Below are 57671 nucleotides of genomic sequence, written 5' to 3'. Positions count from 1 at the left end.
GTTCCATTGGCTGCAACTTTACGTGTCTTTTTCTTTCTGGTCATAATTGGTTATCCAAAATTCTCGCGTTAACTACGCTTGGTGAGAATGATGACATCATTCCCAATAAATTCTAATTCACAATCCTGCTGCGCGGCAAAATACGCAAAGCTTTCCCGGCTAAAAAATGAAATATGCGTTAGGTCATTTTTATAGTGCCAACTCGCAAAGCGTGATTTATCAATGACGAGCTTGGTCATCAATGCCAGCGGCTTTCCCACTTTTAAGCATGCTAACAATTGCGTTAGTACTTTTGCAGGTTCTGCTAAATGTTCCACCACTTCTGTGCTGACGATAAAGTCGTACTGACGAGTCAGTACACTGGCATCATTAGCATAGTACAGGTCAAACAAAGCCACCTGATGCCCTGCTTCCTCAAGCATTTTCGCAAGCAGCGGGCCAGGCCCACAGCCAAAATCTAAGCCATGGCTTGGTGTCGCCAAACGTGCCAACAGTGGAGCCGCCACTCGTGCTAGAAAGCGACGATAGCCTTCATCGGCCAGATCGTTTTCATGGCTATCATAAATGGCCTTTTCTTGAGCTGGTGTTAATCTCGACTTGGGATCAACCATCACCAACTGGCAGGTTTGACATTGCCAGTACAGTCGATACTTGTCTTGATGGTAGGCTTCAAGCTGATTACCTTGGCACAGGCCACAACTGAATAGAGTTGAATCTTGCAATGGTCAACAGTGATTGCTTAATAAGGCGGCTATTGTATCAGGTATAATAGAGGCAACCAAATAAAAAGGCGGCAGAGATCACTCTCTACCGCCTACTAATCTGAGCGTCACAACTGGACACTTCTCCCTTCGACTTTTAAGTCTTATTATTATTCTTTTTATTTTATTGTCGTCCGTATTGTTTTTATTTTAGACTTCCGTGACACTTTCCATATTGTTTTTATTATGAGACTTCCGTGATTTTCTTATTCTCGGTCTTCCTGACGCTTTCTTGATAGTCCTTCGTATCCAACTAGATACATAACTTTGCCACCTACGCTTCCGTATCGAATTGTCCCTTTTTTTGTATTGCTTGGCGACAACGAATAATCTACGCTCCTGAGTTTGAGTTACAACTGTTTAATAACAAATTTCTTACCTTAATTTTTTTAATTAAACAGAAAAAAGATGAATTACATAAACTTACACTGAACAATAGCTTAAAAATAAGCTAAAACTCACATGCTGCACAAGCAAATATCTTACATTAAAAGTAAGATATATCTCACAATTTCAACAACAAAAAAAGGCAGCCTATGCTGCCCTTTTTTCAATAGTAAGAGTTTACACTGAGAGAGGTAAACTCACTATACGACTTTAGTGTAGACCACCTAAGTACTTAGATAATACTTCGATGTCTTTGTCTGTAAGCTTCTGCGCGATATCACGCATCATACCATTCATGTCGTTGTTACGAGTGCCATCACGGAACTTCTCAAGCTGTGATTTGATGTACTCAGGGTGCTGGAATGACACTTTAGGGAACTTAGCTAAAGAAGTACCGTTACCACGAGGACCGTGACACGCAGCGCAAGCTGGAATACCACGCTCAGCATCACCGGCTTTATATAGCTTCTGACCTACAGCAACAACATCTTCCGGCGTTGAACCAGCAGACATAGATAAAGAAGAGAAATAGGCGGCTAAATCTTTCATATCTTGATCTGACAGCGGCATAGCCATACCACTCATCACAGGATCCATACGCCCTTCTTTACCACCAGACGTCATACCTAGCTTGAACTCTTGTAGTTGCTTATAGATATAATCTGCATGCTGACCTGCGATTTTAGGATACATAGTCACAGGGGCATTGCCATCTGGACCGTGACATGCTGCACACGTTGCAGACTTTGCTTTACCTGCTTCCGCGTCACCATCGAATGCCGATGCGTTGCTTGCTGACAACGTACCAAGCAACATTGTTAAAGTTAATGCTATTTTTTTCATGGTAAATTCTCTGTTTCCGACCCTGTAATTTGTACCCTAGCAAATAAAGTCGCTCTCTTTATTGCTCGGGCAAATAATACCAATCAGTACTAATTAGGTTGTTATGTTAATCAGATGAATCATACATGCAAACTTAGCAAATATAACGCCAAACAGCACCGATCCATCTAAATACGCCTTGCTCAGTAGTGACTACTGATAGGTATACACTTTAGATTGACATTGCAATTTCTACATTCTACACGATATTACTTTCTCTGGCACGTTTTCTGCCCATATTAAGCTTATAATTTATAGGGACTTGACCTAGATTAATTAATATTGGGACGACGCTTCGGCCAATTAGCAACAAAAGCGGCATTTAGAACAAACCTCACAATGCTTTTGGTTTCCGTCATACTGTTATAAAATACGCAATTCCATCCGCGAAAGTTTAATCAGTTAGGAGTCAGCGTGCTAAAATCTCGCGTTAAATACAATCAGGCACAATTTATCACAAGTGCCCCAGATATCAGTAAACTGCCACCAGACACTGGAATTGAAGTTGCTTTTGCGGGTCGTTCTAACGCTGGTAAGTCGAGCGCGCTCAATACGCTTACAGACCAAAAGCTGGCACGCACCAGTAAAACACCTGGCCGGACTCAGCTTATTAATACTTTTTCTCTAGGCGAAGATCAGCGTTTGATTGATTTACCTGGCTATGGCTTTGCAAAAGTCCCATTAGAGATGAAAAAGAAATGGCAAAAGGCATTAGGTGAATATTTACAACGCCGCAAATGTCTTAAAGGGATTGTGGTATTAATGGATATTCGTCACCCTCTTAAAGATCTCGATATGGATCTCATCAACTGGGCGACTGGCAGCAATATACCGGTATTGGCGTTGTTGACCAAAGCCGATAAGCTAAAACAAGGTAAGCGCAAAGCGGAAGTACTACAAGTACGTCGTGCGCTATCTGAAATAGACGGTGATATCACAGTTCACGCGTTTTCTTCTTTGAAAGGCATTGGATTAAACGAATTAGCGTGGAAACTGGATGATTGGTACTTAGGTCCGTTTGTCAAAGAAGCTCAAGAGGAAGCAAGCGAGTAATACCAATTCGCTAACGTAGGGCGCGCTTAGCTAAGATAAAAGCGCGTCTTTGCCGACATCAGATAAAAGCCTTTTTCATCTTCCTCGAGCAATTCAGCCCACTGATAATAGACATTTCGTGAAATTCTAGCGGTTAAACCATAATTGAGTGTGAGAAATGGAATATCTCCCCCATTAACATGCTCAAGCGCTAATGGAAACACACCACAAATGGGCCATTCACGGCCTAAATTATCTATCGCGATAATACACGGTGATAACTCCAAAGCTGATGCTTCATCACAATAGCGCCATTGCTCGATGATAAAAGGATGAGCAAGCACCTCTATCTCACAACTTTCTGCAGGTGTTTTTAACCAATACTGTTGACCATCAAAGGTTAAAACACTAGCAAACAAGGCAACTAGCGATTGCCGTTTAATTTCACGCCCTTGATGAAACCAACGACCATCCGCTGCAATTTTGATGTCAGAAAAACCGCACGACGGCGCCGACCAATTTTCGGTCGGCGCATGAGTCGTAACATACTGTTTGATTAACGCATCAATTTTGTTCATCAAAAACCAAGTTGAAGCTAACAGGCACGCTAGTCGCAATAGTCTTCAGACCCGCGATTTCTCGTAGCGCTTCAATCCCTTTATCTAACCCAAACTGCTTAGAATCGAGAATAAATGCATTTACCGGTGTAACCACCAAGCCATTAGCACTTTTCGTTATTAATAAGTCTAGGCTGATCTTTTGGATCTGACCATGCAGTGTCAATGTTGCTGTTACATCATTGATTTTTTGTGTACCAGCTTTAAGTTTAGCAAGCACTTCAGAAACATCAGCGTTAACTTTCGCCTTTGGGTGTTGCGCGACATTGAACAGCATCTTTTGCATGCGTTCATTACGGATCGGGATCATCGTTTCAACGCTTGCCAGGTCAATATTAACCTCAAGCTCACCTTTAGCAGATAATGTACCATCTATCGTTTTAAAATGATGTACTTCTGCAACGCTAGTCTGTTTCACAGACACAAAACTAACATCGCTTTGTTGTTGATTAAATTGCCAAGCTGCGAACGCCTGAGAAGAAATAAGTGCACTACCTAAAAGAAGGTACTTTAGCATGACGACTTCCTTATGAAATGAGAGTGAATTGCATTTGAGCGCTCAGTGTAAAGCGCAGTGCAAATTAAATAAACCTTTAATCATAAACTTGTCGTTATGTTGGAATACTTTTACGCCCATGGTATTCATTTTACAGTGGAAAAATAGCTTTAGTAGCCAAGCAAAAATTTTGTGTTCTAGTTATCCTAGACGAAAAATTTTTAACGAAGCGAATAGTGGTTTCACCTGTACATTGATTGGGGAGTTACCTCAATTGGTATCATCTTTGAGGAAAGAGAAAAAGACGGCCCGTAAAAGTTACGAGCCGCTATAGCAATCTGGGGAGAAGCTATCAATACACTGTATCCTCTTTCGAGAGATACATCATCAACAGGATGTCCTACAGGATGAGGACGGCGCGAACTCTAACAAATAGACGTCCAGAAATAAACACCAAAAAGCAAAACTTGAGCCAATTTGATAAACTTTCAACGTTAATTTGTTTTTTGTTACTAGGGATTAACAGGAGCTACAAAATTAAGACGCTATGCTGCTAGTGTATACTTGCAAACAAACATGAATGAAGTTGCACTAGTCTAATCGAATAGTGCAACTCGGGTAGATTTTAATATCGACTAGTGTGCTTGTTCCCAGTTGTCACCACTGTCGGCTTCAACTAGTAACGGTACATCAAGTGCTGCCGCAGCGCTCATCAACTCACAGATCTTTTCACTGTATTCAGCAACTTTATCGCTGTGTACTTCAAACACCAATTCATCGTGCACTTGCATGAGCAACTGGATATCATTGCTATCACAGTTTTTTAGCCATTCATCCACTTTAATCATCGCTTTTTTGATGATGTCCGCCGCAGTGCCTTGCATCGGTGCGTTGATGGCTGCACGTTCTGCTGCTTTTCTGCGAGCGCCATTACGCGCATTGATATCCGGTAGATACAAGCGGCGACCGAATAAGGTTTCTACATACCCTTTATCAGCAGCCTCTTCACGCGTGCGCTCCATATACTCTAATACACCAGGGAAGCGTTCAAAGTACATATCCATATAATGTTGCGCTTCATTTCTTGGAATATCTAACTGACGTGACAGACCAAACGCACTCATGCCATAGATCAGACCAAAGTTAACTGCTTTGGCTTTTCGGCGCATATCAGAAGTCACTTCCTCAAGCGGCACGGAAAACACTTCAGACGCTGTTGCACTGTGTACATCTTTACCTTCAGCAAAGGCACTCAACAACCCTTTGTCTTGTGACAAATGTGCCATGATCCTAAGCTCGATTTGGCTGTAATCCGCCGCGACGATTTGTTTATTATTGTCGGCAACAAATGCCTGACGAATACGACGTCCCGCTTCGTTACGGATTGGAATATTTTGCAAGTTAGGATCGCTTGAGCTTAGGCGGCCCGTTGCGGTAACGGCTTGATGGTAAGAAGTGTGCACGCGACCGGTATCCGCATTAACCAATTTTGGTAATTTGTCGGTATAGGTTGATTTCAGCTTAGCTAAGCCACGGTGCTCAATAATAAGTTTTGGCAGTGGATAATCATGCGCCAACTCTTGTAGCACTTCTTCGGCTGTTGAAGGCGCGCCTTTTGGCGTTTTCTTAATCACTGGTAGCTCAAGTTTGTCGAACAATATCGCTTGTAGTTGCTTTGTTGAACTCAGGTTGAACTCCTCACCTGCAATTTCAAAAGCTTGTTGTTCAAGCTCACCTAAGCGCTTTTCAATCTCGATACTTTGCTTCGCTAGCATATCGCCATCGATGTGCACACCAGTACGTTCAATGCGAGAAAGTACGCTCAGCAGCGGTAATTCAATCTCTGTAAATACCTGCTTAAGGCGATTTTCTTTTTCTATTAACGGCCAGAGGTGTTGATGCAATCTCAGTGTAATATCAGCGTCTTCCGCTGCATAAGGTGCCGCCTTTTCTAGCTCGATTTGGTTAAAGGTCAGTTGATTCTTACCTTTGCCAGCGATATCTTCAAAGCTAATGGTTTTATGGCCTAAATATTTTAGCGCCAAGGAGTCCATATCGTGGCGAGTTCCTACGCTGTTAAATACGTATGACTCCAACATGGTATCAAAAGCGATCCCCTGCAGTTCAAGCCCTGCACGAGCAAGCACACTTTGATCATATTTTAAATTTTGACCCACTTTTTTGATCTGAGGATCTGCAAGTAGTGGTGCCATGATCTCGAACACTATGTCTTGAGAAAGCTGCTCGGGCGCTCCCACATAATCGTGATTGATTGGTAAGTAAGCCGCTTCGCCCGGTGCAACCGCAAAGCTCATTCCAACTAGATCCGCCTGCATATAGTTAACGCTGGTGGTTTCAGTATCAAAAGCGATGAGCTGGGCTGCTTTTAACTTAGTTACCCAGTCATCAAGCTGTGCTTTTGTCAGAATAGTCTCGTATTGGGTGTCGACCTGCGCAGCTGCAGGCGCCGACCCTTCAGCCTCCACATCAACGATATCAGCTTGTGACTGACCATCCAGCAATTCAGCTAACCAACGCTTAAACTCACACTGACCATATAGCTCGATTAAGCGATCTTTATCCATCTCAGCTATCTTAAATTGCTCTAAGTCTTGCTCTACTTCACAATCCAGCTTAATAGTGGCTAATTCATACGACAACTTTAGCTGCGCTTGGTGTTCCTCTAGTTTTTTCGCCATGGTTTTTGAGCCACGAAAACCTAAATCAGCAATTTTGTCTAAGTTTTCGTAGAGCGAATCGATAGAGCCTAACCCCTGAAGCATCGCCAATGCAGTTTTTTCACCAACGCCTGGTACGCCCGGAATATTATCGACTTTATCTCCCATTAACGCGAGATAGTCGATGATCAAGTCAGGACCAATACCAAACTTATCCACTACCCCTTCAGGGTCTAAGATCGTATTTGTCATTGTGTTGATCAACGTGACATGTTCATTGACCAATTGCGCCATATCCTTATCACCAGTGCTGATTAGCACATGGCGACTTTGCTCTGACGCTATTTTAGAGAATGTACCGATCACGTCATCGGCCTCGACACCACTAATACTTACCAGTGGCAGGCCCATTGCTTTAATTATTTCGTGGATCGGCTCAATTTGCGTTCTCAGATCATCCGGCATAGGCGGGCGATGCGCTTTATACTCGCTATACATTTCGTTGCGGAAAGTTGGCCCTTTAGCATCAAAGACTACTACCATATGACTTGGTTGATATTGCTTAAGCAAACTCTTAAGCATATTGATCACACCGTAGATCGCACCAGTTGCTTCACCTTTTGAATTTGTTAAATGTGGTGGCGCATGATAAGCACGAAATAAATAGGAAGAACCATCAACCAAGATCAACGGATTTTGAGGGATCTGAGACATAAATATTGGATCCTAAATTAGTCTTTTGTGGAGTAGAATGTAAGGATGCCACAAGGCACAAGATAAAACGAGTTTCGCGTTATCTCATCATTTAGATAAATCGTGCTACACCTGTGGATAACTTTGTAGACAAACACGGAAAATCGCTCCGAAACTTTGTTTTAAAAGTCAGAGTGTAAATTAAAACTTTGATTTACTTGCGCTTTTTGTGCCTTTTTTATTGTTATTATCTTTACCGCTTTGTGGATAAAGAATTTTTTTAGTCACGCTTAACAATCTGGGTGAGTAAAAAATAGCCTGATTTTCTCAAGCGGAGGAGTATACTAACACAATTGATCAAAGATCATAGAAGATCCTTTATAATTTTTTAATTCGTGCATAATTCTTTTTATGCATATAGCGCGCATGATGTGACATTGAAGGGAGAAATGAATGAAAAAAGTAGCGGTAATTTTAAGTGGCTGTGGAGTATTCGACGGTGCCGAGATCCACGAGTCAGTATTAACACTACTCAATCTTGAAAAAGCAGGGGCAAGCTATCAGTGCTTTGCACCTAATATTGATCAATTCCATGTGATCAATCACATCACCGGTGAAGAACAAGATGAACGTCGTAATGTTCTTGTTGAAGCCGCCCGCATTGCACGCGGAGAAATTGCAGATCTGGAAACATTAAGTGCTGACGAATTCGATGCTTTGGTATTACCAGGAGGTTTTGGTGTAGCAAAGAATCTTTCTGATTTTGCTTTTAAAGGCGCAGATTCTACGATTCTTGAAAGCGTAAAGCGCGTATGTCGTGAGTTCAATCACCAGCAAAAGCCTATCGCTTATTTGTGCATTGCGCCAGCACTCATCGCCCATATCCACACACCGGGTACACTCGCGACCATAGGCAATGATGTTGATACCGCAGCGGCAGTTAATACGCTTGGTGCAAAGCACGTGGATTGTGAAGTGACCGAGATCGTCGTTGATGACAATGAAAAAGTGATTAGTACACCGGCATATATGCTGGCGTCATCCATCCTTGAAGCCGCGACTGGCATCGAAAAGGCGGTGACGAAGTTAATCGAAATGGCATAGAGGCGATCACCTCCCCCACCCATTCGTATTAGTAAAGGAAAACGCCAAGGCCGAACAACTCGCTTTTCGGCCTTGAGCGATTGCAAATTTAGGCAGAAAAGCTTGCCCTAACGCAATAAATTAATGGTTTTAACCATTTATACTCAAGTTTACGTTTTATAAATGAACAGGTGACGTTATAATCCCAATAATTCCGTCATCCATTATCGTGATTGAACACGTTCAAACGAAGTGAGCAAGGTAAATGAAGAAACTTTCAGCAGCACTTTTATTGCTATCAACAGCCGCAGTTGCGCAACCATACGACAATTCTTTAACTGAAGAAGCGATTAAGAAACGTCTTCAGCCTATCGGCTCAGTATATTTAGCTGGTGCTGAAAGTGCTGCAGAAGCCGAGCCATCAGGACCTCGTTCAGGTGAGCAGGTTTATCAAGCAGCATGTTTTGCTTGTCACGGCACTGGCGCATTAGGCGCACCAAAAACAGCTGACGATTGGGCACCGCGCCTAGCGAAAGGTAAAGACGTATTACTAGACCATGCGATCAATGGCTTCAATGCAATGCCTCCTCGTGGTACTTGTATGAACTGCTCGGATGATGAGATTGCAGCAGCAATCGATTTCATGACAAGCAAATAAGTATTTCAACTTCTCTATTTAGGGTAGAAAGACTTATTGGACAGTGCAGCGTTTATCGCTGCATTTTCGTCTCAATATAGTGCCATAAAAGCCGTGATTAACGCTGGCTTGATATCACTTTATAAAGCGAGCAGGAATGAGAAATTTACACTTGACCGCCTCGGCTAAAAGTGAAACTATTAAGCTCAATAATTAAACAACAATAAGAACTGGTTTCGTCATTGGAAGAGCCACAGCAACAGGTTAGGAGACTATCTCGGCGAACCGCCAGATTAGAGTCTTTACTCAAAAAGTATAAAAGAAAGTCTCAACTTCAATACACATTAATTCAGTTATCAGAACAGGCTAGTACTGTTGCTGAGCTTACCCTGTTGTATCCCGCAATCCACAATATTCTATCTCAATATTTACCTAGCAAAAGCTTTTACGTTGTCCTGCAAAATCGCTTTACTCAAGCGCTTGAGCTATCGTATTTTGTTGATGAGAAAGACGGTATTTCTGTCCCACTTCATGAAGCACATCACTTTAAAGATGGTGTGACTGGTTTTGTATTTAAAACTGGCGAAACCGTTTATCTCACCAAAGATGACATGCTATCGCGAGCCAATGCTGGCGAGTTTAAGATAATGGGCAGTCAAGCGGAGCATTGGGTGGGCGTACCTATCTACCGCGACGGCGCAATTATTGGCGTTATGGTATCGCAAAGCTACGAAGCCGAGCAATCCTACAGCGATCATCAAGTTGAATTGCTTGAAGTAATGTCACTGTATCTGGCCACAGCGATTGAACGCGTTAAAAAGCGTGAGTTACTAGAGTCTGAAGTGAAAATTCGCACGCGGGCACTAATGCAAAGTAATGAAGCACTTAATAAAGAGATAGAAAACCGCAAGCGTGCGCTAGAAAGACAGCAAATCTTATTCAAGATTTCTGAATTAGCAACCCAGTTCTCCGATATTGACGATGTTTACCAACAAGTTCACGACATTATTCGTTCTATTACTTTTGCCGACAACCTCTACATAGCGCTTTACGATAAAGAGACGAATTGGCTTACCTTCCCGTATAGCGTTGATGAAAAAACCAGTTATAACCCTCGCCCATTTGCAAAAGGGTATAGTGAGCTGGTCATTCGTACTGAGCAAAGCCAGTTAATAGACAGTACCCGTGCCAAAGCCTTAGCACTCGAAGGCACAGTAGAGCGCCCCGCAGGCTATAATCACAAGCTTGCTGCAACGAGTTGGCTTGGTGCACCATTAAAAACCGCTACTGGCGTCATCGGCCTGATCGCATGTCAGGCTTATGAGCACAAACACGAATTTAATTATGATGATGTTGAGCTGATCTCTTTTGTATCTAATCAGATTGCCTCTGTACTACAAACGCACCTAGCGAACCAAGCGCTTAAGATCAGTCACCAACAGTTAGAACATCGAGTTGCGGAAAAAACTAAAGAGCTACAGCAGGCCAATTTACACCTGCAAATGCAGATGGAAGAGCGCAAAAAGATTGAGCAACAGCTTTATCATGATGCTCATCATGATTCACTCACGGGTCTTCCAAACCGTAGTTTGTTTTTAACTCAGCTTGAAAAGACGCTGAAGAAACATCATCGTTATCCCGAAGATAACTTTGCCGTTCTTTTTATTGATTTAGATAAATTTAAAGACATTAATGATGAATTAGGTCACCAAGCTGGCGATCAATTTTTGGTGTGGGTGGCGCAGTCATTCTTAGAGTGTATTCGTGAACACGATTTATTAGCTCGACTTGCTGGTGATGAATTCGTGATCTTACTTGATCACCTAACCGATCGTCAGCAAGCGGAAGATGTCGCCAAACGTATTATCAAAGTCATGCAGCAACCTTTCTGTTTGAAGGGGGTATGCATGCAAAGCGGTGCCAGCATAGGGATCACCTACAGTAATAAGCTATACCGTAACACCGATGAAATCATCAGAGATGCCGATGCGGCAATGTACTATGCTAAAAACGCTGGCCGTGGTCGCTATGAATTTTATCATCCATTGCTAACCGCAAGCTCAAATGCTCAAAAGCAGCAAGAGCAACATCACTTAGATAAGCTGCCTACCCACTTCCGCTGTACGGAAATCGTGAACTGGTCAGATAACGCCCAACCAATTGGCTTTTTGGAAGCCTTTGGCGAGCATCCAGTGTTAGGCAGCACCAGTTTTGATATTCTAAAAAAGTTTGCCGCAGAAAAATCTCAACTGCTTGAAATTGAATTGCACCTACTTAACAAAGCGCAAGAAATTGCCCTTAGCCGCGATGAAGATATGCTATTTGGTTGCTCTGCAATGTTACTAGAAAGCGCACATTTTGACGCGCTAAAGCAGCAGCTTAAGCGGCAAGACAAAACACTTTGTTTGCTCTTCGAAGAAAGCGAAATTCGCTTTGCTTCTAGTCAGCAAGTATTAAATCTCAGAGCCTTGGCCGATATGGGGATCCCAATTGGCTTGAATAATTTTGGTAAAGATCGCTGCGATCTAACCCTAATTAGCCAAGTTGACTTTACCTATGTCTTATTAAGCTCGACGTTTAGTAAACGCGTCTTACAGCAAACGAGTTATGAGGTTCAGTTACAAGGTATTTTAGCCGTTACTAAGGTGAAAAATATTAAGGTCATCGCCCGAGGTCCTGCGATTTTAAACTTTAGAAGCTTGCTGGAAAGGCATGGCTTGCAGCTGTTTTTTGGCAAACAGCAAATGCTGGATAAGGGCAACGAACGTGTAGCCTTTATCCAGAGTTTTGATAACGAATCAGTCCCGTCTTAGCATTGCCCGTAAATTCGCAACGTTAGACTTACCTTTTTCCATTCGTTCTGCCTGTGTCGCAACAGGCTTTTTCCCTTCAATTTGTAAATCATCTTGCGGCAATTCTTGTACAAAGCGACTCAGCTCTGGGGTGATCTGCTCGCCAAATTGACGACGACTCTTGGTATAAGTCAATGTTAAGGTTTGCTGAGCACGAGTGATGCCAACGTAGGCTAAACGCCTTTCCTCTTCGACATTATCTTCATCAATACTCGTTTGGTGGGGTAGCAAGCCTTCTTCCATCCCCACCATAAATACGTGTGGATATTCAAGACCTTTGGACGCATGCAGCGTTAATAACTGCACTGCATCTGAGTCATCTTCTTCTTCATTGCGCTCAAGCATATCTCTTAATGTGAGTTTGCTTACCACTTCTGGCAGTGTCATCGCGGGGTTATCAGCATCTCCCGTAAGCATATCACTTATCCAACGGTATAGTTCTGATACGTTTTTCATCCGCATTTCCGCCGCTTTAGCGCTGGGAGATGACTCGTAAAGATACGCTTCGTAATTAATTTCACGGATCATATCTTTTACCGCTTCCAAGGTATCTCCACGGGTTGCTCGGTCGGAAAGCTCAACCACCCAGCGCGCAAATCCCATCAATGCATTTAAGCCACGACCCGCCAAGCGACCCGCGAGCTCTGACTCAAAACACGCAGCAAATAGACTAATATGGCGCTCGTTGGCAAAGCTACCTAGCTTTTCTAATGTCACCGGGCCAATCTCGCGTCGAGGGGTATTGACGATACGTAAAAATGCGTTGTCATCATCTTGGTTCACTAGGAATCGTAAATAAGCCATAATGTCTTTGATTTCACTGCGTGCAAAGAACGACATACCGCCACTAATTTTGTATGGAATACGGTTGGTCATGAGTGCCTTTTCAAACACTCGAGCTTGGTGATTACCACGATAAAGCAATGCATAGTCGCGATAGCTGGTACGTTTCATAAACTTGTGTGAAATGATCTCCGCAACCACACGCTCCGCTTCATGTTCTTCGTCACGAGTCGCTATCACACGGATCGGGTCGCCGTACCCCAGTTCACTAAACAGTTGTTTATCAAATTCATGGGGATTGTTAGCGATTAGGATATTCGCGGCCTTTAGGATCCGCCCTGCACTACGGTAGTTTTGCTCCAACTTGATAAGTCTTAGGCCCGGAAAATCTTTGCTCAACAGCACCAAGTTTTGCGGTTTAGCGCCACGCCATGAATAAATAGACTGATCATCGTCACCAACCACAGTAAAACGTGCGCGCTCACCAACGAGCAGTTTCACTAACTGATACTGGCTGGTATTGGTATCTTGATACTCATCCACCAGCAAATAGCGGAATCGCTGCTGCCAGCGCTCTCTCACATCAACCGACTGATTCAAGAGCAAAGTTGGGATCATAATAAGATCATCAAAGTCTAACGCATTGTAAGCACGCAGCTGTGTTTGATAACGCGCATAAAGCTGAGCGAATAGCGCTTTTTGTGGCTCTCGCGCTTCTCTAATAGCGCGCTCTGGCAAAATAAGCTCATTCTTCCAGTTACCAATCTGCATCTTTAGCAAATTGAGTAAGTCTTTATCACGCTCAAGCTCTTTTTCAGTGAGTTCACTTAACAACTGATTGGTGTCTTGATCATCAAACAAGGAAAAGCCGGGTTTATAACCCAAGGTCTTGACCTCTTTTTTAATGATTTCCAGCCCTAATGTATGGAATGTCGACACCCACAAACCCTTAGCTTCTTGCTTGCCCAAAGTTTGTGCCACCCGTTCACGCATTTCTTTCGCCGCTTTGTTGGTAAAGGTGACCGCTGCGATATTCTTTGCTTTGTATTCACACTGCTGCACTAGGTAGGCAATTTTATTGGTAATAACCCGGGTTTTACCTGAGCCCGCACCTGCCAATACAAGGCATGGACCACTGATATATTTTACCGCTTCGTCTTGTTTTGGGTTGAGCTTCATGCAACTAATCCGGTTATCTTCTCGCTTGGCACAATGTTGGCAACAACTGTCAGTGCTGAGGGGTTGAGGAATTCTTATAAACTAAGCATGCTAGTTTACCGTATCCATGTAAAACTATGAAGCGAACCTTTTCCGTCTGCGGCGCATAAGGTAAGATGGAATTTGTATACTGACTCGCAAGCTAAGGTAAGAAGATGATTAATCCAGCCAAAATTGAAGAAATTGCTAAGCAAATTTCCAGTAACATGCCACAGGGCGTAAAAAATCTTGCTGAAACATTTGAAGCAAGAACGAAACAGGCGATCCAGAGCAAATTATCAGAAATGGATTTTGTTAGCAGAGAAGAGTTTGATATTCAAAGCAAAGTGCTGATCCGCACACGTGAAAAATTGGTTGAACTTGAAGAAAAAGTGGCGCAGTTAGAAGCGCAGCTTGCCAGCCAAGCATCCGACTCGCAGGAATAAGCAACCAAAGCTTTGAAAAGTAAGGCGTGCGCTTGTGGCGCACGCAATCTCTAAACTCTGTTGACCCTAGCAATAGCGCTGGTTCACACCAAGCAGAGACTTTTCATAGCAAAGTGACAGTTGCTCCATATCTTCTACGGCGTTCACCACCTCATTCAAGAGACCGTCAGCTAGACCATAGACCCACCCATGTACCGTCAAAGTTTGACCTCGCTGCCAAGCATCTTGAACGATATTGCTCTGACACACGTTGCGCACCTGTTCAACCACATTTAGCTCACAAAGCGCCGCACACTGCTTTTCTTTGCTCACTTGTTCAATAATCGCTTGGTGTTTCTCTTTCACATCAGCGACATGACGTAGCCAGTTATCGATCAGACCAAACTTAGCGTTATCGAGTACGGCTTGCACTCCACCACAACCGTAGTGACCGACCACCATGATGTGATCCACTTTGAGCACCTCAACCGCATACTGCATGACCGACAAACAGTTGTGATCAGTATGCACAACGACATTGGCAACATTGCGGTGAACAAACAACTCTCCAGGCATTAAGTCAACAATCTCGTTGGCAGGCACACGAGAGTCAGAGCAGCCAATCCATAGATAATCTGGATTCTGTTGTTGCGACAGTTTTTTGAAAAACTCAGGATCACTGGCATTGGTGCGATCTGCCCACTGTTTATTATTATCGAGTAAGTGACTCAGTGGACTTGGGCTCGTATTACACATTAATGGTTCTCCGACTGACGTTCAGCCTGTATCAAAATATTCCTTGGGGTGAGTGACTTTTCGCAAAAAGTGCTAAGGGTGACATCATACCCAGCTGCTTGCAGATATAAAACCCTATCCAGGACCAACCAGATCTCAATCGCACGACGAAACACGTGTCGTACTAGCTCAATTCTGTCCGTTACTTGTTTTCGTTCACGCCCAATACGTTCATATTGGTCAAAATCAATTCCATCAGGCAGGGCGAGCTGCTTCTGCTCAGCTGCCCAATAACAGAATTCACTAAATGACCCAGAAAAAATAGCCTTATTGACCGAAGGCACACTCACGTAATGTTTATCTGCGGTAAGTTCTCTGCGCAGCGCATCAAACCCTAAGCGCCAACTCACCTCTTTTTTACGTACTTGTGCCACTCTCCCGGGTGCTGTAACTGTCTCTTGCAGCGCTAACTTCATATCGTGATGAGACAAATTGAGCTGACTCTGCTGTGCTTCAACACTCATGGCTTGATAATCAGGTGGTGTAAATAAGTGATAGCAGCATGGAGAGAGCGATAGCTTTTTCATGCCATTCGCCACTGCTTGGTGCATAAATACACGATGTAATTCACCACATGCATGCAGTGCAATACCATGGCGATTTTCAACGAAGTGGTGATGTATGTCATCTTTCAGCACGTCGGCACAATGAAAATGCAAGTTTAGATTTTGCCGCTTCGCACTTTCCTCTCCTTGCCGACACAGATCCGCTTGAAGCTCAATACTGTTCACTTCAGGCGCGCCATGATAAGAAAGCAATCGGCCTAAATGACCTTTACCTGCGCACCACTCTAGTACCGATGCTTTGGTTTCGTTTACTGCGGCAACAAAGTCTTGAAGTTGCTCTAATTTACGTCCTTTTATGCCATTACTCAGCCAAAATGGTAACTCATCTCTACGGCCCACTTTTTGCGGTAAAGCACTTAAGACCGTAAGTTGTTCAAGTTCGGGAATATAGCGACTAAAAAAAGTAAAAAGGGCATCAGTGTCACTGTCTAATGTTGATACTGCATCGTCGCTTAACCGCAGTAATTCAGATTGCAGTTGTGGCCAAGGAATAGTGAGATGCTCAAAAGCAACGACTTGCCAATATTGTCGGGTATCGAATAATAATTTATCTAGAAGTTGAAAGCGTTTGCTCGGTTCCACAATGGCCACGGTTGTCAGAGAAACAATACCCTTATTCTAGCGTAATTGTTGATGATATTTACGAGAAAAAATTAAGTGGATATACATTGGGATACAAACCAATGTCAAAATCGCTGCAATAATCAACACCCAAGATAGCTTAGGTTGTTCATTCTTCACTTCTGAATAAATAAAGCGCGCTTTGTGTTCATGAAACTGACTCACATCTAAGTGATATAGCTGTGCTATCCATTGCCATTTTGCCGTTGACATTGTTCCAATTGGAATATTAGCCACCTTTATGAATTCCCTTAACTTCTCTGCCTCAAATGCGAGCTGTTCTAGGGGTTTTTGGGTAGCGTATTGCTGCTTAGTTATCGCTAAAGTCTCTTCTAGATGTAACATAGCGTATCGCCAACCTTTAAGGCTCGCACGACGAAAGCGTTTAACAAGCTCAGGGCGGTTTTCTAGTACGCTTTCCGTAGTAAAGAGCACGTCAGCATAAACGTTTAAACCAAACTGCTTAGGGCAAATTTCACGGGGTGATAGACCGCTTTGCTGTACTGCATAGGGCTCATTGGTGCTATAAACTTGCATCGCATCAAATTTACCCGCGATAAAGTCTTTCAGTGGCTCACTGCCTGAATACAAGCGCATATTTTGTGTATTGACGCCTGCACGTTGCAACATCATGAGTAACTCACCGTTTTCTGTGTGTCCTAAATGACTGAGGCGTTTCCCCTGAAAATCACGGGGAACATAAATATCACTATCGGCTCTTACCATCCAACAATAAGGAGAAGACTGTAGGATCGCAGCAAGCGCCACAAAAGGTTTACCGTTGAGCCTTTGTTTTAAAAGGCCTGAGTGAAACACACCGAACTGTGCTTGCCCGTATAGCACGCGAAAATCAACGTTAGGATTATTGGGATCGGCAGGAAGGATCTGAACGTCTAACCCTTCCCTATGATAAAACCCTTTTTCCTTTGCCATATAGTAACCAGCAAACTGAAATTGATGCGTCCACTTTAACTGTAATGTGACTTTTTCAAGGGCTGCAATTTGAGTGCTCAAAAATAAAAGTAATAACGCAACATAGTACCTAAACATCATATCCTTGCGTTTTTCAACTGATAATAGCTAACTATAGTTTAAGGTGATCAGGCTGCCATTAAGTTTGGATAAGTATTGAATATATCAGTGAGTTAAGTACTACTTTAACTGACTAAGGTTCAAAGCAGCTGTACGTTGCAATTCTCTATATGTGTACCTAGTATGTTCTTAAGGTGATGATAGATCTGCTCTTGGCTACCTTTGCACATAATGTCATAGCCATTACCATTATTCTTCTCGATGATCCCAAAGTAATTATCATCAATAGCGACAGACTCAACTTGCGCTATTGGCATCATAATTTTATTTGCCCCGTAGATGAGCATTAACTTCTCGCCCTCTTTTAATAACATTTGCTCTGGGCGTCTGTTGGTACCGATATCACCTTGGAGTACGACCGATATCAATGTAATTGCAAACGCAATTGGCAAGAAAAGTGTGTGTTCGATCAGCTCTGGCCAAAGTGCACTCGCACCAAAATATAAGCCCGCAAGTAATACAAGCCTTGTAACTAACGTTATGAAGATGTCCTTGTTTTTTCTTTTTCTAATCATGTAATCCACTGATAAAATTAGATACTTTCATGACCAGCGTACCTAATTCAGTACTTATTATCCAGCCTTTTGCTTTGCTAACTGCTCGCCATGCAAAAAGCGTGTAAAACACGGGTTATCTGTTTCTTCTTGAAACTGATACGCTAACTTTGCAAGATGTTCATCAAAGCGCTCATAATCACTGGGCTCAACTTCAAAAGCGGCTAACACATTGCCTTGTGCCGCACCGTGATTGCGATAATGAAATAAAGTAATATTCCAATTACAGCCGAGCATGTCTAAAAAGCGTGCTAATGCGCCTGGATATTCAGGAAATTCAAACCGCAATAAACGTTCATTCATGACGCTCGGCGGTTTGCCGCCTACCATATATCGCACATGTAACTTTGCCAGTTCGTTATCTGATAAGTCATCAAACAGGTAGCCGTTTTGATGCAATGAAGCGGTTAACTCAGTTAGCTCTTGCTGGCCATTTCTAAGCCCAACACCAACAAAAATTTGCGCTTCGCCACAGCCGGCATAGCGATAGTTAAACTCAGTGATCGCTCGGCCACCAAGAGAGTGACAAAAACGCTTAAAGCTGCCTTTTTCCTCAGGGATAGTCACCCCGAGCAATGCTTCATGTTTAGCACCTAGCGCCGTTCTTTCGGCGATATACCTCAACCGATCGAAGTTTAAATTAGCGCCTGACAAGATAGCTGCAACACTCAGCCCCTTTTCGCCCGTTTGCGCGAGCCACTTCTTCAAGCCCGCAGTTGATAACGCGCCGGAAGGCTCTGCAGTTGCTCTCGTCTCAACAAAAATATCTTGAACCGCCGCACAAATTTCATCGGCATTAACCGTCACGACTTCATCACAAAACTTTTGTGCTAATCGAAAAGTTTCAGTGCCAATAAGCTTTACCGCTACGCCGTCCGCAAAACCACCGACTCGTTCAAGCTCCACGGGTTCTCCCGCTTCAAGTGCGGCTTTAAGGCATGCGCTGTCCTCAGCTTCTACCCCTATAACACGGATATCAGGACGAAGTGACTTCAAATACACCGCCATTCCCGCAAGCAAACCACCACCTCCTACGGGAATAAATACGACGTCTAGTTCATCAAGTTGCTGAATTAACTCTCGCGCCACCGTACCTTGGCCGATGATCACATCTTTATCATCAAATGGCGGGACAAAAACACCATTTTGCGCTTCACAAAGATCTAGCGCGTATTGTTTTGCCGCATCAAAGTGATGGCCGTGTAAGATTACTTCACCACCGAGCTTACGAACCGCGTTGACCTTGATCTCTGGCGTAGTCACAGGCATTACAATGGTAGCGTGCTGACCTAGATGCGTTGCACTTAGTGCAACCCCTTGAGCATGATTACCCGCAGAAGCGGTATACACCCGCGATCCTTTCGGCAACTGACGTAGCTTGTTATACGCACCACGCAATTTGAAAGAATAGACCGGCTGTTGGTCCTCTCTTTTCAGCCAAATTTGGTTACCAAGCTGGGCTGACATTTGCTCTAGTTGATTCACTTGCGTTACCTCAACGAGCGGTGCCACATTCGCCTGAATAATGGCTCTAAAGTAATCAAGCTCTTGGGAAACCATCGCTAGCCTAACTCCTCTAGTTTTTGTAAGTCACGTACCGCGCCTTTGTCTGCACTCGTTGCTAGCAGTGCATAGGCTTTTAGCGCGGGACTCACATAACGTTCTCTGTTAACTGGTTTGTACGCTTCTTTGCCACGAGCGAGTTGCTTTTCATGGCGCAGCGCCAACTCGGTGTCGTCCAGTTTAACGTCAATGCTGCGGTTATAGATGTCGATGGCGACAACATCGCCGTTTTCAACCAGCGCCAAATTGCCACCACTGGCAGCCTCTGGAGACGCATGACCAATAGAAAGTCCAGAAGTACCGCCGGAAAAACGACCATCGGTAAGTAAAGCGCAGTCTTTATCTAGCCCCATCGATTTAAGATAGCTAGTTGGATACAGCATTTCTTGCATACCCGGACCACCTTTAGGCCCTTCGTAGCGAATGATCACTACATCACCTTTCTTAACTTGGCCACCCAGTATCCCCTCGACGGCATCGTCTTGAGATTCAAATACTACAGCGGGCCCTGTAAAGCGCAGCATTTCATCGGCCACCCCGGCACTTTTCACGATACAACCATCGGGCGCTAAGTTACCTTTCAATACAGCAAGGCCGCCATCTTGCCTAAAGGCATGCTCGATGGAGCGAATACAGCCGCCTTCACGGTCTAAATCAAGCTCATCCCAGCGATACTCTTGGCTCATAGCTTGGGTGGTGCGGATCCCAGCAGGCCCCGCGCGATAGAAAGTTTGTGCCCGTTCGTTATCACGGTCTGCAGCATTCCAACGCGCAATAACTTCACCTAGATTTCCGCCAGCAACATGTCCCACTGAAAGGTCCAACTTATCGCCTCTGGCCAGCTCGTTGAGAATGGCCATAATGCCGCCAGCACGGTGAACGTCTTCAATGTGATATTGCTGCGTTGCCGGAGCAACTTTACACAAAAACGGTGTGCTACGAGATAAGCAGTCTATGTCATTCATATCAAAATCGACAAAGCCTTCTTGCGCTGCCGCCAATAAATGCAGCACGGTATTAGATGAACCGCCCATCGCGATATCTAATGTCATGGCGTTCATAAATGCGGCTTGGTTCGCAATGTTGCGTGGCAGCACTTGCTCATTGTCTTTACCATAGTACTCATCACATAAAGCCATGATGCGCTTTGCTGCGCCCAAATAAAGCTGTTGGCGGTCTTTGTGTGTCGCAAGTGTAGTACCATTACCAGGCAACGCTAAGCCCAGCGCTTCTAATAGACAGTTCATGGAGTTGGCAGTAAACATGCCTGAACACGAACCGCAAGTAGGACAAGCTGAGCGCTCTACTTGCTCAGAGTCTTCATCACTCACGGTTGGATCTGCGCCTTTCACCATAGCGTCGACGAGATCCAATTTTAAATCGATATCCGCTAAGCGAGTTTTACCCGCTTCCATCGGGCCGCCGGAAACAAAGATCACCGGAATATTCAACCGCAGTGCCGCAAGTAACATGCCTGGGGTGATTTTGTCGCAGTTAGAAATGCAGACCATGGCATCGGCACAATGAGCGTTAACCATGTACTCTACCGAATCTGCAATTAAGTCTCGAGACGGGAGCGAGTAAAGCATGCCGCCGTGACCCATAGCGATACCATCATCAATAGCAATGGTATTAAATTCGCGGGGTACGCCGCCTGCTTCTGTTATCGCATCAGCCATCAATGCGCTAAGCTGATTGAGGTGAACATGACCCGGAACAAATTGGGTATATGAATTCACGACCGCAACGATCGGTTTATGGAAATCACTGTCCGTCATTCCCGTTGCTCGCCACAATGCACGAGCACCCGCGCGTTGTCTGCCCTCAGTAGTTGTCTTGCTCCGTAATTTAGCCATGCTTCACCTTTTTCTCGGCTATGCCGAGTTCCTCATTCCCACAATTTACAATGCGCTTTTATTCGGGGCGTTTGACCCCGATACCAATAAAGTTATTCGTTTACGTATTCTAACCAGCCATTTTCGTCATCAGCTTGACCTTTAACCAAAGCGAAATAGGCCTGCTGTAACTCTTCCGTAATTGGACCTCTACCACCATTACCCACGGTAATCTTGTCTACGCTGCGAACAGGTACTACTTCCGCTGCGGTACCAACCATAAAGAACTCATCAGCAAGATAAAGCGCTTCGCGAGCGATTGGCTCTTCACGTACTTCATAACCGCGTTTTTTTGCCAAATGGATGATAGTGTCGCGCGTAAGACCAGGTAGAATACAAGCTGTGGTTGGCGGGGTATAAAGCACGCCTTTTTTCACAACAAATAAGTTCTCACCAGCACCTTCGCTCAGGTAACCATTAACATCAAGCGCGATCCCTTCAACATAACCATTACGCTTCGCCTCACCTGAAATAAGCTGTGAAGATAAATAGTTACCACCCGCTTTAGCCGCAGTAGGCATGGTATTTGGTGCGAGGCGACTCCAAGAAGAAACACACACATCAACACCTTGCGCTAAACCTTCTTCACCAAGGTATGCACCCCATTCCATCGCAGCGACTGTCATGTCTGCACGGTGCGACTTCGGATTTAAACCAAGACCTACATGACCCAAAAATGCAAATGGACGAAGGTAAGCATTGGTAAAGTCATTTGCGCGGATCGTCTCTTTACACGCTGCGATTACTTCCTCTTTGGTAAAAGGAATTTCCATACGGTAGATCTTCGCAGAATCAAAGAGGCGTTGAATATGATCGGTTAAGCGGAAAACAGCTGGACCATTTGGCGTATCGTAAGCACGGATCCCTTCAAAAACTGAGCTGCCATAATGTAAAGCATGACTAAGCACATGGGTGGTCGCTTGAAAATAAGGAACCATTTCACCGTTATGCCAAATTACTTCTGATGTTTGTGTCATTGTTAACTACCTTAATTCTTCTAAATTGCCTGTTTCTGTAGTGTATGCAAGTCAACCGCTTGCACTTCTACTAGCTTACTCAGTTGTGAGGTTAATAAATAGATAGGTTTGTCACTATCTACGGTCATTTTGACGTGGAATAAGTCATCTTGACCTTGTAGTTCCAAATTCGTTAAGCGAAATCCGCGATGTCTGGCTACGCGTAAAAAGCGCTCCACTGCGATGCTCTGTTGTTTTACTGCAACGGTTAAATGGTGTTTCATGAAAGGCTCTCCGTCATCATTTCATCATTGGCAGCACCAGGTGGAACAAGCGGCCATACGTTTTCTTTATCGTCGATACAAGCATGTAAAATATAGGGCCCTTGCGCATTCACTATGGCGTCAACGGCGTCATCTACTTGGTTCGCATGAGTAATTGTCTGTCCAGGAATACCGAATACGGCAGCCAATGAGACAAAATCAGGATTGTCTGACAGGTCGGTTTCACTGTAACGACCGTCAAAAAAGAGTTGCTGCCACTGTCTCACCATACCCAGCCTTTGGTTGTCTAATATTAATATTTTAACTGGCAGGTTATTACGGCGGATGGTTGCCAACTCTTGAATATTCATCATGATGGAGCCGTCGCCAGATACCGTGATCACTGTGTTATCTGGACGTGCTATCTGTGCACCTATTGCAGCTGGTAAGCCAAATCCCATCGTGCCTGCACCGCCACTACTTAAGTGATTGCTTGGATGAGTGAATTTCATGTGCTGTGCCACCCACATTTGATGTTGGCCTACATCGCAGCATACTACCGCTGTATTGGGTAGCTTTTGGCTCAGTTGATTTAACAAATACGGTGCAAATACTTTTTCGCCAGGATAGTCATAACGCCACGCATGTTGACGTTGCAGTGCTTCGATGGTCTCTAGCCATTCGGTATTCGTAACCACACATTCAATTTGCGGCAATGACTGTTTTAAGTCTGCAATAAGCGAAGCGGCCGCGGGTTTTCGTTTACCCACTTCTGCAGGGTCAATATCTAAATGGATCACCTTCGCCCCTGCAGCAAACTTTGCCAAATTCCCCGTTACACGGTCATCAAATCGCGCCCCGATACATACCAACAAGTCACATTGCTGAACCGCCAGATTCGCCGCTTGAGTACCGTGCATACCGAGCATTCCTAAGTCATAATCATAATCTGGGGTTACGCTGCCCAAAGCTTTTAGCGTCGATACGGCCGGCATATGGGTCTTTTCTAAAAATTGCATCAGCTGTGACTGCGCATCGGCGCTTTGCACGCCGCCGCCAATGTAAGCAACAGGTCGTTTAGCATCGCATAATAATTGATTGGCTTTTGCTACTTCAGTTTGCGAAACCCTCGGCTGTTCGTCTTGTGGCGCAGCAAAAGGATGAAAAGGTACTTTAGCTAACTGGATATCTTTAGGAATATCGACCAACACCGGACCGGGTCGGCCAGACTGCGCTACGTACATGGCTTCTTGTAATACCTCAGCCAAGTCTTCCGCTCGCTCAACCATGTAGCTGTGCTTGGTACATGACAAAGACATGCCCAGTACATCCACCTCTTGAAAGGCATCCGAACCGATAGCAGCGGTCGGCACTTGCCCAGTGATAGCCAGTAGCGGAACTGAATCCATCATGGCATCAGCAAGTGCGGTGATAAGGTTCGTCGCGCCGGGTCCAGAAGTGGCGAAACAAACCCCAAGCTTACCTGTACTGCGAGCATACCCAACAGCAGCAAAACCAGCACCTTGCTCATGGCGAGTCAAGTAGTGCTTAACTGGCGCGCCATACAAAGCGTCATAAATGGGCATGATGGCACCACCTGGGTAACCAAATACGTGTTTAACGCCTTGCTCTTCTAGCACCTTGATAACAAGTTGTGCGCCGGTTGTTGAATTGCTCATGATCTGCTCTCAGTTGCCTTTTTTATGCCCTAAAACGAAAACGCCCCCCGAACCTTTTGGTGCGGGGGGCGTTTATGCTGATACTTTTCTTACAGCACTAACTAGCCCCCGCGGTAATAATAATCACCACGTTGATAATCACGACTAGTAGAGTTGCTGTTAGTAACATTGCTTGAATTCCGTAAATTTAAACTTGGCAATCATTCAGTGTAAGCACTGTGCTGCCTCTTTTTCTATTAATACCGCGCCTTGCACACTGAAGTCAACACAAAAAACTATGCTATTTAAAATTAAAAACCTGACTTTAACGCATAAAAAAACCAAAAATCCACAAACTAAAGAATTAAAACAACCACACATTTTAAAATGCGAATTTTCTATTGGTTCAGTTTCGATATAACGAAAAATTTACTTTCTCGATTTGCCAATATGAAATTTTTTCTACCACCTCAACGCACTTCATTTTTTAGTGACATTCACATTTCGATATCGCAGACTGACCCTTTAAAACCAACAGGGATCATTACTATGGTTAAAGTATTTTCACCATTGTTATTTATTTATCTTTGCTTAAGCCTTTTCAGTAATCTCGCCAACGCAGAAGTTGGCCTGTGGAAAATAGAAAAGGGCAACAAAACGTCGTACTTATTTGGTACCGTCCACGTCGGTGACAAACAAATGCAAGGTTTACCAGCCAAGGTAAAAAGCGCCATTGCGAGCAGTGATAAAGTCATGGTTGAAGTGAACTTAGAGGCGCTTTCTCCGTTTGCGATCCAACAGCGCTCCATGCCATTTATGTTGTTAAAAAACAACCAAACACTAAAAGATCAGCTCTCTGCAGAAGTCTATCAGAAGCTACAAGATTACTTTTCCAAAAAGCAAATAGATATCGCCTTATTTGAACGCTACGCACCATGGGCCGTGATGGTAACTATGCTACAACTGGAATATCAAAAGCTCGGATTTACCGATACTAATGGCATCGATAAACAAGTAATAGCCTATGCAAACGAAAAGAAGATCCCAGTTGGTGAATTTGAAACCTTAGAATATCAGCTTGAAATGTTCAGTCAGCTGAGTATTCATAGTGACGCCATGCTCAAGGAAACATTTGCACAGATGTCTGATTTGAATACCTACTTCTTGGATTTAGTTTCCGCATGGCGAAGCGGCGATTTAGAAAAGTTATCACATTACTATCAGGTAAGTTTTTCGGATGATAAATATGGCAAATTAGCCGAGCAACTGATGATCATCGAACGCAATAATAACTGGGTGCAAGTGCTTAAAAAACAGCTCCCTAATGAATCAACGTTTATTGCCGTTGGTGCATTACATCTTGTTGAAAAATATGGCCTCGTTGAGCAACTTAAAAACAATGGTTATTCAGTCACCCGACTATAACGCTCAGCGCTACCATGCTAAGAGGTAAGTAGTTTACTTTGTGGGCGTGTTAAACAGGTACTTCCATCAACACGCCCTAAAAAATAAAAATCTTTTTTAAACCTTTTCATTTTTATTTGCGACTTACCTTTCAAACACTCTCGTTGAAGGTAAAAAATAATGAAAAAGTTAGCGTTAGTTTTAGCATTAAGTGCAGCGGCAATGACTGCACAGGCAAAAGATTCAAAAACCATTACAGCATCATTCCCAAGCAATAGCCTAGCCGAGTTAGAAGTGGATATTGCCGTAGGTAAAATCGATCTACAAACTTACAACGGCAACACCATAGAGGTCGAAATTTTGGTTGAACCGAAAGAGTCAGACAGTTGGTTTGGTAAACCAGATGTAAGTGAAGCTACCCTAAACAGCAACACATCAGGAGATAAATTATCACTCGAGATCAATTCGGATGATTATGAACTATCTTGGCAAGTTAAGGTGCCTGTTAATTTGGCCTTAGATGTTGAGGTTGGTGTTGGCAAAATTGATATTCAAGATCTTAATAACTCTGCTGATTTAGAGGTAGGCGTAGGAAAAATTAAAATTGAGACTACTGCCACCGATTTCAAAAAGGTGTCTTTAGATTCAGGTGTTGGTAAAACGGCAATATCAGGTTTTGGCAACGTAGAAACTTCCGAAAAGAGTATGGTTGGCTCGACAACAGACTATCGTGGTCAAGGCCAGTATTCCATCGATGCAGAAGTCGGGGTTGGAAATATTCGTTTAAGACGAGACTAAGTCTCCACACTCATTCAGTAATAGCACCACTTTGCTATGCAGCACATCCGGTTGCAACGGCTTATACAAATGAGCCGTTGCGCCAAGTGCGTAGACCTTATCCAGATCCTCCGCATTAGTATTTGCGGTCACGACCAAAATAGGCACGGTCGGATCTAGCGTTCTCAAACGCTCAGTGGCTTCAAAGCCATCCATCACAGGCATATTTAAATCCATTAGCACGATATCAAACTTACCCACCTCATATACTTCAAGGGCACCTTCACCATGTTCGACATGCGTTACCTGCTTGGCTATGGGCTGAAGCATTTTTTCAATCACGCGCGCATTTAGTAAATTATCTTCCACCAGTAAAATGCGAGCTGACACCTGCTCCATTGTGCGAGCCAGCGTCTGTTGATTGTCAATTTCAATCGGGACTCTCAAGGTTGCTCTTGTACCGGTTGGTTCCCTCGCAATAAAATCTAATCGTCCTCCAAGCGCTGAGGTGAGTAATCGGCAGCGCTTCAGCCCTAACTGCGTGCCTTGAAAATGCTCGCTATGCACAGCTTCTCGCAACTGCTGATAGTCGAACCCAGGCCCAGTATCTTCAACAACAAACTCTAAATATGGCGTATCTTCATCTACAACCAAATCCGCAAATACTTGAATGCTGCCACGCTCAGTAAATTTAATTGCGTTATTGACCAATTCACTGATCAACCAACCAACACGCTTACTATCACAATAACAAGTCACATCTAACTCATTACTCAACGCCAAATTAAAAGCGAGAGATTTCTTATGTGCGGTTAATTGAAAGGCAATACAGGCCGATTTTATTACTTCTCGCAACGCGACTTGATGACGCTCAATGACCACTTCTTGCTCGGAAAGGTTATTAAAGTCTTGAACCGAATAAAGTAATACATCCAATTGATTTGCTGCGCTTTTCACATGCTGTAATTGCTGGGTATCTTTGTTACTCAGATATTCATCTAAATACCCCTGAATGGCCTGCAATGGCGTTCTTAGCTCGTGACTGACACGCGCTAAAAATCGTGATTTTGAGTGCAGAGCATCATCGGCAAGCTTTCTTGCCGCCTCTAATTTATCAAGTGCTTCAGCAATCTCTCGCGCCATCGGGCGAAATACAAGTTTCGCTTCTATAAACAGCAGCAACAGTCCAAGCAGCCAAATTAACAATTCTATTCTCCTCACCATCTCTGTTTTACTTCGCGCATGCTGCTCGAATAGTGAAACGGCATCATTCAGGTTTGGGAGTATATGCTGAGACGCAGTAAAGATTTGTTCCACTAATTGAGGAGTTGGCTGCTGAAACTGAGACCTTGATAAAGTGACAAAAGTATTACTTTGCAAATCCAATTGCATTGGCTCTTGGTAGTAAAGCGCTGCAAGTGCCTCATTCAGATAAATAGCCTCCCCCCTCTCTGTTTTAGTTAAAAACTCATGATTACTTTCAAATTTATCAATGGCTTGACGAAGATCCTCACTGTCTCTTTTATCCTCTTGTGCACTGAAAAGCGCGATGCGCTGGGACAACATCCGCTGCATACCCGCAATATTAATTACGTGCGCGTCTTGGCTCTGCTGATACAGTAAATACTGCATAATCCCCATCGCCATCGACAGCAATATAGCCATAGCAAGTAATGCCCCGATATAACGATTTTTAACTTTATTTATTAACGACATATTTTTGTTTTTCATCTCATAGCATTGTCTCAGCTGCAATGTTAAGTGTAGTTAACAATCGTATTATTTACAGTCCGATGCTTGACACCTAGACGGCCAAAATGTTTCAATGCGTGTTCACCCTATTTAGATAGTTTGATGCCACGGCGTCAAATTAAGGGCTGGAAGAGGTGCGTTATTCAGGTAACTAAGTGAAGGAGAGCAAACTCCGTTGCAGCTTAGTGAGGGGAATACACGCCGAGAAATTGAGTTATTGTTTGCTAATACTCATTTCGGGCGACTGGGCTGAATCCCAGCGACTGTCACCAACATACTTGGTGGAGAGCTTCTGGTCTTAGAAAAATAAGGCCATTGGCTGCCTTATCTTTTTTAAGTCCATTGCTCTTCGAATTTTAACGGTTCGAAGTTTGGACACCCTCCTAACTCCGAACATGATTTAAGTTCGGTAGAGATGAAATCACAATTCAACTTATCTGACTATCCGTTGTGGACGGCTTTAGTAACGCCTTTTGATGCTGAAAATCAGGTTGATTTTAGCGCATTAACAACGCTTGTGCGCGATCAAGAGCAAGCTCGTAACGGTATTCTTTTACTAGGCAGTACCGGCGAAGGCCTTGCGCTTACCCAAGAAGAGCAGCAACAAATCGTTGAGTTTGTTTGCCAGCTCGCCCCAAGCGTACCGCTCATGGTTGCCGTTGGCGGCAGTAATCTTGAGCAGCAAACACAATGGGTGCGCTTTTGTAATACGCAGCCCATTGATGCGCTCTTACTTGGCTCACCAATCTACGCAAAGCCCGGCAAAGTTGGTCTGACGCATTGGTTTAGCACACTACTCGATGAGAGCCACAACCCTTGCATGCTCTACAATGTACCTGGTCGCAGTGCCGTTGCTATCGCCCCTGAACTACTCGGCGAGCTAGCTTGCCACCCTAATCTGTGGGCACTAAAAGAAGCCAGTGGTGATATTGCCACCTTTGAAGCATTTCGTCAGGCAGCGCCTGATGTCGCAATCTATAGCGGCGACGATGGCTTAATGCCCTACTTTGCACAAGCAGGTGCAACGGGTCTGGTGTCTGTTGCGGCAAACGCATGGCCACAGCAAACCGCAGAATTTGTAAGGCGCTCGTTAAGCGGCACCTCTCCTAATTTATTTACCACTTGGTCAGAAGCTGCAAATAGCTTATTTGCAGTGGCAAATCCCATACCAGTCAAAGTGTTAATGCACTTGCAAGGGAAGCTCACAAGTCCAAACTTGCGCCCGCCACTGACACATTTGGAACTCACCCATACCGATGCGATCACTCGCGCGAACAAAACGATTTTATCTTGGAATTAAGGCAGTAAACATGAGCTGGTTAACCCTACTAAACGATTTAGAAAATGGCACAGTACGTGCGGCAACACAGGATGAGCAAGGCCATTGGCACGCTAACGTAGAAGTAAAACAAGGGATCCTTGAAGCATTTAGAAATGGCGTAAATACGGAGTTCCCAGGTGGATTTGTTGATAAAGACAACTTAGCACCACGCGGATTTGCTGCCCAAGATGGCGTTCGTATGGTTCCTGGCGGAAGCAGTGTAAGACGTGGCGCTTACGTCGCAGCCGGCACAATCATTATGCCACCGGCTTATGTCAACATTGGTGCCTATATTGATTCAGGTACTATGGTAGATAGTCATGCGTTGGTTGGTTCTTGCGCGCAAATTGGTAAAAATGTGCACCTTAGTGCAGCAGTGCAAGTGGGTGGTGTATTAGAACCGGTTGGAGCAAGTCCTGTTGTTGTTGAGGACGATGCTTTTATTGGTGCAGGCTGTGTATTGGTTGAAGGGGTTGTTGTTAAACGCGGTGCCGTATTAGCACCGGGTGTGCGCCTTTCAGCAAGTATACCTGTCTATGACTGCGTGAACGAGCGCTTGCTTGACAAAGGTGAAGCCATCCCTGAAAACGCGATAGTGATCCCAGGCTCTCGTCCAGCCTCAAGTGAGTGGGCACGCGAGCAAGGATTAAGTATGTCATGCGCACTTATCGTAAAATACCGTGATGAACAAAGTGATGCATCACTGGCGCTGGAAGAGGTTCTACGCTAATGACTTGGTTGAGCACGTCACAGCGAACTGCAGCTGAGGCATTGAGCCAGCAACAAGATACGCCATTCTTTTGCTACGACTTAGATAAGCTAAGTGCGCATGTTAAGCCCTTAGTTGATCAGCAAATCGTTAAGCTTTGGTATGCCGTAAAAGCGAATCCGTTATCACATATCATTAAAGCCCTAGATAACGCTGGGTTTAACTTTGATGTGGCATCTAGCGGCGAGCTTGATCAGGTGTTATCTCAAGGGATCGCTCCTGAACGCGTGCTCAACACCGGTCCTGCCAAATCGCTAAAGCAGATCCGTCATTTTGCAACACAAGGCATACGTATTTTCGTGGCAGAAAGTCTCAATCAAGTACGCTGGTTAAATCAAGTGGCCGAAGAGTTTGAGCTTCAATTTGAAGTTTTACTGCGGGTGCAATTACGCTTTGATAAAGCAGAGCACAATCCACTTGGTGGCAATACGCTGACTCCTTTTGGTCTTGGCTCTGAGCAGTGGCAAGCCCTAACTTTAAGTGACTACACCCACCTAGACTTTGTCGGACTGCATATTTTCCAGTGGGGAAACATGCTCTGCAGCGATACACTAGCTGAACTTTGGCAGGCTATGGTTGCACCTTTAGTTCAGCTCGCTGCTGACTTAGGTATTACTCTAAAAGTGCTCGACTTAGGTGGTGGTCTTGGCATCCCCTATGATAGACAAAGCCCTTCTCTTGATTGGCAGAAATTATTAGACACGCTCGCCTTGATAAAATCTGCCACGCAAGTGCAAGAATTATGGATGGAGTTAGGCCGCTATGCGGTTGGCGAATGTGGTTTTTATCTCAACCCTGTGGTGGAACAAAAGCAAAACTACGGTGAACAACAACTGATTGTCGCAGGCGGTGTCAATCACCTGCTGCGTCCAGCCGTTACCGGACAAGCTTTCCCCGTTGAATTGTTACGCCAGTCTCAAGCTGATACCTCAGACTTTCATATTCATGGCCCACTTTGCACAGCATTGGATAAATTAGGCACCCTAGCCTTACCAAGCGACAGTGCCGATGGCGATTGGCTTGTTTTCAGTCAGTGTGGCGCTTACGGCTACACCGAAAGTATGCCGTTCTTTTTATGTCATGAGCTCCCAGCTGAGTACATCATCTCAGCTGGAGAAATCAGCTGTGTCCGTGAAGCAGAGCCCGCTTCAAGTTATTTGAGGTAAACATGAATACCATTACACAACAACATATTCAGGTTGGTGAAATTGCCAACGGCTTGCCTTTAACTATTCCGGTCTATCGCATCAAAGGTGATGGCAGTGGGCCTAAGGTGTATATCCAAGCAAATATGCATGGCGCCGAAGTGCAAGGTAATGCGGTGATTTATCAACTGCTGGAACAGTTGAAGCAATTGTCACTAACAGCGGACATCACCTTAGTGCCTTACGCAAACCCGATTGGTTGTAATCAGAAATCTGGTGAGTTTACCTTAGGTCGATTCGATCCAATTACAGGCACGAATTGGAATCGGATGTACATCAACCATTCTGGGTTGGTTGCCGAGTTTGTGGAGCAAAATCCGACGCTATCAATAACAGAAATCGCTCAGCAATTTCGCCAACGATTAGTTGAGCGCACCCAAGCACTACTTGATGGGCCCTTAGACAGGTTGACAACAGGTAAGCGCATCGCCTTGAATTTACAACGTCTAGCTCATGAAGCTGACATTGTTTTAGACCTACACACGGGGCCAATTTCAGCAAAACACCTGTATTGTCCTGAGTATGCAAAAAACAGCGCTCGATATTTTGATATTCCACATGTGTTACTTATTCCAAGTGACTTTGATGGAGCAATGGATGAAGCCAGTTTTTGTCCATGGTGGAACTTGCAGCAAGCCTATCAGGCTATAGGCCGAGAGATCCCAGTATTAACCGAAGCGTTTACGGTTGAGCTTGGCTCTCAAGAAAAAATTGATTTAGCGGAAGCATTGAATGACGCTAATAGCATTTTGAGCTACCTGAACCATAAAGAGGCCTTTCAAGATGCACACTTTATGCCGCAAGACATCACCCGTTACGTCTGTCGACTAGAAAATTATCGCGCCTTTTATGCCCCAATGGGTGGTATGGTGGAATATACGGCAAAGCTTGGAGAGCATATCAAGGCGGGTCAAACCATCGCCAAAATTCTCAGAATGGAGCGCTATTTATCAGAAACGCCCTTAAATGAGATCAAGTTAGACGAAGATGCCATCGCCATTTTGCACTTTGCCTCTGCTAGTGTGAATCAAGGTACTGAGCTTTATAAGTTTTTTACTCAAGTTGAAACGCTTTAACTTGAGTACTTTTATTGCGTGAGAGTAAGTCAAAGCAAATAAGCTCTGCTTGTTTAGCTTAACGCTTACTAAGGTATGGCGGCGATAGCCGCCACCTTTTTCTTATTCGACCGTATTTTTCTTTCTGACATTTTTGACCTTCGAGATTCATTTCCCTTTCATTATCATTGGTTAATAATGTAATCAATTGTACTTACTCTCGGCGCACACAGGATGAAACTTACACACTTATCAATACCGGCTTTGGCCTTGCTTACCTTGCCACTTTACGCTCAAGAAGCCCAACAGGAAGATGAAATCGATTTAGTCAAGCAGTGCGTGCTAAACGCGGTATTAACTGGAGAAAAAGATAAAACCATAGAACAGGTCCGTACCGAATGTGCCGAGGCTGATGCAGATAAAACCTTAAGCCAATTAGATAAACGCATGGCGCGTGAACGTGTAACGGAAAAGAACCGTAATGTATTAACACCACATAAACGTAACTATATTTTGCCAGTTTCTTATATGACCAACGTCAACAGCAGACCATTCGACGGTCTAAAAGCCATTGACGATGAAGACGGCGAGCCAATCGACAACTTTGAAGCCAAATACCAAATCTCGTTAAAAGCCCCTATTTATAAAAACTTCTCGGATAAAGATCAGGCAATTTATTTTGCTTTTACGCTGCAATCGTATTGGCAGCTGTATAACAAAGATGTCTCTTCGCCATTTCGTGAAACCAACTATGAGCCAGAAATCTTTTGGATTAACTTTTTAGATGATGAAAACGTGCTGTGGGGCGATGAGATGGCCTTTGTACTTGGGATTTCCCATCAATCTAACGGTCGCAGTCAACCAAACTCCCGCTCTTGGAATCGTATCTATGCGAATTTTATCTGGGAAAACCGAGGGTTTGTATTCAGCTTTAAACCTTGGTATCGCTTACCTGAAGACGACAAAGAAGATGCCTTGGATCCACGCGGAGACGACAACCCAAACATCGACGAGTACTTAGGTCATTTCGAGTTTAGCGGGGTGTATCGTCACGAGGAGCATGAGTTTGGCTTTATGTGGCGCAATAACTTAAACAGTGATAATCGCGGTGCAATTCAGCTAGACTGGTCATTCCCGATTTGGGGAAGACTGCGCGGCTACGCACAATACTTTAATGGTTACGGCGAAAGCTTAATAGACTACAACACACATACCCAAAGGCTTGGTATTGGCGTGTTGCTCACTGATATTCTTTAAGCGCATTCGAATACAAAAAAGCTCTGAACACTCAGAGCTTTTTCGTTTGGAAATCTGAGAATAATTCTCTACTTATTGCGGTTTAATCACCACAAATTGTCCCTCAAATTTAGCAACTAGCATATCGCCATCATAGACATTCACTGGCACCACATATTTTGCTTTGCCAGCCGTCTCTAGCGCTTGTAATTCACCTTCACAGTCCGCAATGGTAACTGTTGCCGCTGGTGCCGTGGTTAAAGGCTTTAGATATTTAATATTAGCGTCAGCCAGCACAATATCTCCCTCTAACCCAAGCTCTTTAAGTGCTAAATAAGTCGCCCCCCAGCCCGTTAGCGTCGCCATGCTATATATAGAGCCTGCAAACATCGAGTTGTGTAAGTTGAGGTTCGCTTTTAAGTCAGCCTTAGTGGAAAATTGCCAATCTGTATAGCTTTCTACTTTAATCCCCATCGCATCACTGATTGGAATAGACTCGCGCCAAGTATTTTGTAATACATGGGTCCAATCTGGCTGCCTAAACCAGCCCGGCTCTGTAGGTCGTTGTTTTACCATTTTCCAGTGCTGCACATCGCCATAGGCTAAGTGTGCCTTTTCAACCACTTCGTAGCCATGACGCTCGTAAAATGATAACGCGCGCTCACGAGCATACAAAACCAGCTCTTCTGCTTTTTGCGTCCAAGCAATAACCTCAAGCTCGTGTAGCAAACGGCTACCTAAGTGATGACCTCGATGCCCTTCTGCAACGGCCATATAACGTACTTGTGCTTGCTTATGATTGTTAAAATGGAGCCTAGCTACGCCTAGCACTTCACCATCATTATTTTTAATGTAGCGATGTTCAGCTTCTTGTTCTAAATCATCCTGTTCGCTGCCACGAGGTTGATCCCATGGCGCTCTTAACACCTGCCAGCGTAACTGGTAATAGGCTTGCCAATCTTGGCTGCTTTGTGGTGAAGTTACCTCAAACATCACTGACTCCTGTTTTGTTATTAGCCTGTTAAACGACTTTGAATCTCGTACGGATACACCCTACAAGATAAGCTCAGTGTAGGGAATAAAATGCGCCAAAACACTTATCCTTTAGTGTAAAAACTGGTGGACAAGCTGGCATTCACAAAATCCTCGTCTATGATGATGTTATCATGGGAGAATTTATTACGCATTCAGGCACTATCAGCAACGATTTTGTGGACCGGAGCCACCAGCTAGGACACTTGCTATATTGGCATAAACAAGGCAGAAATAGCATCCAAGTGCGGCAAGAGAAATCGTTAAGATGGCTTCTGATAAACAACACATTACAATCCGTTGTGGAGTTAAACCACCCGGAGCACTTGTTATTTCCTCATTTAAAAACATTCGCGAGTCGCTGGCAGCAAGTCACCCCGCCAACCAGCGTACTAGAGCTGGGTCTTGGCGCAGGTGCAATCCGTGATTACCTCAATGCCACTTATCCAAATTGTCACATTACCACCATAGATAACAACCCAGATGTGATCCATTGTTACAAACGCTACTTTGGTGGCGACCCTTTGTGCGATGTTAATTGTGTTGATGTATTTAAAGCATTGCAACAAGGCAAACGCTACGATTGGATTGTGCTCGATTTATTTAGCGAACTTGAGCCCCCCATCTTCTTGTTTCAGCACCAGTTTTATCGTCTACTCAGAGCTGCTATTAATGATGGGGGCCGACTGTATATCAACTTTTTGACTGAGCATGAGTCGCAGCTCAAACAACTTCAACACTTATTAATTACCAACTTTGGTAAAAAGCCCTTTATCGAAAAGGTGCCGGACTACGCCAATATGATTATCGAAGTTAAACGCTAGGGCCTGTTGAGCTTTCAAGTTTGTTTTTGCAGCAGTTTGATTGGTATTTATACAAGGCAGAGCCAGCGTAGCATAGTCATTCTATGTAAGTCTGGCGATAACACAGTAGAAATGCTAATCAAGCGCTGCCCTTTGGATTCATCTGAGTGCGCTTTGTTCATTGTTGCTCAACTTTTGCCTAGATTACTAGGCGGCAAGTCGAGCGTCGCGACCAAAACACACTCAGAAGAACAAAAATCAAACAGCAAAGGTCAACAGGCCCTAGCATTTGTTGATCTTAGACTTTTACGTTAAATCCCTATTCAACATTAAAGTTAAAAGTCACAGGGCCGTCATTCAGTAAACTCACCTTCATATCCGCAGCAAATTGTCCCGTCGCGACTTTCAACCCTGCTGCCTTGGCTTGAGCCACAAAGTATTCGTAGAGTGTATTCGCTTGCTCAGGTGTCCCTGCGCTCGAAAAGCTTGGCCTCATGCCTTTTTTGGTGTCTGCCGCCAAGGTGAATTGCGATACAACTAGTAGCTCGCCTTCAATGTCTTTTAAACTTAAATTCATTTTTCCCTTGTCGTCAGTAAAAATACGGTAGTTGCTTACCTTGTGCAGTAACTTATCCGCCGTTTGCTCGGTATCCGACTTTTCAACGCCTAATAGTAACAATATCCCCTGATCGATTTGGCCTACAATCTCACCTTCTACTTCTACCTTTGCTTCGCTGACTCTTTGAATTAGTCCTTGCACTACCTACCTCTTGTGACTGCTAATGATGCTGAATTTTGCACAGTAATAGATCAGCCGCTCGCCTTATTGCTTCTGCGTAAACGGGGTTAGCACAACAATGCCCAACCCCATTTAAAATCAGCAACTGCGCCTTAATGCTTTGTGCTAACTGATGAACTGGTGCGTATCGACACATTAAATCATGCCGACTGTGAATAAACCAGATAGGTAAGTGATTGAGCTGATGTGCATCGGCTGTAATTTGCTGTGTTTTAATAAAGCACTGGTGACTAAAAAAATGCACCATATGCTGTGCTTTACTGAGCTGCTTGTCTGCTTTGCAGAGCCTAATACCTTGCGTATCGCTATCCGTTGTGATCAGGTTATCCCACTCACACCAGCGCTGTGCCGCTTTTCTTTTGAGTAATTCATCCTCGCCAAAGAGTGCCGAATGATAATGGTCTAGCAAGGATTCCACAGTTTGTGCACCTTGTGCAAAGGCTAGATACTGCTCTGGATAAATTTGTGCGGCGGCACCTTGGCCACCATAAAGCCAATGAAGATCCGCCTCATTACCCAAAAAACTCGACCACAACACCATCCCCAAGACATCTTCACGATGTTGCTCAGCATAAAGAAGTGCCAGCATGGCACCGAAAGATTCCCCGGCGAGTACAACCTTTTGCAGTCCTAAATGCGCACGAATGGAGTGAATATCTTTTAGCAGGTTCGCGGTATTTATATTACCAAAGTCAGTAGGGGTTGAATTGCCACAGCCTCGCTGACTAAACAGGATAATGCGGTATTTTTGCGGATTGAAATAACCGAGTACATTACGAGAATGGCCCTGACCTGGGCCACCATGTAGCATGATAAGTGGTGTGCCATCACTACAGCCATATTCCTCTATGCCCAATTGATGTCCTTCACCTACCGCGAGATGAAAGCGACGCAATGCATCGCCATGTTGATACAATAAGCTCATAATTCCCCCTTGGGGGCTTAAGCTAACCGTTATCGGTAAAAGCTAAAGTCCCTGCGCGTCTGGTGGGTCAAATTCCGAGCTAGTATCTAATCCTGCGGCTTCCATATCTTGGGTTAAGCACACAGTAAACTCTGCGCCTAACAACACCACTATCCAAGATAAATATACCCAAACAAAAAGAATAGGTACTGTCGCGAGCGCCCCATAGATAACTTCGTATGAGGGAAAATGGCTAATGTATAATGCAAAGCCTTTTTTCGTTAGCTCAAATAACAAAGCTGCAAACAAAGCACCAGGAACCGCGGCTCGAAATGACACACTGGTATTTGGTACTAAAGTATAGAGCATGATGAAGCCAACCATAGAAATTAAATAGGGCAACATCTTAATTAGTGCACCACTAAATCCTGGGATCCCTTGATCGGCAAATGTCACTAAAGAAACGATATAAGATGTCATACCAATACTCGCGCCCAATAGCACAGGGCCAAGCGTGAGCACCATCCAATAAATCGCAAACGAAATCATCATCGGGCGCTTTTGCTTAACTCGCCAAATACGGTTGAGTGTGGTGTCAACATTACGAATAAGTAACAAAGCCACGACGGCCAAAAAACTCACCCCCACAGCTGTCATCTTATTCGCGTTGCCAGTAAACGCACTGATGTGTTCTTTAATGGTGTCCGTCGATGTTGGCACAAAGTTATTGAACACAAAGTTTTCAATTGCAAAACGCGTATCTTCAAATCCAGGAAACGCCGAAAAAATTGCTACACCCACCGCAACTAAGGGAACTAAGGATAACAGAGTGACATACGCTAAATAGCCGGCGTTGACCGTGATCTGGTCCTCAATACACCGCTTACTATAGCGGCGCCACCAGCTAGGCTGAGAATGTAAGAATCGCAGTGCTACGACCTTCATTTCGGTTATTCTTTGCATCATAATCAAGTTAATATTCATGGATCACTTTACACATCATAACAATCCCCGCCATAATTTATAGCGCTAAATAGTAATATATAACGACGGTCACATGGCCACTTACTGATTATTGACCTTCTAGAGCCCGGGAGTGCAAATGAAGAAACTCACCTTAAGCGCAGTGTTACTTTTACTTGTTACTGGCTGCCAAAGTGCCTATTACGCCACAATGGAAAAGTTTGGTGTGCATAAACGCGAGATATTGGTAGATCGTGTCGAAGAAACAAAGGAATCCCAAGAGGAATCACAAAAAGAGTTTCAATCGGCATTGGAAAGACTCACCACCTTAATTAATTTTAACGGTGGTGAATTACAAGAAGCCTATAACCTGCTTAACGATGACTACCAATCATCCCTTGCCGCTGCAGCTGAAGTAAGTAGCAATATAGACAAAGTGGAAGACGTGGCCAATGCGCTATTTGACGAGTGGCAAGATGAACTTGAGCAATATTCGAGTGCAAACCTAAAACGTGAGAGTGCTAAGCAATTAAGTCAAACACAGCGCCAATTTGAACGCTTGCTTCGCTCAATGCGCAGCAGTGAAGCCAAAATGCAGCCTGTGCTCGACTCACTACAAGATAATGTGCTGTACCTTAAGCACAACCTAAATGCGCAAGCGGTAAGCGCTATTAAAGGTGAGTTTACGGGGTTAAAGCGTGATATTAGCGCCCTAATCGCAGATATGAACCGTTCTATTGAAGATTCGAACAAGTTTATTGCTGAGATGAATGCACGTAGTGCTTGAGTATCTTAGTCATTAACAGTTGATAAATAAGACTAAATAGTATCATCCAAAAAGCACACCTCACTGCTATAGTGATTTGCACTTATACGAATACGATTAAAGGCCACACTAATCAAAAGATTAGTATGGCCTTCGGATTTAACAGTCTATATTGACCGGTGTCGTAGTTTAATGAGGAGCAGGACTCCCCATTAGTAATTGCCATGCAGCAGCCATATAAGCTTGATATTCAAGGGTTGGTGCTGGCTGCTCAACACTTTTATCACCCAGTTTGGGGTTAACTAGATAGCTATAAAACTGCTCACCATCACCTTGTTTCCAAACTCGCTCCGTATCTCGAATTGTTTTATAACCAAACACATTCTCTGGTGTTTCAGAACCAACAAGTGAATGGCCAAAACTAGCAAATGATGTGTTGGGCCTTGCTATCAAGTCCATAATTGTAGCTGTGATATCCATATGTGAAGCAATTGTTCGGTTACTCAATTTAGGTGAAACCCCTTGCCCCAGTAAAAGGATTGGGACATGGGTGAGTTCGTACAAGTTAGGCTTAGCATGAAAATAGCGGCGGCTGTAGTGATCTCCCGTAATGATAAATAGCGCATCAGGGTATTTGCGTTGCATATTATCCACAAACTGCCCCATCATTTGATCTGAATACCATAAGTGTCCAAGAGTGTTAGCAGATAACACTTCATCACCCATCCGCTGAAACTGAGCGGGGTAGTCACCATTTTTCCAAGGGTAATCGCTAGCTGACAAATCCAAATTAAATGGGCCATGATAGCTAGTCGTCATAATCAAATTAAAGCTATTTTCTGGCACTGACTGGCTAACGAGATCAAATAACTGCCCATCATCAACCCCCCATACACCGGCACTGCCCTTACCTCCTGCATTTGCCGCAGAATAAATATGATCGACGCCATGCCTATTCATAAAATCACCTACTGTTTGCCAAGACAATAAGCCGCCATAAAAAAATTGTGATGTATAACCTTGATCCTCCATCAAATGGATTAGTGAGTAATTATGGACTTCACTTGTAAGGCGACTCATGTTAATGCCACTAAATGGAATTCCTGTAACTAGACTGGATAATGAGTTCATTGTACTCGAAGCTGCAGGTAACGCTTGTTCAACATAAATACCATTTGCTTTTAGTCGGTGAAAATTTTCTGTTAGCGCTAAATCCCTATATTTATTCTGCAGAGGCCAAGAGTCAAAGCTTTCCATTACAATGTAAAAAATGCGTGAAGGCTTTTGAATTAAGGGACCCGCACTTCGAGTCTCATTATTATGCAGCATATCATCGACCTCACGCCTATCGACCAAATAAGGGTTAGCCCTTGACATAGTGAGCTGATTTAATTCACCGTAGTCTTGTATCGCGTAAAAGAAACTGCGAAATGGGTTAATAACTAAGTTGTTTACAAATGGATCGGTAGTGACAGCCGACCACTTTCTTGACGCAGGGCGAGAATCAAACGAACCTCTAGCGGCGCAAACGAACAAAACGAACACCAATATCGAAATAATTGCTTGTTTGATTCTGCTCTTCGGACAAATATTTATTAGTAAGCGATAGTTTCTCTTATCCACAAAACGAGTCCATAAGACCACGCAAGATAGCAGTATTCCTATGCTCAACAAACTACCCCAAGGTTGATACTGCTGAATCGCGGTACTTAGTATGGCCTGCTGATCATCATATAACCCTTCCAGCATAAAATAATTATATTGAGTTCCATACTCACTGATATAAGTTATCCCGCAGATTCCTAATAATACAAAAACACTCAGATAGATTAGCCCTATCGTATTGCGTGCTCGTCTAACCCAATTATCTAATCGCAAAGGCTGTAGGAAACAATTCAGTAAAAAAGGAATAGCGAGACAAACTCCAGCGGCAGAGGAGTCAAATTTAAAACCGGTGGCTAAGGCATCAAGCAGTTGGCCAACCGTAAGATCATACGATACTTTTTCTTTAAAGTTAAAAAGATAGAAAACTCTAAATGACATTAGTAAGAATACGCCGCTGACCCATAACAAGAAAATAATCCAACTTTCCCTTATGAATTTTATCCAGCGGCTTGAAGATAAACTATCGTTGAGCAACAAAGCGGACAATCCTTCACTATAAAAATAACGACTCATAAACAATGAAAATATAAAATTGATAATGATTTAAATTAATGTTACCGTTCCCAATGTTAACACAAACAAGATAAGGAAATATATATGAAATACACTTTAGTACTAGCTGGGGTAGCTCTAGCGGTTTCAACTATGACTCAAGCTGCTTCAGGTATAATGTTTATAAATAAACAAAAATACGCTGAAGAAACTGATTTCATCTGTATGGATGGTAAACATGAAGTTGATAAAGCCTACAAAGGACAAACTGTACAAACTTATGATTGTGACTTTGGTAGAGATCAGTATTTTTCATTCTATAAAAATAATGTAAAAATATCTATAGATAACTCTGTATTCAGCGCTCCATTTGCCACCCATGGAAAAATAAAGCTTCAATATATGGGCAAATTAGCTAATTATATTGAAAGTAAATATTACGGAGACCCATGGTTTGAAATTAGACCTGTATACGATGAGAATCTATGTTTGGATGTAAGCCGCTATGATGGTGCCCCAAAGCGAAATGTTCAATTCTGGAGCTGTGAAGGAAAAGCTGACCAATTATGGAAGTTCGATGGTGCTGGTCGGATTATAAACAAGAAACAAGGTAAATGCCTCGATGTGGCAGGTCACAGTGGAGGAAGACGCAATAATATAATGCTTTACGATTGTGATGGCGGACTAGACCAAGAGTGGTACTATACTCCATGGAATAGATAGGAGTCGGTTAGGCGCCACTTTCAATGAAAGAGCATGAGTCAGCTCAGCTCTTTCTTCAACTATAAACGTAACCTTTGATTTTAAGCTAGCTAAACACCATCTCCGGTACGTCATCTGGGCAAATCAATATGCCTGCGGTTTTTGCTTGAATTTCCGCGACGCTAACACCTGGAGCTCGCTCAAGTAAATGAAACGCGCCACCTTTGACTTCAAGCAGCGCAAGATCGGTTACTATCTTATTGATACAGTTTACGCCGGTGAGCGGTAAACTGCAGCGCTGTAGCAGCTTGGACTCGCCTTGTTTATTCGCATGCGTCATAGTGCAAATTATATTTTTAGCCCCAGCGACAAGGTCCATCGCGCCACCCATGCCCTTGATAAGCTTACCTGGGATCATCCAGCTGGCAAGATTACCTTGCTGATCTACTTCAAAAGCGCCAAGCACCGTCAGGTCCACATGACCGCCACGGATCATTGCAAAACTTTCTGCAGAACTAAAAATGGCAGCGCCCGTGCGGGCTGTAACGGTTTCCTTACCCGCATTGATCATATCCGCATCCACTTCCTGCTCGGTCGGATAAGCGCCCATGCCTAATAAGCCGTTTTCCGATTGCAGCATAACATCCATGCCCTGTGGCACATAATTGGCCACCAGCGTGGGGATCCCAATGCCAAGGTTGACATAAAACCCATCTCTTAATTCCTGTGCCACTCGCATGGCCATTTGCTCTCTGGTTAATGCCATTATGCTTGCTCCTTCACAGTACGTTTTTCGATGCGTTTTTCGAACTGTCCTAGAATCACTCTGTCGATATAAATTCCGGGGGTATGAATTTGGCTCGGTTCGATTTCGCCGGGCTCTACAATTTCTTCCACTTCAACGACGGTAACTTTTCCAGCTGTTGCAGCCATTGGATTAAAGTTCATGGCGGTGTGGCGATAAACACAATTGCCAAAACGGTCTGCTTTCCACGCTTTTACAATGGCAAAATCTCCCGTAATACTCGGCTCTAAAATATATTCTCTATCACCAAACGTTTTTACCTCTTTGCCCTCGGCGACGGGTGTACCAACGCCTGTTGCGGTATAGAAAGCGGGGATCCCGGCTCCACCTGCGCGCATTTTTTCTGCAAGTGTCCCTTGTGGGGTTAAGTCAACTTCCAATGCACCGCTCAATAACTGCTGCTCAAACAATGCGTTTTCTCCCACATAGGAAGCCACCATTTTGCGGATCTGCTTATCCTCAAGCAAAATCCCTAAACCAAACCCGTCTACTCCACAGTTATTAGAAACCACGGTTAAGTCCTTTGTGCCCATGTGGCGTATTTGGCTTATCAAACCTTCTGGGATCCCGCACAAACCAAAGCCCCCCGCAATCATGGTCATGCCATCACACAGTCCTGCCATTGCCTCTTCGTAGCTTACAACTACCTTATCAAATCCAGCCATTGTTCCTCCTATTGCACTGTCCAGCCGCCGTCCAATACAATGGCTTGGCCAGTAATGTTGCGTGACTCATTTGCGAGTAAAAAATTGACAGCATGGGCAATCTCATCCAACCCTATAAAGGCCTTTTTCGGCATTGGTGCCAACATGATATTGTTTATCACTTCATCTTCGCTGATCCCATGCTGTTTCGCTTGCGCGGTAATTTGCTGTTCTACCAATGGGGTTTTTACATAAGCTGGGCAAATGGTGTTTACGGTGATATCGCAGTCCGCGGTTTCCAGCGCCAATACTTTGCCAAATCCCATTAACCCATGTTTTGCAGCGACATAAGCAGACTTATATTTAGAAGCGACTAAAGCGTGAATAGAACCAATATTGACGATGCGACCAAAGCCTCCTTTGCGCATATGCGGTAATACCGCCTTACACAACATCGCGGGGCCTGTTAGCATCACGTCTTGCAGCAATTGCCATTTATCTTCTGGATAATGCTCTAGTGCTTCAACATGTTGCACACCTGCGTTATTGATAAGCACATCAATGTTATCGTGCTGACGGATAAAGTCAGCGATGTCTTGCTTATTGGCAATATTGAGTGCAAACGCTTGAGCATTTCCTCCTTCACTGACGATAGACTCGGCTACCGTCTGTGCTTGCGCTAAGTTCAAATCTACGAGCAATAAGCTGTAACCTTGTTTGCTCAGGGCCATCGCGATATAGCGACCAATGCCACTTGCTGCCCCTGTGATCAACGCCGTCTTCATCGTCACTCCTTGATTATTTTGCTAAGAACTGAGCAATAGTGTCAGCCTGTGATTGAATTGAAAAAATACCGTCTAAATGTCCCCAAACGCCTTCTATCTCTGTGATCTGCACATCTTTATTCTTGGCTTTTAGGGTTTCTGCTAACTTACGAATGGGCTCAGGCCTTAATAACAAGTCATTGCTTGCAGGCATCAACAAAACCTTTGCTGTGATTTTATCGATAGCGCTATCAAAATTACCTTGCATGCCTGCAGTATATAGTTGCGAGGCGCGGACTAAGTACAAGATAGAATTCGCATCTTGCGTTTCAGCCCTCGCTCGTGCGCGCGTGGCTAGCGTTTGGCTGAGTTTAGGAAGCTGACGAATATCTTGCTTTGCTTTGGGATCAAGCACAATAAAGTCTGGAAAACTGGCGTTGTAAATAGCAGGGTGCATCGCGTCTTGAGTAATATTAAGCATCGTGGCCGTGAGTCCAGCAAGCGGCCTTTCCCCGTCGTAGTAGTCCCCGCCCTGCCAATTTGGATCAAGTCGGATAGGTAAAGCCCATTTCTCTAACGCCGCAACGGTCCAAGCATCCATCTTTGCAGCGCCAATCACATGAATTAAACGTGACACTTTTTCGGGATAGCGCACCGACCATTCTAATGCTTGGAAAGACCCCATAGACGCGCCCATCACCGCATGTAGTTTGTCGATACCTAAGCTATCCAATAGTTGCTTTTGTACTTCAACAAAATCACCTATGGTCACCACGGGAAAATCCAAGCCGTAAGGCTTGCCCGTTTTCGGATTAATAGACGCCGGGCCCGTCGTGATCACATCTTTACTATGCCAGTTTGCATTGACCAAAGTATCTGCGCTTATCACAAAGTACTTGTTAGTATCTATCGCTTTACCCGGGCCGATAATGGCATCCCAGTAACCCGCCAATACGTCAGACTCTCGATACTTACCCGCAGCGTGAGATGTGCCTGAAAAGAAATGCGTGATCAAAATTACATTGCTTTTGTCAGCATTTAATTTGCCATAGCTTTCCCAGCCGACCTTAACGTCAGGAATGCTGGCTCCAGACTCCGTAGTAAAATGCGCGAGTGTAAATGCCCGCTTTTCAACCAGCATAGGTTTGTTTGTCTCACTGCCATAGACAATATTGCTGGCAACGAACAAAAGTAACAGGAAAATCCGCTTCATTGCTGTATCTCTCCGTTAAAATAAGATGAATAGGGTTAATGCGAGGGCAACGCCCACCAGCGGTACGACCGCAGTCAACGCAGCCATGGACCAGTATGCTCGTTGATGTGTTTCTTTACAGATGGCGCGAATGGTTGTGACCACATAACCGTTGTGCGGTAAGGTATCCAAAGCGCCTGAGCTAATAGCGACAACACGATGTAATTGTTCTGGATTGACACCCGCATCGATGTAGTGCGGTGCCACTAATGGTAACGCAATGGCTTGCCCACCGGATGCCGAACCAGTTAAACCGGCTATCACACTTACCGCCACAGCGGCGCCAAGTAGCTCATTACCCGGCATCTGTGTCATCATCTCGACCGCTAATTGAAATGCCTCGGTGTTTTTTGCTACCGCACCAAAACCCACTACGGCACTGGTATTACCGATAGCGACTAGCGCCCCAGTTGTGCCTAAGTTAATCGCGGCCCCCATGTTATGAAAATGCTTAAAGTTAATCGCGACAATACTGAGTACACCGCCAAGTAGAGCTACAATGAGTGCACTTTGCTGCAGCACATCATGAAGTGTAAAAGATAAAATCAACACCACGATTAGAGGCAGTACGCCAGTGATTGGATGAGGATAGTTACGTTCATGGATTTCAGGGTCGTCTTCTTTCGCTTCAAAGTGCTCACCATTTGCCACCGCTTTGGCTATCATCTTTTTCAACCACCAATAGCCCGTAATAGCCATAAACGTGGCAACCACTAGACTGACTTCCCAAGCTGCATAAGGCGAAGTGCCTAAATATTTTATTGGGATCCAGTTTTGGATTTCAGGAGAGCCTGCCGAAGTCATGGTAAAGGTGACTGAGCCGAAAGCCAGAGTTGCGGGAATAAAGCGCCTTGGTAAATTGGCATCTTTAAATAAGCTAAGCGCCATAGGATAAACAGAGAAAGCGACAATAAAAACACTGACGCCACCATACGTTAGTACCGCACAGGCAATCACCACCGCTAATACCGCATGTTTCATACCTAACTTGTCGACAATATAACGTGCCACGCTGTCGGCAGCACCACTGTCTTCCATGAACTTACCGAACAAAGAGCCAAGCAAAAACATGAAAAACCAAGCACTCAAAAAGCCTGCAAAGCCATCCATATAAAGTGTAAGAAAGCTGCTTTCTACAGCTTCTGTGGGAAATAGCGCAACGCCACTCGTTAATGCGACCAATAAAGCGCACAGAGGAGCTGCGATAAACAAGTTTACGCCACGGAGAGTTAGCCAAATAAGCAGGCCAAGTCCTCCTGCCAGTCCGAGCATACTGAGCATAAGGGCTTCCTTTTATTGTTATTAATACCCGTTATAAGTTGATGTGTTGGGCATACTGTTGATGAATATCAGTGTGGCGTGCAGACGCAATAAAAACCATAGTACTAAGGTTATAGAAGCCCTACACCCCCTGTTAATCCTAGCGTATCAAGGCATTAGTACTAAGGTACTAATAGAAAAACTTTACAACTCCCCTATGCTTTGGTGTGACAACAAGCACCCAAAATGACAATAATAGGGACCACAGGATGAACATTTACCAACCTAGATATTCAGCTATCGCGTTGGCTATTACACTCGCAACTCAAGTCAGCCCAGCGGCAGCAGAACAAGCAACACAATCAGAAGGCAAGCTAGAACGTATTGAAGTCACGGCGCGCAAGACGGTAGAAAACCTTCAAACCGTTCCAGTTGCAGTGACTTCTATCGGTGAAACCGATCTACTTGAAAATGGCATTTCGGTCCTCTCTGAAGTCCAGCAGTTTTCACCCAATACCACGCTTCAAGCTAGCCGTGGCACTAACTCTACCCTCACTGCTTTTATTCGTGGTGTCGGGCAACAAGACCCATTATGGGGTTATGAACCCGGTGTCGGCATTTACGTCGATGACATTTATTTGGCAAGGCCGCAAGGGGCTGTACTCGATCTGCTTGATGTACAACAGATTGAAGTACTACGTGGACCGCAAGGAACGCTATACGGCAAAAACACCATTGGTGGCGCAATAAAATATGTCACTAAGGAAATGTCTGGCGATGCGACATTTAACGTGGAGGGGACGATTGGTAGTTATAATCAACGCGATCTTAAGATCACAGGTCAATTGCCGCTCGTGGAAGACACACTCTACCTCGGCTATGGCTTTGCCACTTTGAATCGAGATGGCTTTGGTGAATTCAAGGTTTCAACGCTACCCGGCCAAGATAAGGAAAACTACAATAAAGAAATTCAAGCTGCGCGGTTAACCTTGGAATATCGTCCAAGCGATGATTTGTTCTTCCGTTTAGCATGGGATAAAACCGACGATGACTCCAACTCTAAAGGAGGTTATCGCTTGTTACCGAGCTTACTGACTGACGCCCCCGTGCCTGACAGCGTATTTGATTCTTACACTAGTATGCCAACCTGGAATAAAGTCGAGCTTGAGGGATATAGTTTGACCGCTCGCTGGGATCTTTCTGACGCCACCACAATAAAATACATCGGTGCTAGCCGAGAGAGTTATTCCCCGACCAATATCGACTTTGACAATACGCCACTGCGGATCTTTGATGTACCCGCCATTTATGATGACGAGCAAACCACGCATGAGATACAGCTAAGTCATGCAGGTAACGGTTATAAATTTGTCTCAGGTCTATATTATTACGATGGCGAGTCATGCGGCCAATTCCAAGCAATTTTAGAAGTGTTAGGACAAAGCTTAGGCGCCCCCGGCCTTACGCGAGAAGTTAGTGGTTGTAACAACTCAAATAGTAAAGCCGCCTATATTCAAGGCACTATTGATTTAGCAGAGCAGTGGTCGCTCACACTGGGCGCTCGTTACACTAAAGACAGCAAAGAAGCACAAGTCAGCAACGGTTTGGTCTTTGATGTCGTGTATCCCGAATCAAATTGGATCCCAGGTTATACACGCCCTGTAGGTGAGCTCGTACCGTCAGTGCTTGATGATGAAGAAGATTGGTCACGGTTTACGCCAAGAGTGGGAGTGGAATATCAATACAACCGCGATATCATGTTCTTCGCCAGCTACGCTCAAGGGTTTAAATCGGGTACCTTCAACCCCAGAGCCAGCACCGCAGAGCCTGCTGCAGATCCTGAAATCGTAGATTCATTCGAAATCGGTATGAAAAGCGAGTGGCACGATAATCTAAGAGCCAATATCACGCTATTCACGTTAGATCACAAAGACCGCCAATATATTTCCGTATTGCCCGGTGCAACTTCTGCCGATCTAAACCAAAGACTTGGCAACATTGGTAAGTCGACAGCAAATGGTATTGAAGCCGAGCTGAGCTATGTCGCTACCGAAGCGCTGAGTTTTGACGCCGCGATAGGATATATAGACAGCGACTTCGAAGAGGTACTCGATACTAACCCAGACACGGGGGCGACATTTGACAAATCTGAGCGCTTTAGTATTTCTAACACCCCTGATTTAACTTTTAACCTTGGGGCGACATACAAACTCTACAGTGATATTGGCGACTGGGTGTTCAATGCCAGCTACTACCATCGTGGTGATTATGTTTTATTTGAGGAAGATAGCCTACTGGCGCAGGATAGCTATGGTTTAGTCAATCTGAGTATTAATTGGTATAGCACAGATGGCAATTGGCGTGTTGGCCTTCATGGGAAAAACCTGACCGATGAAGAATATATGATAGGAGGCTATCAGTTCGTGACACCAGATCCAAGCGATCCGAGTAATGTGAGTAAATATACGCCGGGGCTTGGTGGTGATAATACCTTAATAGGCTACTTTGGCGACCCAAGAACCGTTTCGCTTACCGTGGGTTATCGTTTTTAGCACCGCAAGCGAGGCTGTAAGGGAGCCTCGCTATCTCAATCACTTGATGTAGTTTCGGAAATACCCTATAACAACGGATACTAGGAGTTAGTTAAGGATGTCTCAGGTGCAAGCAATCATCGCTGATGACCACCCATTATTTCGCAGCGCACTCAAACAAGCCGCTGCACAAGCGATTGGTCATGACCCTATCAAAGAAGCCAGTACCTTAGACAGCTTATTCGAGATGTTGCTCGCGCATCCTGAGACAGAGCTAGTATTTTTGGACTTATCTATTCCTGGCGCGAAAGGTCTCGAGGGTCTTGCCCGGTTAAGAAATCAATACCCAGACATATTGGTGATCATGGTTTCAGCCAACGAATCGGCAGCCATTATTAGCCAATGCATTGCCCTCGGGGCAAGCGCTTATATTCCCAAGTCTTCCTCACTAGAGGTGATCAGTGGTGCCATCAAGCTCGTTATTGAAGGAGAAACTTGGTTACCCGAAATCGTGGATATCGCGCCTGAAAATGACAGCGAACAAGCGCAATTTGCGCGTAATTTAGAAAAGCTAACTCCCCAGCAATATCGAGTATTAACCATGATTGCCGATGGCCTTTTGAATAAGCAGATTGCGTATGCAATGTCGATTCAAGAGACCACCATCAAACAGCATGTTTCAGCTATTTTAAAAAAGCTCAATGTGTATAACCGCACCCAAGCTGGGATCCTCTTTAATCAGCTGGCCACGGATGTACATCTCGACGATGAAGCGAGTGCTTAAATAACTATATTAGTCGCTTAATCATGCGCTTTAGGGCAGGCGTTTTAAGTGGTTTATAGAGTAATGGGATCCCTGCATCACTCACTCGCTCTCGAATAGCCTCGTCGTGGTTAGCTGTGTTAATAATGATTGCCATATCATCAAGCGCAAGCGCTGCTATTACCTCAAGTCCAGTGACACCATGATCAAGCTGATAATCCGCGATCAGCATATCAGCCCGGCTCGTTGCTTGTAGCGCGCTAAGCTCTGCCTCATCTCGCGCCACAGCCACCTGACACCCCCAACTCAGTAATACTTGAGATAGTGCATTAAGCGCGTTGGCATCATTATCTAGCAACCAAATAGACAGACCCGATAATTGCGAATCGCCGCTGGGCTTGTCAGCGGTTACTTCGGTCTTTTGATCCGTCTGCATTCCATAACTTGGCAGTGTTAAGGTAAATTGCGTGCCTTTATTAAGTTGTGAGCCAAGGGTGATGGGTATTTCCAACACTTCGCAAATTCGTTTACTGATCGCAAGTCCAAGTCCTAACCCCTGCGCGAGCTCTTTACTATGCAGCTGTTTAAACTCTTGAAATATGGCGTCCTGATCTTGCTTTGCAATGCCCACGCCAGTGTCTTCAACAATGATAGAAACACTCTCCCCCTGACATTCAGCGATAAGTCTTACCGTACCAGACTCAGTGTAACGGATAGCGTTACTCAGTAAGTTCCCCAATACCCTTTTTAGCAGTGCTTTATCGGTGTAGAGCATGACATCACAAACCTGCACCGCAAACGCTAACCCTTTGTCTTTCGCAACCGCCCCATATTCATTTTCCAATGGTTCCAGCAGTGACGACAATGCAAAGCGCGAGCGATTAACCTTAAACGCCCCAGCCTCTAACTTTGTTAGCTCAAGAATACTCGACAACAACTCTTCAGCACTTGCCAATGAACTTTTGATGCTTTGCGAAAGCTCAGCTAAGTCGGTCCCTTGGGCCTTTTCACTCATCAATGAGCAAAACAGGCTCGCTGCGTTAAATGGCTGTAACAGATCATGACTCGCTGCGGCGAAAAAACGGGTCTTACTCTCCGTTGCGTGCTCCGCTTGGCGTTTCGCAGAAGATAAAGCACGGTTGGCGTCTATCAACTCTTTGGTCCTTGCCGCGACCGTTTCTTCTAGATTTACATTAACTTGCTCTAGTAAGGATTGTTGTTTTACAAACTCGGTGATATCCGTATAGGTCGTTACAAATCCACCTCCAGGCAATGGGTTACCTTGCATTTCAAACACTCGACCATCGTGATGCTCGCGGCGGTAGCGATACGCATTGCCTCGTCGTAAATGTGATAGACGCTTCTCTACTTGCTGCTCGACATCAGCATCACCAAATAGTCCGCGCTGCGCATTGTAGCGAATAAGCTCAGCCACAGGACGCCCAATAAACAGCGCATTGTCTGGATAATTAAACATTTCTGCGTAGCGCTGGTTCCAAGCGACCAATTGCAGTTGGCTATCTACTACACTTATCCCCTGACTGACGTTTTCTATCGTCGACTGCAGTAAGTCGCGATTAAAACGTAGCACCTGTGACGCTTCATCGACAAATTCTGCAACTTGCTCTAAAGGCTGGCGTTTTTCATCTTTGGCGACATCTAAAATCAGTTTCGCAGATGCCCCTCCGACGAGCGTCGACATCTCCCGCTCGATCATATTTTCAACTTGCAATGGCGCTGGCAGTTTCCAGTTTGCAGGCTCTTTAGGAAAATGAAGCTCAACAAGCTGCTGCGCACGCGCTTGCTCGCTAAAGCGCTGCAGTAATGTTGCCAAGTCTTGGTAACTCAATACCGTGTTAGCGGACTGTGCAGATTTGGACGGCATTACAAATTTATTGCTTTGTAAGCGCTCAGCAAGACGTGCGGATGAAATAAACGGCACCAGCAAATAAACCAACAAATTTGCACTTAAAGAGATCAGGACGGACTGGCTCGTACTGTCTAACCCCAGACCCAAAAAGTCTAAAGGTGCTAACCATGTGATATTCAAAGGCCCCGCGCTCAACCAGTGACTTTCGAAGTTAAAGCCACTAATGAGGCTCGGTAACAACAGCGTGTAAAACCAAATAGCAAACCCCGTCACAATCCCCAATTGCGCGCCTAAGCATGAAGCCCCACGCCACCATAAACCAACCACCATAGCGGGCGCAAACTGCGCAACCAAGGCAAATGACATGAGCCCCATATTGGCCAACGTGTTGCCCTCAGCCAGCACGCGATGACTGGCGTAACTCAATAATAAAATGCCAACAATGACCATCCGTCGAGCATTGAGCAGATTAAACTTAGATAAGCCCCGATGGCTCGAATTTAACTGCGAGCGGCGCAACAAAAATTGATTGATAAAGTCATTGGTGATCATAATCGATAGCACGATGGCTGAGACTATCACCATGCTCGTCGCCGCAGAGAACCCTCCTAAAAAGGCTATCAAAGCGACTACAGGCGCATCAGATCCCAGTGGTAAGGCAAGCACAAACGTATCGTAGCCAACATCTTGACCATTAAAATACACCAGCCCGGCGTAGGCGATTGGCAAAATAAACAAATTAATCAGCAACAAATAAACGGGAAATAACCAGCGTGCGGTCTTAAATTGGTTTTGTTCATCATATTCAATAAAAGAGGTATGAAACTGCCTCGGCAAACACAGCGTTGCCAATGCCCCTAAAAGAACATGGACTAAATAAACATAGGTTGGGCTAGCGGTTGCCTCTATTTGCTTGGTAATTCCCTGCTGCTCCGCCTGGTTAAGTAAGTGAGAGGGTGACTCAAAGAGCACAAAACAGACATAAACACCAACGGCAATAAACGCCAGTAACTTAACTAATGACTCAAAGGCGATGGCAGTCATCAATCCTGGGTTATGCTCACTCGGTCTCAGCCTACGTGTGCCAAACAAAATAGCAAACAGGGCTAACAGCAAGGTGATATAAAAAGTACTATCTCGCCAAAACGCGACACTCACCCGCTGAGTGTCACTTGTTAGCATACCGATACTGGCGCTGGTAGCATTAAGCTGAAGGGCAATATAGGGCACGACCGCAATAACAGAGATCAGAGAAATGAGTCCAGACAAACTAGAAGAATTACCATAACGCGTGGCAATAAAGTCCGCCATAGAGGTGAGCTGCTGCTGGCGGCATATTTCAGCAATTCGTGTGTAGACTTGCCAACCAAATATAAACAGTAAAATCGTGCCAACATAAGTTGGAGCAAGCCACCAGCCATTATTTGCAGCTTGCGCGGTAGTACCAAAAAACGCCCAAGAGGTGCAATACACTCCAAGTGACAAAGCATAGGTAACTTGCTTGGCGCGATAAGATCTAAATTTAGTACTCGCCCTATCTGCGCCCCATGCAATGGTAAATAAAAGCGCTAAATACAGCAGCGCAATAAGACTGATCAGCCCGATAGAAAACATAACTGTGATGATTTTTTATTGTTTGCTCTAGCATAACGGCTGTACAGTAAAAAGACAGCACACTTTAGTGCTATCCCCCAATGCTTAGTATCATCACTTATAACCTAAAACTGCTCACTGATTTATCCAGTGCACGGGATAAAGACAGCAGCGACAATGCTTCATCTGACGCTCGCTCGGCTCCGGTTGCTGTCTCTTGCGCAGTTTCGCTGATTTCTGTCACACTTTGCGAAAGTTGCTGTGTAACCGTATTTTGCTCCTCAGAAGCACTGGCTATTTGCAGGTTCATATCTTTAATCGTACTCACAGAGGAAGAAATCGCTTGTAACACTTCATCCGTTTTCGCTGACTTGTCCGCTGTATCTTTAGCATCTTTCACGTTCTCTCGCATCATACCAACGGAGCGCTTCGCTTCATTTTGCAACTTAGAGATCATCTCCTGAATTTCGTCCGTGCTCTTTTGGGTGCGACTCGCAAGGCTTCTCACCTCGTCGGCCACTACAGCAAAGCCTCGCCCTTGTTCGCCAGCTCTTGCGGCTTCAATTGCTGCGTTGAGCGCCAACAGATTAGTTTGCTCCGCTATACCCCTGATAACATCCAAAATAGAACCTACCGACTCTGTTTCTTGTTCAAGATTCTCAATGGTTTTACTAACATTTTCTATTTTACCAACTAGACCTTCCATTGCTTGCTGTGTTGCAACGACAACTTGAACACCTGAATTAGATTGAGAATCCGCATCGGTCGCGGCATCCGCTGCGAGTTGAGCACTTTGGGTTATCTCAGCAATCGTAGCAGCCATTTCATTCATCGAAACAGCACTATGACTGAGTTGCTCCATTTGGTTGTCCGCCCCTTGTTTAGACTGGGAGGTGATAGCACTAAGTGTTTCCGACGAGGAAGATAATGCATGCGTGGAGCTTTGAATTTCTGCAATGATGGCTTTTAGTTTGTCAGCCATATCACGCATTGCCAAATAAATACCGCTCACCGATTCCCCCCTGTCAAACTGTATAGTGAGGTCGCCACTGGCTATCCTTGATGCCACTTCCGCGATTTCTTTTGGCTCTCCACCAATAGGGGCCTTGATTAGTCGTGTGATATACCAACTTAAAAAACAGCCTAACAAAATCACCACAACAGATACTGCAATAATAATTGTTACTGTCTTCCTACTCTCACTTTGAGCTATGGGACCTAATTCATCCTGCCTTTCCTTGATCGATTCTTTCACACGTGCCAAATACTCTGCGATATTTTGGCCATTAATATTTAGTACTTCGGTAATCAGTCGATTTCTCTCTGTGATAATATCTTGTACTTCTCTCACTCCATCTAAGTAGCGTTCTCCTGATTGTTCTATATCAAACAGTAAATTTTTTGCATTTTCATTCATAAACCTAGACTTAGACTGAGTTAGAAACATCTTCTCTTGCTTTAGTTCACCCATAGCTCTGTTGTAGTCATCTAACTGGTTACTCACTAAGAATTTCGTTACGAAAAGTCTTCCTAGCAGCAGCTTTTCCTGCATATGTGTAGCAGCCGCAAGTCCTTCAAAGTCACTCATATCAATGCTAGATTCTATTAATTGCGAAATATTCTTGCGCATTTGAGGGCCTATTTTATCCAGCCCGTCATGAACCACAGTATTTCTACGACCATAAAGTGCCATAATCTCCCTAAAAGCAGTTTCATATGTAACCAAAGCTGTTTCACTTTTTTCAATAAGTTGCTTGCTTTCTCTTTGATTAAGGGCCTCCTTGGCTTCTGCTAACGCATCATGTAAAAGCTTCACTTTCTGTTCAAATTGTTCAATATCGTCTTTTGATTGCTGCTTCAAATAATTCAGCACATTGATCCTAAGTGAGAGCAAGTTCGCTTCCAATGTACTTGCTAGATTGCTCGCTCTTGCCAAAGAGCGATACTCAACAAAATTACTATAACCGCCATTCAATCCAATATAAGCGACGCTAGAGAGTGCAACCATAAGTACAATCATTACTCCAAATGAAGTAGATAATTGTTGGCTTAACCTTAACTTAGAAAGCATAAAAGCACCTGACATTGTATTTATAGATAAGCCCATCAGCATTCATAGATGCCAAAACTATTAACTTGTATTTAATACAATAATCATTGTCGTGTTTTTTGATTTAGTAAAGAAATGTACCGATTAAAAATCGAACAAAGTAAAATAACGACCTTTAATGCTCCATATTTATGATTATCTTGTTGAATAAGGAGCGGCGTATTACGTCTAGCACTGCGATAAAGCTATCTACTCTGGAACAAATAAGTATATAGAGGTAATAACCAACCATCTTCGTTGTGCTCAAACATACATCCAGAAACGAAAAAGCCCCAGCTGATGCAGGGGCTTTATAAAAATCTAATTTAGTTAAAAACTAAAATTAAGCTTTCTTAGGGCATTCAATCACGTCAACTAGCGTCCAAGATTTTTTCTTAGATCACTTAGCTTAATTATGAGGTCCATTTAGTTGTACGCTTGACGCTTGCTTTTCCAATAAAAGGTAACGTAAATCAATTACGTTCAATAACAACAATTGACTTGTCCACTTTATGACTAACGACACGACATCATACTGTACGGCTCTTACCGCTCATTGTGCACCAGCCTTCTCAAAACTGTCACCTAAACCATACAGAAACACGAGTTAAATCATATTATTATGTAATCTAGCTGCCATGAAATAATTTCCTTCTCAGTATTTTAGCGTTGACTTTCCATCCTGTTCGAAGCTGATGATATAGTCCCTGAGTATGCCAGGCTTTATATGGCTCAATATTTGTCTCTATGTAATCCCAAGCTCTCGGGCAAATATTGAATGCCTGAAGTTGTTCTAGGTTCACATCACCAAAACCCTTAAATGCATTAATTTTGTTCTCGATATGAATCACAGACATCCACATTGGCTTTTTTCGTACAATCTTTACTTGCTTAATTTCAGACCAATAACCATGGCGTTCATTACACCAAATCGTTTTATACTCTTTACTTGTTTCAATTAGGCTTAAAAATGGATTATGCACGTGCGCATGTTTGGCAAATCTCACTTTTGGAGCTACTTGAAGTGTAAAGCCATCGATAAAGTCTATAGCCAAAAAGCTCTGCTGATCAAACTGTGCTTGTACTTCCTTAATATAGTCCTGATGTAAACAGTCATCATTATCCAGACGTGAAGTAATCAAGTATGGCTGGGTTAATCGTGCATTTAACTCTCGTTGGATGGCTGGTAAAAACTCCTCCATTCCATCAGCGTAAATAGGTATGAATGCCCTGAGCTCAGAGGCTAAACGATCGATGATTTCACGAAACTCAGGAGTGGTCGATACATCAAAGAAAACGAGCCAATTAAAGTTTTGCTCAGTTTGTGCTTTCACTGAAGCGAAACAATAATTTTCAAATAGCTCTAACCGATTTCTCATCCACTCATCGGTTAGGACTTGTGTTTTTGATTTTGTTTCTAGCCAATCTTTCTTACGCAAATTAAAGCGGGTTAGTACAAAGTGTTGGAACATGTATAAACTCTGGCAATTGGAGAATATATCTGTAACTAAAAAAGCATACAAAAACCAGAAAATACTCAGCGTAAATCATGAGATAGATCCACTAACTAAATAAGATATGAATTGCTATTGATTACTGGTTAAGACGAACTAAAAAGAGCGCCCAAGTATCCTTCTTCACACCAGATAAATAAAGGTGAAAAATAACACCCCCCCCCAAAATTTTCAACCTTAATAAGCTACAAAACGTATCGCTCAAAAAACGAACACCTCATTTGAGCTAAGGTAAAGCTACCTTATTTAGATAAGGTCTTGAGGCTCATTTATCCACTTGACGCTTTGTATCACGAGTACTGTAGATCGGGTGGTTAACCTGAGGTTTGATAGCGGCTTATAAGAGCTATCCAGAAACGCAAAAGCCCCAGCAGATGCCGGGGCTTTATAAAAGTCTAATTTAGTTAAAAACTAAAATTAAGCTTTCTTAGGACGTTCAATCACGTCAACTAGCG

The 57671-nt window shown here is 44.1% G+C and carries 48 protein-coding genes and 1 riboswitch (1 of these 49 running past the window's edge); of the genes, 18 read left to right on the top strand and 30 right to left on the bottom strand.

The window, feature by feature from the left end:
• The 3 genes from yihI to MHN30_RS19610 all read right to left on the bottom strand — a co-directional run.
• Positions 1–44, bottom strand: the beginning of a protein-coding gene (gene yihI / locus MHN30_RS19620; RefSeq protein ID WP_010607784.1) for a Der GTPase-activating protein YihI. 544 nt of this gene lie to the left of the window's left edge; only the first 44 of its 588 coding nucleotides appear in the window; its start codon is at positions 42–44; its stop codon lies beyond the left edge, outside the window.
• Between the two features lie 24 nt (positions 45–68).
• Positions 69–722, bottom strand: coding sequence for a class I SAM-dependent methyltransferase (locus MHN30_RS19615; RefSeq protein ID WP_239360841.1), 654 nt, complete (start codon positions 720–722; stop codon positions 69–71).
• Between the two features lie 636 nt (positions 723–1358).
• Entirely contained in the window at positions 1359–1991 is a 633-nt protein-coding gene (locus MHN30_RS19610; RefSeq protein ID WP_039494612.1) for a c-type cytochrome, read from the bottom strand.
• Between the two features lie 453 nt (positions 1992–2444).
• Here MHN30_RS19610 and yihA point away from each other — a divergent pair, with 453 nt between their 5' ends.
• Positions 2445–3083, top strand: a complete 639-nt coding sequence (yihA, locus tag MHN30_RS19605; RefSeq protein ID WP_017219189.1) for a ribosome biogenesis GTP-binding protein YihA/YsxC — start codon at positions 2445–2447, stop codon at positions 3081–3083.
• Positions 3084–3109: 26 nt separating this feature from the next.
• On the opposite strand, the gene MHN30_RS19600 is transcribed toward yihA, so the two are convergent.
• The 3 genes from MHN30_RS19600 to polA all read right to left on the bottom strand — a co-directional run bounded on the left by MHN30_RS19600 (position 3110) and on the right by polA (position 7567).
• Positions 3110–3640, bottom strand: coding sequence for a DUF1285 domain-containing protein (locus MHN30_RS19600; RefSeq protein WP_130163358.1), 531 nt, complete (start codon positions 3638–3640; stop codon positions 3110–3112).
• Complete coding sequence (locus MHN30_RS19595; RefSeq protein ID WP_069018828.1) at positions 3627–4196, bottom strand: YceI family protein; 570 nt, start codon at positions 4194–4196, stop codon at positions 3627–3629. The genes MHN30_RS19600 and MHN30_RS19595 overlap by 14 nt, the downstream gene beginning before the upstream one ends.
• 614 nt (positions 4197–4810) lie before the next feature.
• Positions 4811–7567 (bottom strand): DNA polymerase I, encoded by a 2757-nt coding sequence (gene polA / locus MHN30_RS19590; RefSeq protein WP_239360839.1) that lies wholly within the window; start codon positions 7565–7567, stop codon positions 4811–4813.
• A gap of 432 nt (positions 7568–7999) precedes the next feature.
• Between polA and elbB the strand changes: the two genes are divergently transcribed.
• The 3 genes from elbB (at position 8000) to MHN30_RS19575 (ending at position 12079) form a co-directional block, all read left to right on the top strand.
• Entirely contained in the window at positions 8000–8650 is a 651-nt protein-coding gene (gene elbB, locus MHN30_RS19585; protein ID WP_039494621.1) for an isoprenoid biosynthesis glyoxalase ElbB, read from the top strand.
• Positions 8651–8894: 244 nt separating this feature from the next.
• Positions 8895–9287, top strand: a complete 393-nt coding sequence (locus tag MHN30_RS19580; RefSeq protein WP_010376308.1) for a cytochrome c5 family protein — start codon at positions 8895–8897, stop codon at positions 9285–9287.
• 221 nt (positions 9288–9508) lie between these two features.
• On the top strand, positions 9509–12079 hold the full coding sequence (locus tag MHN30_RS19575) for a diguanylate cyclase (protein ID WP_130163356.1): 2571 nt from the start codon (positions 9509–9511) through the stop codon (positions 12077–12079).
• On the opposite strand, the gene rep is transcribed toward MHN30_RS19575, so the two are convergent.
• The gene (gene rep, locus MHN30_RS19570; RefSeq protein WP_239360838.1) at positions 12065–14080 is read right to left on the bottom strand and encodes a DNA helicase Rep; all 2016 of its coding nucleotides are present in this window, start codon (positions 14078–14080) and stop codon (positions 12065–12067) included. The two genes, MHN30_RS19575 and rep, sit on opposite strands and share 15 nt — an antisense overlap.
• A 194-nt stretch (positions 14081–14274) precedes the next feature.
• Here rep and MHN30_RS19565 point away from each other — a divergent pair, with 194 nt between their 5' ends.
• Positions 14275–14544 carry an accessory factor UbiK family protein gene (locus tag MHN30_RS19565; protein WP_010376312.1) on the top strand — a complete coding sequence of 90 codons (270 nt, stop codon included), beginning with the start codon at positions 14275–14277 and terminating at the stop codon, positions 14542–14544.
• A gap of 66 nt (positions 14545–14610) precedes the next feature.
• On the opposite strand, the gene can is transcribed toward MHN30_RS19565, so the two are convergent.
• From can to ilvG, 9 genes are all read right to left on the bottom strand, one after another.
• Positions 14611–15279 carry a carbonate dehydratase gene (gene can / locus MHN30_RS19560; protein WP_045990427.1) on the bottom strand — a complete coding sequence of 223 codons (669 nt, stop codon included), beginning with the start codon at positions 15277–15279 and terminating at the stop codon, positions 14611–14613.
• A complete protein-coding gene (locus MHN30_RS19555; protein ID WP_130163354.1) occupies positions 15279–16475 on the bottom strand; it encodes a methyltransferase in 1197 nt (398 codons plus the stop codon). Before MHN30_RS19555 ends, can begins: the two co-directional genes overlap by 1 nt.
• 27 nt (positions 16476–16502) lie before the next feature.
• On the bottom strand, positions 16503–17555 hold the full coding sequence (locus MHN30_RS19550) for an ABC transporter substrate-binding protein (protein WP_239360864.1): 1053 nt from the start codon (positions 17553–17555) through the stop codon (positions 16503–16505).
• A gap of 122 nt (positions 17556–17677) precedes the next feature.
• Positions 17678–18112, bottom strand: a complete 435-nt coding sequence (locus MHN30_RS19545; protein ID WP_130163353.1) for a hypothetical protein — start codon at positions 18110–18112, stop codon at positions 17678–17680.
• Between the two features lie 57 nt (positions 18113–18169).
• Positions 18170–19711: a threonine ammonia-lyase, biosynthetic gene (gene ilvA, locus MHN30_RS19540; RefSeq protein ID WP_130163352.1), complete on the bottom strand. Its 1542-nt coding sequence runs from the start codon at positions 19709–19711 to the stop codon at positions 18170–18172.
• A 2-nt stretch (positions 19712–19713) separates the two neighbouring features.
• Positions 19714–21570 (bottom strand): dihydroxy-acid dehydratase, encoded by a 1857-nt coding sequence (ilvD, locus tag MHN30_RS19535; RefSeq protein WP_239360836.1) that lies wholly within the window; start codon positions 21568–21570, stop codon positions 19714–19716.
• Between the two features lie 92 nt (positions 21571–21662).
• Positions 21663–22586: a branched-chain amino acid transaminase gene (locus MHN30_RS19530; protein ID WP_010607766.1), complete on the bottom strand. Its 924-nt coding sequence runs from the start codon at positions 22584–22586 to the stop codon at positions 21663–21665.
• Positions 22587–22606: 20 nt separating this feature from the next.
• Positions 22607–22849: an acetolactate synthase 2 small subunit gene (gene ilvM, locus MHN30_RS19525; RefSeq protein ID WP_010376329.1), complete on the bottom strand. Its 243-nt coding sequence runs from the start codon at positions 22847–22849 to the stop codon at positions 22607–22609.
• Complete coding sequence (gene ilvG, locus MHN30_RS19520) at positions 22846–24507, bottom strand: acetolactate synthase 2 catalytic subunit (RefSeq protein ID WP_130163351.1); 1662 nt, start codon at positions 24505–24507, stop codon at positions 22846–22848. Before ilvG ends, ilvM begins: the two co-directional genes overlap by 4 nt.
• 528 nt (positions 24508–25035) lie before the next feature.
• On the opposite strand from ilvG, the gene MHN30_RS19515 reads away from it, so the two are divergent.
• On the top strand, positions 25036–25911 hold the full coding sequence (locus tag MHN30_RS19515; protein ID WP_130163350.1) for a TraB/GumN family protein: 876 nt from the start codon (positions 25036–25038) through the stop codon (positions 25909–25911).
• Positions 25912–26070: 159 nt separating this feature from the next.
• Positions 26071–26688: a hypothetical protein gene (locus MHN30_RS19510; protein WP_130163349.1), complete on the top strand. Its 618-nt coding sequence runs from the start codon at positions 26071–26073 to the stop codon at positions 26686–26688.
• Here the strand turns inward: MHN30_RS19510 and MHN30_RS19505 are convergent.
• Positions 26674–28398, bottom strand: a complete 1725-nt coding sequence (locus MHN30_RS19505) for a response regulator (RefSeq protein ID WP_239360834.1) — start codon at positions 28396–28398, stop codon at positions 26674–26676. The genes MHN30_RS19510 and MHN30_RS19505 overlap by 15 nt on opposite strands.
• A 142-nt stretch (positions 28399–28540) precedes the next feature.
• A riboswitch (Lysine riboswitch) is annotated at positions 28541–28719 on the top strand.
• A 115-nt stretch (positions 28720–28834) separates the two neighbouring features.
• Here MHN30_RS19505 and dapA point away from each other — a divergent pair.
• From dapA to MHN30_RS19480, 5 genes are all read left to right on the top strand, one after another.
• A complete protein-coding gene (gene dapA / locus MHN30_RS19500; protein WP_130163347.1) occupies positions 28835–29719 on the top strand; it encodes a 4-hydroxy-tetrahydrodipicolinate synthase in 885 nt (294 codons plus the stop codon).
• A gap of 10 nt (positions 29720–29729) precedes the next feature.
• Positions 29730–30470 carry a 2,3,4,5-tetrahydropyridine-2,6-dicarboxylate N-succinyltransferase gene (locus MHN30_RS19495; RefSeq protein WP_010376345.1) on the top strand — a complete coding sequence of 247 codons (741 nt, stop codon included), beginning with the start codon at positions 29730–29732 and terminating at the stop codon, positions 30468–30470.
• Positions 30470–31675, top strand: a complete 1206-nt coding sequence (locus tag MHN30_RS19490; protein ID WP_239360832.1) for a PLP-dependent decarboxylase — start codon at positions 30470–30472, stop codon at positions 31673–31675. The genes MHN30_RS19495 and MHN30_RS19490 overlap by 1 nt, the downstream gene beginning before the upstream one ends.
• A gap of 2 nt (positions 31676–31677) precedes the next feature.
• Positions 31678–32790, top strand: coding sequence for a M14 family metallopeptidase (locus tag MHN30_RS19485; protein ID WP_222242122.1), 1113 nt, complete (start codon positions 31678–31680; stop codon positions 32788–32790).
• Positions 32791–33003: 213 nt separating this feature from the next.
• On the top strand, positions 33004–34026 hold the full coding sequence (locus MHN30_RS19480; protein WP_010607757.1) for a phospholipase A: 1023 nt from the start codon (positions 33004–33006) through the stop codon (positions 34024–34026).
• A gap of 72 nt (positions 34027–34098) precedes the next feature.
• Here the strand turns inward: MHN30_RS19480 and MHN30_RS19475 are convergent, their stop codons facing one another.
• Positions 34099–34998, bottom strand: a complete 900-nt coding sequence (locus MHN30_RS19475; RefSeq protein WP_239360830.1) for a bifunctional GNAT family N-acetyltransferase/hotdog fold thioesterase — start codon at positions 34996–34998, stop codon at positions 34099–34101.
• Positions 34999–35171: 173 nt separating this feature from the next.
• On the opposite strand from MHN30_RS19475, the gene MHN30_RS19470 reads away from it, so the two are divergent.
• Together MHN30_RS19470 and MHN30_RS23950 are read left to right on the top strand one after the other, a co-directional pair.
• Positions 35172–35861 carry an SAM-dependent methyltransferase gene (locus tag MHN30_RS19470; protein WP_045990412.1) on the top strand — a complete coding sequence of 230 codons (690 nt, stop codon included), beginning with the start codon at positions 35172–35174 and terminating at the stop codon, positions 35859–35861.
• Between the two features lie 111 nt (positions 35862–35972).
• Positions 35973–36155: a hypothetical protein gene (locus MHN30_RS23950; RefSeq protein WP_343224354.1), complete on the top strand. Its 183-nt coding sequence runs from the start codon at positions 35973–35975 to the stop codon at positions 36153–36155.
• Between the two features lie 4 nt (positions 36156–36159).
• Here the strand turns inward: MHN30_RS23950 and dtd are convergent, their stop codons facing one another.
• From dtd to MHN30_RS19455, 3 genes are read right to left on the bottom strand one after another with little or no spacing between them, the layout of a single operon-like run.
• Positions 36160–36600: a D-aminoacyl-tRNA deacylase gene (dtd, locus tag MHN30_RS19465; protein WP_239360828.1), complete on the bottom strand. Its 441-nt coding sequence runs from the start codon at positions 36598–36600 to the stop codon at positions 36160–36162.
• Between the two features lie 19 nt (positions 36601–36619).
• Entirely contained in the window at positions 36620–37564 is a 945-nt protein-coding gene (locus MHN30_RS19460) for an alpha/beta fold hydrolase (RefSeq protein WP_239360826.1), read from the bottom strand.
• A gap of 42 nt (positions 37565–37606) precedes the next feature.
• Entirely contained in the window at positions 37607–38488 is an 882-nt protein-coding gene (locus MHN30_RS19455; protein WP_239360862.1) for a virulence factor BrkB family protein, read from the bottom strand.
• A gap of 157 nt (positions 38489–38645) precedes the next feature.
• Here MHN30_RS19455 and MHN30_RS19450 point away from each other — a divergent pair, with 157 nt between their 5' ends.
• Complete coding sequence (locus MHN30_RS19450) at positions 38646–39293, top strand: DUF2959 domain-containing protein (RefSeq protein WP_010607751.1); 648 nt, start codon at positions 38646–38648, stop codon at positions 39291–39293.
• Positions 39294–39461: 168 nt separating this feature from the next.
• On the opposite strand, the gene MHN30_RS19445 is transcribed toward MHN30_RS19450, so the two are convergent.
• Positions 39462–40895, bottom strand: a complete 1434-nt coding sequence (locus MHN30_RS19445; RefSeq protein ID WP_239360823.1) for an LTA synthase family protein — start codon at positions 40893–40895, stop codon at positions 39462–39464.
• A gap of 639 nt (positions 40896–41534) precedes the next feature.
• Between MHN30_RS19445 and MHN30_RS19440 the strand changes: the two genes are divergently transcribed.
• A complete protein-coding gene (locus tag MHN30_RS19440) occupies positions 41535–42152 on the top strand; it encodes an RICIN domain-containing protein (RefSeq protein ID WP_239360820.1) in 618 nt (205 codons plus the stop codon).
• 85 nt (positions 42153–42237) lie between these two features.
• Here the strand turns inward: MHN30_RS19440 and MHN30_RS19435 are convergent, their stop codons facing one another.
• The 5 genes from MHN30_RS19435 to MHN30_RS19415 are packed head-to-tail and all read right to left on the bottom strand — an operon-like array spanning position 42238 to position 46877.
• Positions 42238–42897, bottom strand: coding sequence for a 3-oxoacid CoA-transferase subunit B (locus MHN30_RS19435; protein WP_239360818.1), 660 nt, complete (start codon positions 42895–42897; stop codon positions 42238–42240).
• On the bottom strand, positions 42897–43601 hold the full coding sequence (locus tag MHN30_RS19430; protein WP_239360815.1) for a CoA transferase subunit A: 705 nt from the start codon (positions 43599–43601) through the stop codon (positions 42897–42899). The genes MHN30_RS19435 and MHN30_RS19430 overlap by 1 nt, the downstream gene beginning before the upstream one ends.
• A gap of 8 nt (positions 43602–43609) precedes the next feature.
• Positions 43610–44365 (bottom strand): 3-hydroxybutyrate dehydrogenase, encoded by a 756-nt coding sequence (locus MHN30_RS19425; RefSeq protein ID WP_239360813.1) that lies wholly within the window; start codon positions 44363–44365, stop codon positions 43610–43612.
• Positions 44366–44378: 13 nt separating this feature from the next.
• Complete coding sequence (locus MHN30_RS19420; protein ID WP_239360810.1) at positions 44379–45557, bottom strand: homoserine O-acetyltransferase; 1179 nt, start codon at positions 45555–45557, stop codon at positions 44379–44381.
• A 15-nt stretch (positions 45558–45572) separates the two neighbouring features.
• Positions 45573–46877, bottom strand: a complete 1305-nt coding sequence (locus MHN30_RS19415) for an SLC13 family permease (RefSeq protein WP_099031119.1) — start codon at positions 46875–46877, stop codon at positions 45573–45575.
• A 248-nt stretch (positions 46878–47125) separates the two neighbouring features.
• Here MHN30_RS19415 and MHN30_RS19410 point away from each other — a divergent pair, with 248 nt between their 5' ends.
• Together MHN30_RS19410 and MHN30_RS19405 are read left to right on the top strand one after the other, a co-directional pair.
• Positions 47126–49408, top strand: a complete 2283-nt coding sequence (locus tag MHN30_RS19410) for a TonB-dependent receptor (RefSeq protein ID WP_239360807.1) — start codon at positions 47126–47128, stop codon at positions 49406–49408.
• 97 nt (positions 49409–49505) lie between these two features.
• Positions 49506–50171, top strand: coding sequence for a response regulator transcription factor (locus MHN30_RS19405; RefSeq protein WP_239360804.1), 666 nt, complete (start codon positions 49506–49508; stop codon positions 50169–50171).
• A gap of 4 nt (positions 50172–50175) precedes the next feature.
• Here the strand turns inward: MHN30_RS19405 and MHN30_RS19400 are convergent, their stop codons facing one another.
• The 3 genes from MHN30_RS19400 to MHN30_RS19390 form a co-directional block, all read right to left on the bottom strand.
• Complete coding sequence (locus MHN30_RS19400; RefSeq protein ID WP_239360802.1) at positions 50176–53634, bottom strand: PAS-domain containing protein; 3459 nt, start codon at positions 53632–53634, stop codon at positions 50176–50178.
• A 97-nt stretch (positions 53635–53731) separates the two neighbouring features.
• Complete coding sequence (locus tag MHN30_RS19395; RefSeq protein WP_239360800.1) at positions 53732–55684, bottom strand: methyl-accepting chemotaxis protein; 1953 nt, start codon at positions 55682–55684, stop codon at positions 53732–53734.
• A 647-nt stretch (positions 55685–56331) separates the two neighbouring features.
• Positions 56332–57174 carry a glycosyltransferase gene (locus MHN30_RS19390; RefSeq protein ID WP_222242099.1) on the bottom strand — a complete coding sequence of 281 codons (843 nt, stop codon included), beginning with the start codon at positions 57172–57174 and terminating at the stop codon, positions 56332–56334.
• Positions 57175–57671: the final 497 nt, after the last annotated feature.

Origin of the sequence: Pseudoalteromonas sp. OF7H-1, from assembly GCF_022347825.1 — a bacterium.
Lineage (GTDB): Bacteria > Pseudomonadota > Gammaproteobacteria > Enterobacterales > Alteromonadaceae > Pseudoalteromonas > Pseudoalteromonas maricaloris.
This window is presented reverse-complemented; position numbering and strand designations above follow the sequence as displayed.

Bases quoted from the DNA above. Each gene is read 5' to 3' on its own strand.
- MHN30_RS19480 (WP_010607757.1), top strand. From the start codon at position 33,004: ATGAAACTTACACACTTATCAATACCGGCTTTGGCCTTGCTTACCTTG.
- MHN30_RS19410 (WP_239360807.1), top strand. From the start codon at position 47,126: ATGAACATTTACCAACCTAGATATTCAGCTATCGCGTTGGCTATTACA.
- MHN30_RS19580 (WP_010376308.1), top strand. From the start codon at position 8,895: ATGAAGAAACTTTCAGCAGCACTTTTATTGCTATCAACAGCCGCAGTT.
- dapA (WP_130163347.1), top strand. From the start codon at position 28,835: ATGAAATCACAATTCAACTTATCTGACTATCCGTTGTGGACGGCTTTA.
- elbB (WP_039494621.1), top strand. From the start codon at position 8,000: ATGAAAAAAGTAGCGGTAATTTTAAGTGGCTGTGGAGTATTCGACGGT.
- MHN30_RS19460 (WP_239360826.1), bottom strand. From the start codon at position 37,564: ATGAGCTTATTGTATCAACATGGCGATGCATTGCGTCGCTTTCATCTC.
- MHN30_RS19545 (WP_130163353.1), bottom strand. From the start codon at position 18,112: ATGATTAGAAAAAGAAAAAACAAGGACATCTTCATAACGTTAGTTACA.
- MHN30_RS19515 (WP_130163350.1), top strand. From the start codon at position 25,036: ATGGTTAAAGTATTTTCACCATTGTTATTTATTTATCTTTGCTTAAGC.
- MHN30_RS19595 (WP_069018828.1), bottom strand. From the start codon at position 4,196: ATGCTAAAGTACCTTCTTTTAGGTAGTGCACTTATTTCTTCTCAGGCG.
- MHN30_RS19485 (WP_222242122.1), top strand. From the start codon at position 31,678: ATGAATACCATTACACAACAACATATTCAGGTTGGTGAAATTGCCAAC.
- MHN30_RS19495 (WP_010376345.1), top strand. From the start codon at position 29,730: ATGAGCTGGTTAACCCTACTAAACGATTTAGAAAATGGCACAGTACGT.
- polA (WP_239360839.1), bottom strand. From the start codon at position 7,567: ATGTCTCAGATCCCTCAAAATCCGTTGATCTTGGTTGATGGTTCTTCC.
- can (WP_045990427.1), bottom strand. From the start codon at position 15,279: ATGTGTAATACGAGCCCAAGTCCACTGAGTCACTTACTCGATAATAAT.
- MHN30_RS19390 (WP_222242099.1), bottom strand. From the start codon at position 57,174: ATGTTCCAACACTTTGTACTAACCCGCTTTAATTTGCGTAAGAAAGAT.
- MHN30_RS19565 (WP_010376312.1), top strand. From the start codon at position 14,275: ATGATTAATCCAGCCAAAATTGAAGAAATTGCTAAGCAAATTTCCAGT.
- ilvD (WP_239360836.1), bottom strand. From the start codon at position 21,570: ATGGCTAAATTACGGAGCAAGACAACTACTGAGGGCAGACAACGCGCG.
- MHN30_RS19395 (WP_239360800.1), bottom strand. From the start codon at position 55,684: ATGCTTTCTAAGTTAAGGTTAAGCCAACAATTATCTACTTCATTTGGA.
- MHN30_RS19450 (WP_010607751.1), top strand. From the start codon at position 38,646: ATGAAGAAACTCACCTTAAGCGCAGTGTTACTTTTACTTGTTACTGGC.
- MHN30_RS19425 (WP_239360813.1), bottom strand. From the start codon at position 44,365: ATGAAGACGGCGTTGATCACAGGGGCAGCAAGTGGCATTGGTCGCTAT.
- ilvM (WP_010376329.1), bottom strand. From the start codon at position 22,849: ATGAAACACCATTTAACCGTTGCAGTAAAACAACAGAGCATCGCAGTG.
- MHN30_RS23950 (WP_343224354.1), top strand. From the start codon at position 35,973: ATGCTAATCAAGCGCTGCCCTTTGGATTCATCTGAGTGCGCTTTGTTC.
- MHN30_RS19530 (WP_010607766.1), bottom strand. From the start codon at position 22,586: ATGACACAAACATCAGAAGTAATTTGGCATAACGGTGAAATGGTTCCT.
- MHN30_RS19505 (WP_239360834.1), bottom strand. From the start codon at position 28,398: ATGAAAAACAAAAATATGTCGTTAATAAATAAAGTTAAAAATCGTTAT.
- MHN30_RS19420 (WP_239360810.1), bottom strand. From the start codon at position 45,557: ATGAAGCGGATTTTCCTGTTACTTTTGTTCGTTGCCAGCAATATTGTC.
- rep (WP_239360838.1), bottom strand. From the start codon at position 14,080: ATGAAGCTCAACCCAAAACAAGACGAAGCGGTAAAATATATCAGTGGT.
- MHN30_RS19440 (WP_239360820.1), top strand. From the start codon at position 41,535: ATGAAATACACTTTAGTACTAGCTGGGGTAGCTCTAGCGGTTTCAACT.
- MHN30_RS19405 (WP_239360804.1), top strand. From the start codon at position 49,506: ATGTCTCAGGTGCAAGCAATCATCGCTGATGACCACCCATTATTTCGC.
- ilvG (WP_130163351.1), bottom strand. From the start codon at position 24,507: ATGAGCAATTCAACAACCGGCGCACAACTTGTTATCAAGGTGCTAGAA.
- MHN30_RS19470 (WP_045990412.1), top strand. From the start codon at position 35,172: ATGGGAGAATTTATTACGCATTCAGGCACTATCAGCAACGATTTTGTG.
- MHN30_RS19510 (WP_130163349.1), top strand. From the start codon at position 26,071: ATGAAAAAGTTAGCGTTAGTTTTAGCATTAAGTGCAGCGGCAATGACT.
- MHN30_RS19490 (WP_239360832.1), top strand. From the start codon at position 30,470: ATGACTTGGTTGAGCACGTCACAGCGAACTGCAGCTGAGGCATTGAGC.
- MHN30_RS19435 (WP_239360818.1), bottom strand. From the start codon at position 42,897: ATGGCATTAACCAGAGAGCAAATGGCCATGCGAGTGGCACAGGAATTA.
- MHN30_RS19400 (WP_239360802.1), bottom strand. From the start codon at position 53,634: ATGTTTTCTATCGGGCTGATCAGTCTTATTGCGCTGCTGTATTTAGCG.
- MHN30_RS19415 (WP_099031119.1), bottom strand. From the start codon at position 46,877: ATGCTCAGTATGCTCGGACTGGCAGGAGGACTTGGCCTGCTTATTTGG.
- MHN30_RS19455 (WP_239360862.1), bottom strand. From the start codon at position 38,488: ATGAAGGTCGTAGCACTGCGATTCTTACATTCTCAGCCTAGCTGGTGG.
- MHN30_RS19610 (WP_039494612.1), bottom strand. From the start codon at position 1,991: ATGAAAAAAATAGCATTAACTTTAACAATGTTGCTTGGTACGTTGTCA.
- MHN30_RS19475 (WP_239360830.1), bottom strand. From the start codon at position 34,998: ATGTTTGAGGTAACTTCACCACAAAGCAGCCAAGATTGGCAAGCCTAT.
- MHN30_RS19550 (WP_239360864.1), bottom strand. From the start codon at position 17,555: ATGTTTAGGTACTATGTTGCGTTATTACTTTTATTTTTGAGCACTCAA.
- ilvA (WP_130163352.1), bottom strand. From the start codon at position 19,711: ATGGTTTCCCAAGAGCTTGATTACTTTAGAGCCATTATTCAGGCGAAT.
- MHN30_RS19600 (WP_130163358.1), bottom strand. From the start codon at position 3,640: ATGAACAAAATTGATGCGTTAATCAAACAGTATGTTACGACTCATGCG.
- MHN30_RS19430 (WP_239360815.1), bottom strand. From the start codon at position 43,601: ATGGCTGGATTTGATAAGGTAGTTGTAAGCTACGAAGAGGCAATGGCA.